The sequence below is a fragment of the Pseudoalteromonas sp. A25 genome (genome assembly GCF_009176705.1).
Taxonomy (GTDB): Bacteria; Pseudomonadota; Gammaproteobacteria; order Enterobacterales; family Alteromonadaceae; genus Pseudoalteromonas.
In genome coordinates this window covers 362,501-420,171 of the sequence record NZ_AP021847.1, presented here as the reverse complement: position 1 = coordinate 420,171, position 57,671 = coordinate 362,501, and the positions used below count along the sequence as shown (strand labels likewise).

General features: G+C 42.7%; 50 protein-coding genes (2 of these 50 running past the window's edge). 13 read left to right on the top strand and 37 right to left on the bottom strand.

Going from position 1 to position 57,671, the window contains the following annotated elements:
• The 6 genes from GDK41_RS18420 to GDK41_RS18395 form a co-directional block, all read right to left on the bottom strand.
• Nucleotides 1–17, bottom strand: partial view of a hypothetical protein gene (locus GDK41_RS18420; protein WP_152087937.1) — the beginning only. It extends 763 nt beyond the left edge of the window; the window shows 17 of its 780 coding nt (coding positions 1–17); it begins with the start codon at nucleotides 15–17; its stop codon lies off the left edge, out of view.
• Nucleotides 18–120: 103 nt separating this feature from the next.
• Nucleotides 121–405 (bottom strand): hypothetical protein, encoded by a 285-nt coding sequence (locus GDK41_RS18415; RefSeq protein ID WP_152087936.1) that lies wholly within the window; start codon nucleotides 403–405, stop codon nucleotides 121–123.
• Nucleotides 402–740: a gamma-glutamylcyclotransferase family protein gene (locus GDK41_RS18410; RefSeq protein ID WP_152087935.1), complete on the bottom strand. Its 339-nt coding sequence runs from the start codon at nucleotides 738–740 to the stop codon at nucleotides 402–404. The genes GDK41_RS18415 and GDK41_RS18410 overlap by 4 nt, the downstream gene beginning before the upstream one ends.
• 62 nt (nucleotides 741–802) lie before the next feature.
• Entirely contained in the window at nucleotides 803–2,950 is a 2,148-nt protein-coding gene (locus tag GDK41_RS18405) for a DUF6351 family protein (protein WP_152087934.1), read from the bottom strand.
• A 199-nt stretch (nucleotides 2,951–3,149) separates the two neighbouring features.
• A complete protein-coding gene (locus tag GDK41_RS18400) occupies nucleotides 3,150–4,055 on the bottom strand; it encodes a GGDEF domain-containing protein (protein ID WP_152087933.1) in 906 nt (301 codons plus the stop codon).
• A 295-nt stretch (nucleotides 4,056–4,350) separates the two neighbouring features.
• Entirely contained in the window at nucleotides 4,351–5,154 is an 804-nt protein-coding gene (locus tag GDK41_RS18395) for an AraC family transcriptional regulator (protein ID WP_152087932.1), read from the bottom strand.
• Nucleotides 5,155–5,308: 154 nt separating this feature from the next.
• On the opposite strand from GDK41_RS18395, the gene GDK41_RS18390 reads away from it, so the two are divergent.
• Nucleotides 5,309–5,911: a class I SAM-dependent methyltransferase gene (locus GDK41_RS18390; protein ID WP_152087931.1), complete on the top strand. Its 603-nt coding sequence runs from the start codon at nucleotides 5,309–5,311 to the stop codon at nucleotides 5,909–5,911.
• Between the two features lie 301 nt (nucleotides 5,912–6,212).
• On the opposite strand, the gene GDK41_RS18385 is transcribed toward GDK41_RS18390, so the two are convergent.
• Complete coding sequence (locus GDK41_RS18385; protein WP_152087930.1) at nucleotides 6,213–6,911, bottom strand: helix-turn-helix transcriptional regulator; 699 nt, start codon at nucleotides 6,909–6,911, stop codon at nucleotides 6,213–6,215.
• 38 nt (nucleotides 6,912–6,949) lie between these two features.
• A complete protein-coding gene (locus GDK41_RS18380; RefSeq protein WP_152087929.1) occupies nucleotides 6,950–7,267 on the bottom strand; it encodes an antibiotic biosynthesis monooxygenase family protein in 318 nt (105 codons plus the stop codon).
• Between the two features lie 207 nt (nucleotides 7,268–7,474).
• Here GDK41_RS18380 and GDK41_RS18375 point away from each other — a divergent pair, with 207 nt between their 5' ends.
• Complete coding sequence (locus GDK41_RS18375; protein WP_152087928.1) at nucleotides 7,475–9,175, top strand: class I SAM-dependent methyltransferase; 1,701 nt, start codon at nucleotides 7,475–7,477, stop codon at nucleotides 9,173–9,175.
• A 93-nt stretch (nucleotides 9,176–9,268) separates the two neighbouring features.
• Here GDK41_RS18375 and GDK41_RS18370 read toward each other — a convergent pair whose 3' ends face one another.
• Nucleotides 9,269–9,841: a hypothetical protein gene (locus tag GDK41_RS18370; protein ID WP_152087927.1), complete on the bottom strand. Its 573-nt coding sequence runs from the start codon at nucleotides 9,839–9,841 to the stop codon at nucleotides 9,269–9,271.
• A gap of 543 nt (nucleotides 9,842–10,384) precedes the next feature.
• On the opposite strand from GDK41_RS18370, the gene GDK41_RS18365 reads away from it, so the two are divergent.
• The gene (locus GDK41_RS18365; protein ID WP_152088284.1) at nucleotides 10,385–10,948 is read left to right on the top strand and encodes a YSC84-related protein; all 564 of its coding nucleotides are present in this window, start codon (nucleotides 10,385–10,387) and stop codon (nucleotides 10,946–10,948) included.
• Nucleotides 10,949–11,291: 343 nt separating this feature from the next.
• Entirely contained in the window at nucleotides 11,292–11,780 is a 489-nt protein-coding gene (locus GDK41_RS18360; RefSeq protein ID WP_152087926.1) for a hypothetical protein, read from the top strand.
• Between the two features lie 107 nt (nucleotides 11,781–11,887).
• On the opposite strand, the gene GDK41_RS18355 is transcribed toward GDK41_RS18360, so the two are convergent.
• Together GDK41_RS18355 and GDK41_RS18350 are read right to left on the bottom strand one after the other, a co-directional pair.
• Nucleotides 11,888–12,478, bottom strand: coding sequence for an FMN-binding negative transcriptional regulator (locus GDK41_RS18355; protein WP_172971679.1), 591 nt, complete (start codon nucleotides 12,476–12,478; stop codon nucleotides 11,888–11,890).
• A complete protein-coding gene (locus tag GDK41_RS18350; protein ID WP_152087924.1) occupies nucleotides 12,475–13,050 on the bottom strand; it encodes a GNAT family N-acetyltransferase in 576 nt (191 codons plus the stop codon). The genes GDK41_RS18355 and GDK41_RS18350 overlap by 4 nt, the downstream gene beginning before the upstream one ends.
• Nucleotides 13,051–13,193: 143 nt before the next feature.
• Here GDK41_RS18350 and pdxR point away from each other — a divergent pair, with 143 nt between their 5' ends.
• Nucleotides 13,194–14,660 (top strand): MocR-like pyridoxine biosynthesis transcription factor PdxR, encoded by a 1,467-nt coding sequence (pdxR, locus tag GDK41_RS18345; RefSeq protein ID WP_152087923.1) that lies wholly within the window; start codon nucleotides 13,194–13,196, stop codon nucleotides 14,658–14,660.
• Here pdxR and GDK41_RS18340 read toward each other — a convergent pair.
• The 20 genes from GDK41_RS18340 to GDK41_RS18245 form a co-directional block, all read right to left on the bottom strand.
• On the bottom strand, nucleotides 14,647–15,135 hold the full coding sequence (locus GDK41_RS18340; protein WP_152087922.1) for a SixA phosphatase family protein: 489 nt from the start codon (nucleotides 15,133–15,135) through the stop codon (nucleotides 14,647–14,649). The genes pdxR and GDK41_RS18340 overlap by 14 nt on opposite strands.
• An 85-nt stretch (nucleotides 15,136–15,220) precedes the next feature.
• Nucleotides 15,221–16,921, bottom strand: a complete 1,701-nt coding sequence (locus tag GDK41_RS18335; RefSeq protein ID WP_152087921.1) for an acyl-CoA dehydrogenase family protein — start codon at nucleotides 16,919–16,921, stop codon at nucleotides 15,221–15,223.
• On the bottom strand, nucleotides 16,914–17,588 hold the full coding sequence (locus GDK41_RS18330) for a 4'-phosphopantetheinyl transferase family protein (protein WP_152087920.1): 675 nt from the start codon (nucleotides 17,586–17,588) through the stop codon (nucleotides 16,914–16,916). The genes GDK41_RS18335 and GDK41_RS18330 overlap by 8 nt, the downstream gene beginning before the upstream one ends.
• A 1-nt stretch (nucleotide 17,589) precedes the next feature.
• Complete coding sequence (locus GDK41_RS18325) at nucleotides 17,590–17,901, bottom strand: RedY protein (protein WP_152087919.1); 312 nt, start codon at nucleotides 17,899–17,901, stop codon at nucleotides 17,590–17,592.
• Complete coding sequence (locus GDK41_RS18320) at nucleotides 17,902–20,604, bottom strand: PEP/pyruvate-binding domain-containing protein (RefSeq protein WP_152087918.1); 2,703 nt, start codon at nucleotides 20,602–20,604, stop codon at nucleotides 17,902–17,904.
• Between the two features lie 27 nt (nucleotides 20,605–20,631).
• Entirely contained in the window at nucleotides 20,632–21,648 is a 1,017-nt protein-coding gene (locus GDK41_RS18315; protein WP_152087917.1) for a class I SAM-dependent methyltransferase, read from the bottom strand.
• Between the two features lie 8 nt (nucleotides 21,649–21,656).
• Nucleotides 21,657–22,850, bottom strand: a complete 1,194-nt coding sequence (locus tag GDK41_RS18310; protein ID WP_152087916.1) for a hypothetical protein — start codon at nucleotides 22,848–22,850, stop codon at nucleotides 21,657–21,659.
• Nucleotide 22,851: 1 nt separating this feature from the next.
• Complete coding sequence (locus tag GDK41_RS18305; RefSeq protein WP_152087915.1) at nucleotides 22,852–23,556, bottom strand: ABC transporter ATP-binding protein; 705 nt, start codon at nucleotides 23,554–23,556, stop codon at nucleotides 22,852–22,854.
• A 9-nt stretch (nucleotides 23,557–23,565) separates the two neighbouring features.
• Nucleotides 23,566–24,822 carry an ABC transporter permease gene (locus tag GDK41_RS18300; protein ID WP_152087914.1) on the bottom strand — a complete coding sequence of 419 codons (1,257 nt, stop codon included), beginning with the start codon at nucleotides 24,820–24,822 and terminating at the stop codon, nucleotides 23,566–23,568.
• Entirely contained in the window at nucleotides 24,819–26,228 is a 1,410-nt protein-coding gene (locus tag GDK41_RS18295) for an ABC transporter permease (protein ID WP_152087913.1), read from the bottom strand. Before GDK41_RS18295 ends, GDK41_RS18300 begins: the two co-directional genes overlap by 4 nt.
• An 8-nt stretch (nucleotides 26,229–26,236) precedes the next feature.
• Nucleotides 26,237–26,998, bottom strand: a complete 762-nt coding sequence (locus GDK41_RS18290) for an outer membrane lipoprotein-sorting protein (RefSeq protein WP_152087912.1) — start codon at nucleotides 26,996–26,998, stop codon at nucleotides 26,237–26,239.
• 10 nt (nucleotides 26,999–27,008) lie between these two features.
• Entirely contained in the window at nucleotides 27,009–28,091 is a 1,083-nt protein-coding gene (locus GDK41_RS18285) for a nitroreductase (RefSeq protein WP_152087911.1), read from the bottom strand.
• The gene (locus tag GDK41_RS18280) at nucleotides 28,066–30,891 is read right to left on the bottom strand and encodes an aminotransferase class III-fold pyridoxal phosphate-dependent enzyme (protein WP_152087910.1); all 2,826 of its coding nucleotides are present in this window, start codon (nucleotides 30,889–30,891) and stop codon (nucleotides 28,066–28,068) included. Before GDK41_RS18280 ends, GDK41_RS18285 begins: the two co-directional genes overlap by 26 nt.
• Before the next feature lie 13 nt (nucleotides 30,892–30,904).
• A complete protein-coding gene (locus GDK41_RS18275) occupies nucleotides 30,905–32,071 on the bottom strand; it encodes an acyl-CoA dehydrogenase family protein (RefSeq protein ID WP_152087909.1) in 1,167 nt (388 codons plus the stop codon).
• Complete coding sequence (locus tag GDK41_RS18270) at nucleotides 32,061–34,244, bottom strand: polyketide synthase (protein ID WP_172971678.1); 2,184 nt, start codon at nucleotides 34,242–34,244, stop codon at nucleotides 32,061–32,063. The genes GDK41_RS18275 and GDK41_RS18270 overlap by 11 nt, the downstream gene beginning before the upstream one ends.
• Nucleotides 34,237–35,772 (bottom strand): AMP-binding protein, encoded by a 1,536-nt coding sequence (locus GDK41_RS18265; RefSeq protein WP_152087907.1) that lies wholly within the window; start codon nucleotides 35,770–35,772, stop codon nucleotides 34,237–34,239. Before GDK41_RS18265 ends, GDK41_RS18270 begins: the two co-directional genes overlap by 8 nt.
• A 10-nt stretch (nucleotides 35,773–35,782) precedes the next feature.
• Complete coding sequence (locus tag GDK41_RS18260) at nucleotides 35,783–37,393, bottom strand: aminotransferase class I/II-fold pyridoxal phosphate-dependent enzyme (protein WP_152087906.1); 1,611 nt, start codon at nucleotides 37,391–37,393, stop codon at nucleotides 35,783–35,785.
• A gap of 12 nt (nucleotides 37,394–37,405) precedes the next feature.
• Nucleotides 37,406–38,515, bottom strand: a complete 1,110-nt coding sequence (locus GDK41_RS18255; RefSeq protein WP_152087905.1) for an aromatic ring-hydroxylating oxygenase subunit alpha — start codon at nucleotides 38,513–38,515, stop codon at nucleotides 37,406–37,408.
• On the bottom strand, nucleotides 38,512–38,784 hold the full coding sequence (locus GDK41_RS18250; protein WP_152087904.1) for an acyl carrier protein: 273 nt from the start codon (nucleotides 38,782–38,784) through the stop codon (nucleotides 38,512–38,514). The genes GDK41_RS18255 and GDK41_RS18250 overlap by 4 nt, the downstream gene beginning before the upstream one ends.
• Nucleotides 38,778–40,862, bottom strand: a complete 2,085-nt coding sequence (locus tag GDK41_RS18245; protein WP_152087903.1) for an AMP-binding protein — start codon at nucleotides 40,860–40,862, stop codon at nucleotides 38,778–38,780. Before GDK41_RS18245 ends, GDK41_RS18250 begins: the two co-directional genes overlap by 7 nt.
• A gap of 666 nt (nucleotides 40,863–41,528) precedes the next feature.
• Here GDK41_RS18245 and GDK41_RS18240 point away from each other — a divergent pair.
• The 7 genes from GDK41_RS18240 to GDK41_RS18210 all read left to right on the top strand — a co-directional run bounded on the left by GDK41_RS18240 (nucleotide 41,529) and on the right by GDK41_RS18210 (nucleotide 50,790).
• A complete protein-coding gene (locus GDK41_RS18240; RefSeq protein WP_152087902.1) occupies nucleotides 41,529–42,785 on the top strand; it encodes an efflux RND transporter periplasmic adaptor subunit in 1,257 nt (418 codons plus the stop codon).
• A gap of 41 nt (nucleotides 42,786–42,826) precedes the next feature.
• Nucleotides 42,827–43,531, top strand: a complete 705-nt coding sequence (locus GDK41_RS18235; RefSeq protein WP_152087901.1) for an ABC transporter ATP-binding protein — start codon at nucleotides 42,827–42,829, stop codon at nucleotides 43,529–43,531.
• Between the two features lie 2 nt (nucleotides 43,532–43,533).
• Nucleotides 43,534–44,847, top strand: a complete 1,314-nt coding sequence (locus GDK41_RS18230; protein WP_152087900.1) for an ABC transporter permease — start codon at nucleotides 43,534–43,536, stop codon at nucleotides 44,845–44,847.
• An 11-nt stretch (nucleotides 44,848–44,858) separates the two neighbouring features.
• Nucleotides 44,859–46,064 carry an ABC transporter permease gene (locus GDK41_RS18225; RefSeq protein WP_152087899.1) on the top strand — a complete coding sequence of 402 codons (1,206 nt, stop codon included), beginning with the start codon at nucleotides 44,859–44,861 and terminating at the stop codon, nucleotides 46,062–46,064.
• A gap of 61 nt (nucleotides 46,065–46,125) precedes the next feature.
• Nucleotides 46,126–47,466 (top strand): sigma-54-dependent transcriptional regulator, encoded by a 1,341-nt coding sequence (locus tag GDK41_RS18220; RefSeq protein ID WP_152088283.1) that lies wholly within the window; start codon nucleotides 46,126–46,128, stop codon nucleotides 47,464–47,466.
• A 2-nt stretch (nucleotides 47,467–47,468) separates the two neighbouring features.
• The gene (locus GDK41_RS18215) at nucleotides 47,469–48,824 is read left to right on the top strand and encodes a sensor histidine kinase (protein WP_152087898.1); all 1,356 of its coding nucleotides are present in this window, start codon (nucleotides 47,469–47,471) and stop codon (nucleotides 48,822–48,824) included.
• A gap of 376 nt (nucleotides 48,825–49,200) precedes the next feature.
• The gene (locus tag GDK41_RS18210; protein ID WP_152087897.1) at nucleotides 49,201–50,790 is read left to right on the top strand and encodes an alginate lyase family protein; all 1,590 of its coding nucleotides are present in this window, start codon (nucleotides 49,201–49,203) and stop codon (nucleotides 50,788–50,790) included.
• A gap of 782 nt (nucleotides 50,791–51,572) precedes the next feature.
• Here the strand turns inward: GDK41_RS18210 and GDK41_RS18205 are convergent.
• The 3 genes from GDK41_RS18205 to GDK41_RS18195 all read right to left on the bottom strand — a co-directional run bounded on the left by GDK41_RS18205 (nucleotide 51,573) and on the right by GDK41_RS18195 (nucleotide 53,732).
• Nucleotides 51,573–52,055 (bottom strand): GNAT family N-acetyltransferase, encoded by a 483-nt coding sequence (locus GDK41_RS18205; RefSeq protein WP_152087896.1) that lies wholly within the window; start codon nucleotides 52,053–52,055, stop codon nucleotides 51,573–51,575.
• A gap of 387 nt (nucleotides 52,056–52,442) precedes the next feature.
• Nucleotides 52,443–53,051, bottom strand: a complete 609-nt coding sequence (locus tag GDK41_RS18200; RefSeq protein ID WP_152087895.1) for a glutathione S-transferase family protein — start codon at nucleotides 53,049–53,051, stop codon at nucleotides 52,443–52,445.
• 9 nt (nucleotides 53,052–53,060) lie between these two features.
• Nucleotides 53,061–53,732 (bottom strand): type 1 glutamine amidotransferase domain-containing protein, encoded by a 672-nt coding sequence (locus GDK41_RS18195; protein ID WP_152087894.1) that lies wholly within the window; start codon nucleotides 53,730–53,732, stop codon nucleotides 53,061–53,063.
• Between the two features lie 325 nt (nucleotides 53,733–54,057).
• On the opposite strand from GDK41_RS18195, the gene lexA reads away from it, so the two are divergent.
• The gene (gene lexA, locus GDK41_RS18190) at nucleotides 54,058–54,675 is read left to right on the top strand and encodes a transcriptional repressor LexA (RefSeq protein ID WP_152087893.1); all 618 of its coding nucleotides are present in this window, start codon (nucleotides 54,058–54,060) and stop codon (nucleotides 54,673–54,675) included.
• 157 nt (nucleotides 54,676–54,832) lie between these two features.
• Here lexA and GDK41_RS18185 read toward each other — a convergent pair whose 3' ends face one another.
• The 3 genes in view from GDK41_RS18185 to GDK41_RS18175 are tightly spaced (at most 2 nt apart) and all read right to left on the bottom strand, a layout consistent with a single transcriptional unit that may run on beyond the window.
• Nucleotides 54,833–55,753, bottom strand: coding sequence for a two-component system response regulator (locus GDK41_RS18185; RefSeq protein ID WP_152087892.1), 921 nt, complete (start codon nucleotides 55,751–55,753; stop codon nucleotides 54,833–54,835).
• Complete coding sequence (locus GDK41_RS18180; protein ID WP_152087891.1) at nucleotides 55,746–56,162, bottom strand: response regulator; 417 nt, start codon at nucleotides 56,160–56,162, stop codon at nucleotides 55,746–55,748. Before GDK41_RS18180 ends, GDK41_RS18185 begins: the two co-directional genes overlap by 8 nt.
• 2 nt (nucleotides 56,163–56,164) lie before the next feature.
• Nucleotides 56,165–57,671: the 3' portion of a PAS domain-containing sensor histidine kinase gene (locus GDK41_RS18175; protein ID WP_152087890.1), read on the bottom strand. The gene runs 1,184 nt beyond the window's last position; the window shows 1,507 of its 2,691 coding nt (coding positions 1,185–2,691); the start codon falls outside the window, past its right edge; its stop codon occupies nucleotides 56,165–56,167.

Here is a 57,671-nt window from a genome sequence, read left to right as displayed (position 1 = left end):
AATTTAAACTGGGGCATATCATTATGTCCTTATAGTAAGTATATAAATTGAGCAGATGATACTTGAGGTACACGGTATTTAGAATGTCAAAAGACAAAGTTTAACAATTAATTACACCTGTTAATTATTAGCTTGAGTTACCAGTGTGACTTTTAAGCTGGCAGGCTTAACTGCGCAGTTAAGTTTTGATAAGTAAAAATTGAGTGTTGTGCTGGCTTTTGCAAGCTCGCTGTGTGACAGACTTTGGCTGCAAAAAAGCTCAACCACTAGGGTATTCGTCAGGTTTTTTAAAGACGCCGAGTGGCTTAAATATAAAAAATTTGCAAGGTCGTCTTTGAGTTCCTCACAAGCCTGAGTGAGCAATTGGATCAGTTGCTTTTCAAGGCGCTTTTCAGTTTTAGTCATTTTTTACTGGCCGCATAAATCCAACACCGATTACCCGAGGCAAGCTGTGCTTGTACACGCACATATTCATCTACTTCATAGTTATCGGCTTGGGTAAGTTCATCGTCAGTCAGTAAAAACACGGTGCCGTCAATTTGATCGCTCGCTAAGCCGGTATGCACTAAAATAGGGTGTACATCTTTGCCACTGGTGGCTATCACCTTTGGATCAGTAATCGTTACTTCTCCCAGTACATAGCCAAGCAAGGTATCTTTGGTGCCGCTTAATGTACGACCAAACGTATCCAATTGCACTTGTGTTTGTTGCAGTGTTCCGTACGAAAAAAGGGCTTCCATAAAAACCTCAAGCAGTTAGCAATGGCTGAAAAATACAGCAAATGACCAATAACTTCAAACAATTAAATGTCAATTGGTCGGCCCACATCTGGTTTGCTGTAGTCACATACGCCATGCGGAAATATGCGTTTTAAAGCATTTATATCATCAGGCGATATACTATCTCCATACAGGCCTTGTTGCACCGCAGTGTTTATATCCATTAAGGCACATTTAAATAAGTCGCCCGCCCAAGGTGCGCCGGCTTCGATGCGGCTAGTGCTGTACATGGGAAAACGTGACTGGCAAGCGCCATCTGGTTTATTATTCCACTGGCCATCAAACACATGCTCGCCTTTGGCATGTACGCTGCCATCTTCGTTAAAACAAGCATCTTGTAACTGCTTGGGTTTTGCGCTTAGCACTCCTTCCGCCGAATGCTCTTTAATATTTAAAAGCCATTGGTCCATCAAAGCAAAGGCTTGGGTTGTTGGGTCATGATCTTTGTGCGCAACCCAAATAACATGATTGTTACTGTGTCCGTTGGCTTTATCGATGCGTAAACGGCTATAGAATGAAGCCGACATATGGTGCATATCCAGTTCGTTTTCGAGGTAATGCCGAGCATCAATAATGGGTAAAGTGACTTTGCCGATAAATACTTGCCCAGAGCGATAAGCAGCTTCCATGGCTTTTAAGTTACCCTGGTGCCTAGGCGCAGCTGATTGTTCAGCGTGAGTGATATTATCGCTGCCCCACAAAGAAAGCCAAAGGGGGATTTTAGTACCAAGCGGCGTAACAATATGCTCTTGATGCATTTCATTTTGTGCTTTCCATGCGCCGATGTGGGTGTTGATATCAACAAATTCAGCAAAGGTGATTTTGCCATCAATTAGCGCATTTAGCCCATATTGCACACCAACATTGTCCCATGTGCTGTTGCCAAAGCCATGTTTATCTTTGCCAAACACATGCTGCATATCTTGCCAATAACTCCAATTGGTTTGCTCTACAACAGGCTTTGCAAAAAATTGCCTTAAAAAGCCTTGTTTTGGGTTATTGATAAAGGCTGATAGTCCAAAATAGCCGTTAATACATTCACTGTTACCATCAGGAAATGAAGGCACAAACCCCGCCATGAGCTGGTTAAGGGGTTGCAAAAAACCTGCTTTTTGCGGAAAGTCGTTAATTGCGTTCATACCCTCAATCAGCCTGCGTCGCTCCCAATCTCGCCATGCTTTTTTATTGTCGGCTCTAAAAGTAAAATAATTATTGAGTAAGTCACAATCTAGTGCGTATGTGGTTTGGGTGATCATATCTGGATAACTGTAAAGTGGGATCAAACCATCAAGTATTCCGGTACTGTTTTGTGCAATAAGGTACTGTGCTAAACCGCCCCCTGAGCCGCCAATGCCCACAGTGTAAAGTGGTTGACCATACAAACTGGTGAACTGTTTTTTTACTCGTCTTGCGGTGTCTTCGGCCAGCAGCATGTTATAGGTGTAGCTGGTTTTATTGCCACTTGAGCTGATCACTGCATATCCGTCAAGTAACTGGTTTGCCTGTCTTTGCATCACTTTCCATGCATGCTGTCGACCTTGGCGGTAGCCGATGCCAGATCCGCCGTTAAACTGATAAATCAGCCGTTGATTCCATTGAGACTGTGCGCTTCTATCACCTACCTCATCTTTAGTAATGGGCATCACAAGTGTGTAGATAAAGCGATTTATTGATCCTCTTTCTACTCTAAATAGTGGACCAGAAAAGGTCTGTGCTTGGGTAAGCGTTAATGACTGGGGGTCAAGGTTATTGTCGATGGTGTAATATTCAAGCCGAGTTTTTACTCCACAATCTTTACTGTACCCGATCACCTGATTGTGTTTATCGTAAACGGCAACGCCATGACCTAATTGGTTATCTACTTGTGGTTGTCCTAGTCCTGAGTCGAGTGTCATGCAAAAAAACGGGTATTGATTCGGCCCTGAATATAGGCTCTCTGCAGGGCCAACTTGCCCTATTTCAATTGGGAACTGAAAGGTTTCATCGGGGCGCTGAACTTTGGCTATATGCGGATAAAAATCAAGCAGTAAGTTATTTTCACTCGGCGCAATAGAGCGCACTTGTCGGTGCGTAAATTCATCTTCGGCAAGTTGTGGCCACAATATCAATATTGTAATGATAGTAATGCATATCACTATTAGTGAGCCAACCCATTTAAACCACTTAATCATAAGCCACCCATTTTATTTTGACGCTTACTTTAAGTTTAGAGCAGCAAAAAAATAGTCGTTGTTATCACTTTGTGAAAGATAGATAAGCTGATGAAGCGGTGCAAAATTTAATTTTGGTAATGGGCTAGTTGCCACGTATTTGGCAGAGTAATGCAACAAATTACTCAATATTTTTACGTTGTAGTTAAACAATGATTGGTTATTTACAGATCACGGTATTGCGGCCGTTATGTTTTGCATCATACATAGCCACATCGGCGCGTTTAAGTGCTTGCGAGTAAGAGGTATCTGAAGTGACCATTTCGGTAACGCCAACGCTTATTGTGATCGGTTTTTTATTCGCTTTATTTTTATCATAAAATACATTTTCAACTGCTTCTCGCAGGCGCTGTGCAGTTTGTGTTGCCTGAGCAACTTTAATGTGGGGGAGTATTACAACAAACTCATCGCCCCCAAAGCGACAGGCAATATCTGTTTGCCTTAGCGTGTCTTTGCACGTTTGGGCCACTTTGCATATTGCTTGATCACCAGCTTGGTGTCCTTGAGTATCGTTGAGCACTTTTAAGTGATCAAGGTCAAACATTAATAGCGATACGCAATGTCCATGGCGCTGAAAGGCACTAAAGTGGTAATTTAACTCACGCTCTAGGCGTCGGCGGTTATATAGCCCGGTTAATAAGTCGGTGTCGCTTTGCTCCCGCAATTGTGTTTCTAATTTATGCCGAGGAGAAATGTTACTGGCGACCCAAAGTACAACGTCTTCATCGTCTACTTTAAAGTCTAGCGGTGTAACGCGTGCCTCAAACCAAATTGGTTCAGATGGACCTTCATCTGGTAAACCTTTTACATCTTTGTTGCTGAGTTCATACTCTTCGATGATGAGTGCTTGAGTATCTAATGCGCGTTCTATAATCGAGATAAACCAGTCGGCTTTATCTTTTTTGATTAAATCACTGATTGTATGGCCAATTAAATTGCTACCATCATGATAGTAGCGCTCATCTTTACCACCAAAAATAGCAACATACTTTCCGCTTCTAGAGAGTAAAAAAACGGGGTCTGGTAGCGCTGCAAGTACAGCAGACATCTGTTCAGCGTTGATCATCGTGCTCCTCAAGAAGCTTATACTTCTTTACTACTTCTATAATTGTAAAACATACAATGAATTCGACAACTTTTTATCATGTTATCGATAGCATAATTATATTCAAATTCAGTGCCAAGTTAGGGTATATAGAGCAAAGTTGCTCATTTGTACTGAAAGTGAACTAAAAAAACTCGCTGCCGTTGTTCAATAAAATGCATTGAAACTTTTAGTGTAAATGTTCGCTACAGGGCAACTCACTTATCAAGCGTGAGGCTAAATAAGTGACTGTTATTAGGTCGTTATCTACATACACTTACGGCTTAATAGTGTGCCGTCTGCGCCATGCCGCGGGTGTAATTTGGTAAGCTTTTTTAAATTGCCGAATAAAGTGGGTGACGTCGCTCCAACCCAACTTTTGAGCGATGTGCTCTATGCTATCAGCAGTGGTTTCTAATCGATTTATGGCCACTTTTAGGCGATGTTTGATGATCCATTGCCCCACGGTATAGCCAGTGGAGGCCTTCATTTTTGTGGTTAGGTGGGCTGGACTTACATGCACGGCTTGAGCAACATCTTTAAGGCTAATGCCATCGCAACAACGGCGCTCTATAAACTGCATAGCCTTACTGACTTTGGTTTCATGGCCCAGATAGACAGGACTTATGCTCGATGCACTGGCAGCCTCACTGATAATAAGGTTTATTAAGCTCTCTAGTACTACGTCGGGCTTATTCTCTGAGCAGGCTCGCTGAACCTCTTCAAATAAAGTAATGATGAAAGGTAATCGTGTTTTGCTAACTTGAGCGATAGGCAAGGCACCTTGTCTTATTTGAGTAAACGGCAAAAACAAATCATTGTTTTGGGCGTGTTGCTCATCGGTAATACCAAAACTGAGCCAGTGAACCGACATAGCTTTACCTTTAACAAGGGTGTGCGCAAAACCTGAGGGCACCAAGGTTAGGGTGCCTGGTTTTATTAGCGTGGCATTGTTGCTCTTTAATGTGACATAACCAGATAGCAACAAGGTGATCACGTATTCCTCATGCGCATGGTGGTCTTCGTTATCTAGCTCGTCTACCTCAAGGTAGCCCGCATTAATGTTTACGTATTGAGTCATGTGATAGCCGTTTTATGCAACTCATCTTTTGTTGGTAATGGTGTTGCTGCGAGTAATGCTAAAAATAAGCCGATTTAAAGCAAATATTAGCACTAAATATTGCCTTTGGGTTAGGCGAAAATAGTCTGGTGTTTTACTTTGGAGTATTTAATTTATGAGTCATTGGAATGAAAAACAGGCACTAGCATACGATCAACAGTGGGGTGAGTTAGACTTTCATCGTCAAATCCCCAGTTTGGCAGGAGTATCAAATAATACCAGAGTCATCGAAATTGGTTGTGGGGGCGGATTTTTAAGTGTGTGTTTGGCTAACCACGCGGAGGGAGTATCGGTTCTAGCGCTTGACCCTAGCGATAAAATGATTGAATTGGCAAACAAACGAAAACAACAATCAGGGTTAGGTAAAGCGCAGCTAGCGTTTTTGCAAGCAGGCGCTGAATCACTAAGCGTTGACGCGCAGTCTATCGATTTAGTCATTGCGGCGTTTTCTTTGCACCATTGGAGCGACCCTAAACTGGGAATGCAGTTAGTTTTTAATGGCTTAAAATTGGGGGGCAAAATCTGGTTATGTGAAGATATGAATACCCCAACAGGTGGTGAGTTGAAGGTGAATGACGATTTAAAAGCTTTTGCGGGTATTAAATTATTGCTTGAGCAATTTAACTTTGCCAACATTAAAAAACAATTGCTCTGGACGCCAGAAGGCGAGTTTTTGATTGTTGAAGCAACCAAAACAGCTACTATCAATTCGCAATAACACCTAATGATTTTAAGGGTTAAACCAGGTGCTAGCGGCGTTAAAATTTCTTATTTTGAACAACTAAACCATAGCGTTTTTGCCTTGCTAGCGACAAGGTACTTTAGCCTCAAAATAGGCCATTTAGTTACGCGGATTGGTATCCCTATAGGCTTAGCTGTTCTACGCAGCGTAACAATGAACTATATCGAGCGTATAAACTTACAGGCTAAGTGTATGCGCTCATATGGGCCGTCAAATTAAGGCCCGTTTAGTAAAGTAAGAGAGTCCAAAATGGTGAGGTTTTAGTATAACGTCTTGATTAATCACATTGGTTTGCGTACTTGGCTCTGATAAGTGCAATGTAATGCTCTAAACACTTTTCTTTATGTTTAGTAAACGAGGTTTGTGTGACGGTCACACTTTGCATTCGATCTAAACGAAACTCACGATAATCTTGGCGCAGTAAGCAAAACGCGACTAAGGTCCATTTGCCACCCCAATATACTAATCCTAAAGGCTCAATCACTCTGTTGCTGAGGGCTTGGTTCACGTCTTGATAGTGCAGTTCAACACACAGACTGGTTTCGATGGCTTTGCGCAAAGATGCGCTAAATGCTTGCTGTTGTTTGCCATGATTAAAGCTCGATACTAAGTACGGTGAGTTTTCGCTTTGCTGCTTAAGGTTAGCAGGAAGAACAGCTTCAATTTTTTCTATTGCGGCTTTAGCATGATTGCTCAGGGTAGGATCGGTCCATGCACTCACCATTTTACTGCCAAGTAGGAGGGCTGTCAGCTCATCAATGCTAAACATCATAGGAGGAAGAGGATGATCATTGATTATATAGCCAATACCGGCTTCACCATGTATAGGTACACCCGAATCTTGTAGCGATTCTATATCTCTATAAATAGTACGCTCAGATACCTCAAAGCGCTCAGCAAGTTGCTTTGCCGTAATAGCAAGCCGTCGTCCTTTTAACAGGTTAACAAGCTGAAATAGTCGCTCCGATTTATGCATATGAACGTACTTTTAAATTGATAATATATCAGCGCAGCTTATCCATTACATTGCGTTTGTGCAATGATTGCATGGCGCGTCATAACCACCGATTCACTGTCGATTACGGTCATAAATTCTTTGCATACAGTTGAGCCTTCGAATGCTTTTTCGCATTGTTCGAGATCTTGTGCTGATTGCCAGTAGCTAATGTCTACATAACCCGCTTTGTTATTTCCTCTAGCAAGAGAGCGATACATAAAACCTGGCTGCTGGGCTAAAAAGCTCTCAAAAGCGTTACTTAATGGTAAAAAGTCTGCTTCACTTACACCTTCAGCCAACTTAAATTCAACAATTTCAAATACATTATCTGACATGAGATTTCCTTACTTTATTGGTTTGTTTATGTTGGTAACAGTAAAGCATATGGCGCTGTCAGGGAGTGTCAGGAGGCATACCCAATTGACTAATGGTTGACCGCTGCGAGTGCAGGCTCTTAAATGAACTATAAACATCATCTTGATTTTTAATATTTTTTATATAGTGTTTAGAAATACACTTTTACAAATAGGTTGCTTACCTTTATGTCTTCCAGCCAATTGAAGCACGCACAAAACTTATTAACTGCACAACAGTACGCTCAAGCAGCAAAAGCGTTCGAAAATATCGTTGATGAGCAAACACAAAATGTCGCAGCCTATACAGGATTGGCTTTATGTAATTTAAGTTTGGGTAATCATTTTGAAGCACTTGGCTGTGCTGTAGATGCTTGTCAATTTGGCGGGTATCAACCGAGCGAACTAGTTGTATTGCTAAAGGTGCTCACATCAGGTCGTTTTTCCTCTTACCTTAAACCGGTAGAAAAAGCCTTACATAAAGCGTTGGAGCATAAATACCTTGAAGGACAAGCCGTTGAATTGCTTAGAATTCAACTAATGTCAAAATATAAAAAAGTCTTGGAAGAGTCTATCGTTGAGCTCAATGAGCCTTTAGAGGACATGCTTGGCGACCCTACTTTTTATCATGTTGTTTCACGTACGATAATAGCGAATCACCAACTAGAAAAAGTTATCTTACTGGGTAGAAAAGAACTACTTAGGTGTATAGCCAACAATTTAGATGCAAGGCACTATTTACCAACAATGGCGGCGATTGCGTGTCAAAATTTGTTGAACGATGGCCTGTACCATACCACTGAAGAAGAAGAACAGTTGCTAGCCCAGCTAGAGGCTTGTGAGCCTGTTTTTAAATCTGAGGCTGTAGCACTGAAACTATGTTATGCCAGCTTTGATGAGGCGATGGCTATATGGGCGCAAGCAGATGATGCCTTTGATAACTACAAGTTGAATGAGCTAGCGACTGATCTTGATTTTTATCAATCGGTTCGCAGCGGTGCGATAGAAATTGCCAGTGAACTTAACAACGAAACATCCAAAACGGTACAGTCTTTTTATAAAGAAAATCCATACCCTAAATATAAAGTGGTGAACATGAGTGCATTGAGTGTGACGCAATGTATGGCGCGACTTGGTATGAAGGCGGTGCCTGCTCCCAATATTCTGATAGCGGGTTGTGGCACGGGGTTACAAGTCATAGAGCTAGCTTTTGCCAACCCTGATGGGCACATTACGGCCATAGATATCAGTCCTATGAGCATTAGTTATGCACAACAAATGGTAAAACGTTATCAATTATCAAATGTTGAGTTTAGGTTGTTAGACATACTAGAGGCGAAGCAGCTTGCTCAGCAATATGATTTTATAATCAGTACTGGCGTATTACACCATATGGCCAGTCCAGAGAGTGGACTTAAGGTGTTAGCTGAACTACTAAAGCCGCAAAGAACCATGGTTTTAGGTTTTTATAGCGAACTCGGTCGACGTGAGTTACCTCATATACGCAAGAGCGTGCTTAGCTTCTTTGGCAGTGACAATATTACAAAAGAGCAACTTCCTTTGTGGCGTAGCCAATGGAGCGAGCAACAGAAAAGTGAAGCATGGTTTAACTCTAACGACTTTTTTAATAGTAACGGTATGATGGATGCTATTTTTCATCCACAAGAAGCTTACTATGATCTGCCAACGCTTGAAAAAATGTTAACAACAGCAGGGCTGAATTTTGGTTCTATGGCGTTGAATAATGTACAAAAGGCTCGATATCAGCGCGCGCTTGACGATTTTGAACCGCTTAAATCGGGAGAGTCATTGTCACATTGGGCTGAATTTGAACAGCTTTACCCTGATTTTTTCATGGGAATGTATAACTTTTTTGCGATTAAGCAATAGGATTAACTAACTTTATTAGCAAGTATGATAAAAAGTCGACATTATCAAAATTGAAGGTCGACTTTGTTATTACTTAATTGTGGTTCTTTAAACCTAACTGCGCGTGATATAAGTACTGCATGGCTTTGCCAATTCACCCGGCTCGAGGATCTGTATTTGAGCGTTTTCCAAACTGCCAATCATAGGTTTTATTTGAGACTCAAAGTGTTTAGCTGCTGACTCTACATGCTTGCCTTGTTTTTCTAGCGCTTTAAAGTCATCACTGTGTGCATCGGCCAAGGCTTCAAGTTGCTGAGAAACACTTTTTTGTTCAGCAAGTAAGGCTTTATCAATCGTTAATTTATCACCATGCTTTACAAACGCTTTATCTGAAATAGCCTCTATTTGATGTCCTAGTTTGCCCATTTGAGCCGACACCTTCTGAACGGGAGCCTCTAGTTGTTTCATTAACTTTGATTGCTCTTCTAGTGCTAAAAAGCTACTAACTTGCGCGTTATTTAGTGGTTGTTCTAGTACTTTTTCGCAATTTTCAAAAACGACGATTCGATAGTCATCGTCGCTTATGGCATTGACAGGTTGCTCTTTTTGCATTGTGCTTGCAAAAGAAGTTGAGATATAAATTGCTGCTAGGGTAAAACAAGTTGTGGTTGCTAAACGTTTGAACATAGTCGTTGCCTTTAGGGTCATTTTGAGTTTAAAAGGTTAGTCGTAGGGGCTTACAAAAAGGTTTAAAGCAAATTTAATATTTTTAAATGAAATACTTTTACTTCGATTTTTTCGAATGTTCTATCCATAATAATGTGGTTTTTATTTACTAAAAGCGACGCTACACTATTTCTGTTTTCACACTTATCCCTTCATGATTACCCATGATGTTGGCCGCGTTAAGCGGCCTTTTTTATGCAAACTTGCGCACCTTGTGTTTTTAACTAACCTCAGCTGCGGATAAGAGTTTTGATAGCTCAGAAGAGAGACATTGCAACCCCTTCAATATCCAATGACGATATTTCGCTCACTATCAAGGCATTTTCGTGAAGTAATAGCGAGCTATTACAAATGAAAATAACGAAGAGAGTGAGTGAAATAGCTTTATTGGGCAAATTCTCTTATGTGCAGCTGAGGTTAACTAGTTCAGCTCATAGCTATATTGCCGTTGCTAAACTACAAGAGTTTGATAGCAATCTTTTGATTAATGTTCGAGGCCAACCAATGAGAAACTGTTCATTCGCTATTTTTGTATTGAGTGCTTTACTGATCGCGGGCTGTGCAAGCTCTAGTGGTAAGTCGGTGGAGCAAAAACGCGCAGCGGTTGAAAGTATGCGCAGTGACGTGCTGTCTAAATTGTACACTCAAAAACCGGACGTACAGCAACAAATCGCCAGTTCAGCCGGGTATGCTGTATTTGATAACGCAAACGTTAACGTGATCATCGCAAGTTTTGGTGGCGGGTATGGTGTTGCTGTTAATCGCCAAACTGGTGCTAAGACGTACATGAACATGGCTGAAGCGGGTATAGGGTTTGGTATTGGTGCGAAAGACTTTAGTGTTGTGATGGTTTTTCATACCTCAGCTGCTTTACAGCGGTTTATAGAACATGGTTGGGCCTTTGGTGGTAATGCAGATGCTGCAGCAAAACACAAACATCAAGGGGGTGCTGTTGCTGCTGAAGTCGTGGTAGATGATGTAACCGTTTACTCTTTGACAGAAACAGGGCTTGCATTACAAGCGGTTCTTAAGGGAACTAAATTTTGGGTTGATGATGAACTCAATTAACCCTGATAGTGCGATGCTTGCACAAATTCGCTAGTGCAAGCGCTATCACCTTTCAGCTATTTCCTAAACTATAACGGTTATTTACTCCTCTTTTTAGCCACGTTTATGATTTTAAAGTATTAAGAGTCATCTTGTTGACATTTTAATACATGCAAAATCGCTCTAAATACACCTTTTGTTAACTTTTGTTGTTTTTTTTGCCTTTTGGTGTTGGTTATTAACATATTAATATTCTGTTATGCCAAATTATTCCATAGAGTTTGAGGTGCTTACTAATAGGTCAGTATCTAACGCGAAGGTATTTAATCTTTTGGCATAAATTATTAACAACAAGGAGGTGAAAATGCATGTATCAATGGACCGTATCACGCCAAACCACGGGTGTGTATTTGTGAATAATCTCAATGTAGATGCACAAAAATCCTCGTTGTTTAGTCGCATCATACGACGCTTATTTGGCGAGAAGAGAATTGTGCAATTAGGTAATGATGTACATACGCAGTGCTCAGCTGAACTTGGCCTAAGACATGTAACAAAATACCGATTCAACAAGCGCTCAGTGTATGTTAAACATGTGTTTATTGAGCACATAGGTGGTATTGTTAAACCTAAATTAACATCAAGTGACATTAATTTTTTTAGGGCGTTAGATAAGGTATCGATGCGATGTTATGTATTGGTTTACGTAAAAAACGCATATACACACAATTACGACCACGCAGTGTTATTGGATGACTTTGAAGCTATTCAGGGTATAAAAAGTGCAGAAGCTGCGCGTCGCTTAGTTGACTTATCTCAAGCGTCTCAGGTAATTCGAAACATATTGCTTTAGATTGATTTAGCAAAAAGCAAAAATGGTCAACTTATATGTTGGCCATTTTTGTTTGGTGCGTCTTGTTCTAAAATTTGTTTACATATTTATATTACGGCAAATCGAGCTTAGATCAATGTCGCTAATTCTTTATAACCTTGATTAGACAAGCTTTGTTTGATTTGCTCTCTCACCCGCTGTGGTTTGTTTTGACTAAGCTTAAAGTGACCTTGCCAGTGTTGTACATCAACAGTGAAAAACTCAATATGCTTGAACATAGTATCTCGCTTGGCGTCATCAAGGGCTGATACCGGCCAAGGCCTGTCAAATGTGCGCTCAAAATGGTCGGTGATCAAATTCATCATGCTCAGCTTTTGCTCATAGTCATTGACCATCTGAAATTGACCACTTAATTGTGCATTCGCATAGAGCCAAGTAGGCACGACTAATGCGTCACTATGGTTAGGCGATAGATATCCATTAGGGCCTTGAAACAGCATTTTAACCACCGTACTTTGATGTTGTGCTAGTGGATTGTTGGCCGCAATATGTCCGATAAATAATTGCTTTGAACTATCAAATATTAGGGGCGCATAAACCGCGTCATTGAGTTGTTCGTTTTCAGGTCCGAATAAAATAGTTGCTAAAGGCGCTTGCTCTACCAAAGCCAAAATCCGCTCTTGGTTATCATCTTGAAAGTGTCGTGGTGGATAGGTCACAGTTTGCTCTCCAGTTGTTGTTTTATTTGAGGCCACTGGCTGTCGATAATGCTAAATAAAGCACTGTTTCTAAAGCTACCATCAACGAGCTTTCTATTTTTAAACTGAATACCTTCAAAGCGAGCACCTAAACGCGCAATGGCATCTCTTGATTGTTGATTGCTTTCATGGGTGCCAAATGTGACACGCACAAGTTTGAGTGTTTCAAATGCGTATTTTAGTAACAGATATTTGCTGTGGGTGTTTATACAGCTACGCTGCCAAGGCACACCCACAAAAGTGTGGCCAATTTCAGCACTTAGGTTATGTTTATCAAGTCTAAACAATCGAGTGGTGCCAACAATTCTTTGTTGGGTGTTGCAGTAAATTCCCATCACTAATTGCTGCTGCGCATCAAATTGTGCCGTTTTATGAAACCAGTCACTGAGTCTTTGTGGGGTTTTGCAATAGTTATCTAAGATCCAACGCCATAATTTGGGGTCTTGCCCTGCATTAAAAAGTTCGTCTAAGTGCTGTTCTAATAAGGGTTTTAGGCTGACTTTATCAGTGCTTAAAGTACGTTTTTCTAACATATTGAAGCTCTTGAGTGATTAATGATGCACGTACTTTAAAATTTTTTGGTTTAAACTAAACAACCAGTTTTTATTTTTTATCTAGACCAGAATTATGTGTTGCGCTAATGTAATTGCGAGCCTTTTAATTGAGAGAAATTGTTGTGCACCCGATAGATTTTAAAGCGAGTAAAAGTCGTGGGGCGATATACTTGCAATTAGCACAAGCCTTTAGAGATGCTATTAAAAGCGGAAAACTGCTTAAGGGAACTAAACTTAGCTCGGCGCGTGCCATGTCAGTGGCTTATCAATTAAACCGCCATACGGTGATGAATGCCTTGCAGTTGTTGGTTGCTGAAGGGTGGCTAGAGTCGCGTGAAAAGTCGGGGTACTTTGTTACGCGCTCTTTGCCAATAGAGTCAAGCTCACAGCAAAAAAAGCAGCCTGCTTATGAGAAAATGAACTTATCTTTTGCAGACCCTTTACCAGAGCCCAAAACGATTAATATTAACGACTACAAGTATAATTTTGCCGGAGGTTTACCGGATATCAATCGTTTTCCGTTTAATGAATACAAGCGTGCAGTTACTAAAGCGTGCCGACATATTGATATAAACCAACTACATTACGGTGAAATTGCAGGAGTAAGTGAGCTCAAAGCACAAATACAAGATTACCTAGTGCGCGCGAGAAGTTTAAAGTGCAATGATCTGCTGATATGCAATGGCTCACAAGAAGCATTATTTTTGGCGGCGAGATCATTTATATCACCAGGTGATTATATTGCTTGCGAAACATTAGGCTATCCGCCAGCTCGCCGCGCATTTTCTTCATGCGGAGCTCGTTTGGTTGATATTAAACAGGATGAGCAAGGGTTGTGTGTAGATGATTTTGCCAAACAGTTAAAGCAATACAAAATTAAGATGTTGTATTTAACGCCATTACATCAATACCCTACAACAGTGACTTTATCACCTACACGGCGGTTGCAAATTTATCGTCTTTGTTATGAGCATGGTGTGGTTATCATTGAAGACGATTACGACCATGAGTTTCACTATCAATGCCAACCGTTACAGCCAATGGCTGCTGATGACCCAGCAGGGATCGTGATTTATATTTCTACATTTTCAAAATTGATGTTTGCAGGAGCTCGAGTAGGTTATGTAACCGCTTGTGGGCAAATATTGGCGCAAATGCGCGCCCACAAACAGCTTATTAATCATAAAAATGATGTATTAACCCAACTTGCTGTTGCTCACTGGATGTCTAGCGGAGATTTTGAACGACACCTTAAGCGCACAACTAAGCTATACAAAGTGCGTTACCAAGCGATGGCGGATACCTTAACCCAATGCCAGCGCCAAGGGTTGCCTTTGCAATTTTTGCAACCTGATGGAGGAATGGCGATGTGGGTGAATTGCCAAGTTAATGTGCAAGATGTGAAGCGTCGTGCACACGAGCAGGGTATCTATTTGCAAACAGAAGACGAATTTTACTTTGCCCATAGCGTGCGTTCATTAAAGCCAAATACGTGTGACGTTAGTCATATTCGACTCGGTTTTGCAGGGCAAAGTGAAGCGCAGATGCATGCTGGGCTTATGGCACTAATGCGCGTTATTTACCCTTGATGTCTGAGCTAAGCGTTAAAACGTGCGCCTTGTTTTTATCGGAAAAAGAGACCACAAATACTTTATTAAATTCATCTTCACTAATACTGACTTGTTGTGCACTGAGAAAATTAACCAGCTCTGGAGTGGTGTTACTGTGACCTGCCACCACAATATTACCTTTAAGCTTCTTCAGTTGTTCGGCAAAGGCTTTTAAATTACTGGGGTCGTAGCTTTGCACTGGCAAGTTATGTGTGTGCGCCAAAGGTGCGATAGTTTGCTGAGTACGCTTGTAATCAGTACTAAATAAATGACTGATTGATAACTCACTAAAAAGAGTAGCTAGGTGGTGCGCTCTTTGTTGCCCTGCTTCGAGTAATTCGGGGTTCGTGCCTTTAGCTTTTTCAGCGTGGCGAAATAAAATAATGTGTTCTGGTAATGCCAAGGCGGCATTGCTTAGCAGCAGTAAAGGTAAAAAAAGGCTTTTAATTTTCATGATGTTATCTTTTATAGTGACAGCCAAACAACTCTAGCAAATGCTGAGTTGCCTGGCAATGTCCCTTTATTGGCAAGGTGCGAGCTTACTTTGCCAATGAGATAGGGAACAATGAAAACAACTTATGGTGCTGGTTTTGCTCATCTAATGCCTCAAGTAGTGCTTTTGAAGGCAACCACATGTCATCATCATTGAGTACTAATGAGAGCAAATCAGTGGCGATGTCGGCGTTACCAAGCAGTGGATGTGTTTCGTTATGAATAATAAACAGCGCGCAACATGCTGCACTTAATAGTGTTGTGTATTGTTTTGCTTTATTAAAACGCACAACGCTGGTTGGCTCATTTTGTTCGGTTTGTTGCAGCGTTTGTACATCATCGCACCAGCTTAAAATACGCTGTTTCAGTATTAAACACTGGGTCATGACCGATGGTGGAAGGTGGTTTTGAGAACCGTCGCTAAAGCGTGCCAAAAATGCGCTAAGAATAGGGTCTTGGCCTGCATTATTAACGGCAAATTGCTGTTGGTCGAGTGCTGCAAATGGTTTACTTTCATCAAGGCTAAACCACTGGCTTAACTCTTCGTGGCAACTTGGTGTTTTTAGTAATTGTGCTGAGATAGCGTTAGTTTGCGCCGAGATCAAACCAAGATTTACTTGGCTACTGCCATCAAACAAGGAGACTACGGCATTGTCTCTGAGCATTTTTTGGAAAATACCACTACAGTGCTCTTCGCGTAAATAGTACCTAGCGCCCAAAATGACCTTGAGTTCATCAAGCGCCAGCTCAGTCTGGCGTGGGACCCAATATTTACAAGCGGCAGAGTACATACTTAGTGAGCGACTGGCATGACTGACCGCCCGAATGCTCGCAGTTGCAAGTATTTCAGCTAACAGCAGTTTGGCAAAACTACGTCCTAGTCCTTGTTGCACGGTTGGCATTGAAAGCACTGTTTTTTGATAAAGTGCGCGATTTTGCGCGAATTCATATGTCACGCGTAAACAGGTATCAAATGCGCCTAACGAGAAGCCAGCGCACAAGATTCTAGAGATCTGCAGTGCTTTAAGTACGCCGAAAATGCCCGGTTCGGCGGTTTCGATTAAACAATCTTTAGCTACTAACGTATTGTGAAAACGGATACCGCTGATATCGGCGCAGCGAATACCGTGGGTTGCGATTTTTTCGATGTTTTCATAATCACTGAGCTTTGCTTTATCAAGCAGCATCACAGCTAAAGACTCTCGTCCATTTGGCTCAATCTTGCGTACCAACAAGGTCATGGTATGGCCTTGCGTGGCGTTATTAATCAGCCATTTTTCGCCGTTGAGTCGATAACCGTCTTGGTCAACTGTGGCGGTGACTTCGCTGGCTAACAGATTGCTACCATGTTTTTTCTCTGTCAGCGCTAAACAACCTAAGTGGCCTTGTAAAATATGGCTGCTCAGTCGTTTTTTTTGCGCGTCACTGCCACACAACCAGACGGGTAAGGCGCCTAGCATCGTTTGGCCACTGGCGATTGCGGCGTTTAGGTCTCGTCTTGAGACCAGTCGACAGGCCATTAATAGCTCTGAAAGATCGCTTAATGTTCCACCGAGGGAGTGAGGAACAAATTGGTCAAAGTAATTCAAGCTATGTAAATGACTTAAGTATTCCCTTGGAAATTCTTGCTGCTCATCAATTGCTACAGAGCGGGCAAAATTAATAACTGATGTATCTTGAGTCGGATCGCTTAGGTTGTTTTCTAGATGTTGCGCCGCGTGTATAAAGGCGTTGTTGTGTTCATTCATAATATGGCTCTAGGAATAGAATATCGTGTTGTTTGAGCTGCCATCGGTTATAGCGCCATGTTTTCTGTATTGGTTGTTTTTTGCTTGTTGTGTGGCGAACCGTAAGCTGTTTGTGTGTTGTGTGCTCAAGCTCAATAGCGCGGCAAAACTGAGTAAATGGACCAAAGCCAGCCGCTTTGTATAGCGCTTCTTTAATACACCACAGTTGGCTGATGGTTAGATTAGGGTGAGCCTGTTTTTCTTGTGGACTTATCCAAGGTGTTGGCAGTGCCGAAAAGCGCTCGCTGAACTCTAAATCTAAACCCACAGGGTGATTGCTGATTGCTGCGCCTGCAAGCGTGTTACTGTGGCTAATGCTTAATGGACGACCTGAGCGCGCACAAAATGGCGCGCCATTGGCCGTTTTTTGTATTTGTATCTTTGCGCTTGGCAGCGTACTGAAAAGCGTATTTTTTAACAGCCACTTAGCCCCCAGCCGTGCACCCAACCAAGCAAGTGCTTGGCGTTTGTAAGGCTTGCGCATGTATTGGGCATGTTCATCTTCACTGAGCTGTGCCAGTAAGTACTGCCGCTGTGAAGGAACAGACAAGCGCCGCTGTAATACATCGAGATGCACGATGTATACGGCGCTGTTAGTGCTGGGGTAGTAGCATGTTAGCAAGGGCATTTTACCACTGATAACCCGGCGCTAGCGCATCAGATTGAATAGTTTCAACCACGTCAGCCAGCTCACTAAAGCGAGCAACCAAAGATTGAAACAGAGGGGTTTGCATATCTTGCTCAAATGCCGCTAAGCTGGTTACTTTTACAACTTCTACATAGTCATAATCACAGTCAGTATCGGTCACTTTGCTTACAACAAAGCGCTCTACCGACGCTAAATCGTGACAAGCAAGGTAATCAGTGTCTGTTACCCACTGCTCAAAAGCAGCACGGTTGTCAGCAGATTTAAGTTTAATTTTATCAATGATAATAGACATTTAGTCGTCCTTTTTTAATGTTATTAGGCCTGTTTCGGCATCTACAATGATGTGGTCGCCCGTCTTAATTAAAGCGCTTGCATGATTGGTATTTACAACGCAGGGAATACCAAATTCACGCGCCACAATAGAGCTGTGAGAAAGCATTGAACCAATGTCGGTTACCACGGCGCTTGCTAGTGCAAATAAAGGGGTCCATGAAGCATCAGTAAAAGGTGCTATTAGAATATCGCCTTTTTTAAACTCGCCAACTTGATTGGCAAGGTCGGTAATAACGCAGGCTTTTCCTTCGATAAAACCTTTCGATGTTGCAAGTCCTTGGAGTGACGTCGCAGTTGGGTCAAGGATCAAATCGGGCTGACTGCTTGGTTTGCCGATAAAAGTTAGTGGCGGCTCTGGGCGAGCGAGCCAGCTTTGATATTGTGCGCGGCGGGCTTGAAGCGCTTGGTTAGAGGTTAATTCCGTAGCGCTTATCATTCCCTCTAAGTATTGCAATATTTGCTCGAAGTTTAGATATGCAACGTCATCAATATGATCTAAATGCTTTGCTTCTACCAGGCGTTTTGCTACTTCAAAAACGACGCGGCGCACTAACCAAATAGAGGTGATCATACTCATGCGGGTTTCTTCTCGTAGCTTGGCACAGCCACAGTACAAGGCGATAACACGCTTAATCACCCAACGTTTTGACCAGCTAAGTTCTTTGAGCAAGTCTTCACTGGTTAATTGTTGTTGCTGCTGTTGCTGTTGTAGTGCCTCGTCAACTTCATACCCTTGTGCTAGGTACAATTTGATCATTTGTAAAACATAGGTGCGGTCGTCTAACCAACGAGGGTGGGTAAGCTCCATTTCTTCACGCGCTCGTACGCCATTTTCCCGCATAAATTTAGCCAAAGGACCTTGTGAAAATCGTAGCCCTTCTGTGGTGTTGTTTAAAAAGCTATCTATTTCGCTGATGGTTTGACTGGCAAATGCATCACGTACGTTTGGCCATTGTTCTAACGTTTGGCACAATTGCCAAAGCTCTTGTGCACTGGCAACAGTGCGTAAGTTAGACATGTCGCCTTTTATTTGATTTTGCAAGTGCTTACTTTTGTCGCCAAGCCACTGAGCACTGAGTTCTTCTAACAGCCCATAACAAGCAAATGCATTAATATAGTAGGGCAGGTAACCTTCATGCATGGCTTTAAAGTATTTGAGTGCATGGGTCATTTCGCGTTGTAGCGCGCTTAAGTCCATGGCGTCGATGTTTTGTAGCTGCACACGGTCATATTCTCTAAAGCGTGACTCAACCATGGTTTTAGCGCGACGTTTGGCTTGGAAAAACTCGCGGATATTTTGCTTTATCCAATGACGAACACATTGTCCTGATGAATAGTTTGGGTGTGAGTGCTGCTCACCATAAGGGTTTTTATAACCAGTTAAGTCAATTGCTTCGCTACTAAAGCGCACTAAAAATGGTGTTTGGTCTTTCCCGACCGGAGTTTGTGCAAGCTGCCAAGCGGTATAAGAGACATTAAGATAAACGTGACCGCGATAGTAAGCCATGGTTTCGTCGGCTTCACCTAAATCTAGTAAGCCCAGCCCTTTACCGCACTCAATATGTACGTTGCTTTGATAATAACGAGCAAAAGACAAACCCAGTGGCGTCATACGGCCGGTAAAAATCTCACCGATATCCATACGTGACCATAAGATATCTTTTTGCAGCTGCTCAGAGCGGTTGCCTAAATAGAAATTGTCATCGCTATTGTCTTGGGCAATAGAAGTGATAGGTCGGCTTTGCAGCAACCATAATTTGCCTTCGCTAAGCGTCCACTCAACATCTTGGGCTTTACCGTAAAAGTCTTCAACTTGGTGCAGGAGTTTGCCCAGACTTTTAATGGTCATAGGGTCTAAAGTGGGCTCACTTTGCATCTGCTTTGGAATATCCACTTTTTTGATTTGCCCATCGAGATACACAATTTGCTGTTGCTTGTTTTGAATCGACTGAGAGATAAGCTCGTTGGTTTGCTTGTCGATAACAAAGCTGTCGCTGCTGACTTGCCCTGATACGAGTCCCTCACATAGACCAAAGCAGCCTTCGATTAAAAATTCGTTTTTATTGAGGCTGGTTGGGTGTTGACCAAACGCGACCCCCGAGACATCGCCAAACTTCATTTGTTGAACAACAACCGCCATGGTAGGGAGTTCAGTTTGTTGACCCGTGGCTTTGCGGTATTCATATGCCGCATCACTAAATGCAGACGCCCAGCAAGCCTTCACTGCATCGAGTATTTCACTCTCGCCTTGCTGACCAAGCTTAGTTAAATGCTGCCCAGCAAAAGAGTGGCTTTGACCGTCTTCATCGGTGGCTGATGAGCGCACTGCGACCGGCCCACTTAGATTAACCAGTTCACAGGTTATCAAGTCTGCCAGCTCGCTTGGCATTGAACTTTCAATAATGGCCTTTGCCAAACTGCGCCATTGTTCAATACCTTCATTGATGGGATGTTTAGCAAGCAGGTCATAATGAGCGATAAATGCTTTAAACATGTCAATACTAATACAAAACCCGTTGGGTACAGGCAGTCCTGCTTGATATAGGTCGCATAGCACGGCCCCTTTGCCCCCAAATAGCGATACATTATTTTTGGGTGCGTTGGCAAAGCCTACTACGTGCTCGGTTATGGAAGTTGAAGATTTAACCACCGTGTTGTTCATAGAAGGATTCCTTTTTCTAAATACGTGTTATTTGGTTGCGGCAAAGGCGAAGTAGCTCTCACCGGGCATCAGTCGCTTGTGTTGTACTTCTTTAAACTGTGCTTGTTTTAGGGTATTGGTTAACTGCTCTGCATCAGGTAAAACACCGCCTACATCACTTAAACTAAACCATAAATTCAGCGCAGAGATTGCACTACTGCCGCCTTGGCAGCTGGTGGTCATCAGTAACTGGCCACCGGGTTTGAGTAACTTGTAGGCATGATTAAGCACCTGCATACGCTGCGTTTGTGGGAAGTAATAAATGTTATTGTGCAAAGTGATCAGGTCATAGCTGGACTCACCCGCTAATTCAAAGAACGACTCATGTCTTAAATCAATATTGGTAATTTGGTTGGCGCTGAGCGTTCTTTGCGCTTGCTCTACCACGGCTAGTTGATAGTCGATGGCGGTGATCTCACAAGCAGGTAAGCGGTTATGCAGATACACTAAATATTGACCCGCGCCACAGCCTACTTCCAAAATATGCTTTGGTTCGGTAGATACACGCTTGAGGCACCATTCAATTGCCTCTTCAACGAAAGGCTCTAAAATTTGTGATGAACGAGCAATAAGGCTGCCGTCTTGATCTGCTAGTTGGTAAGCTTGATTATTTTGCATTCGTGTTGGTGCGCTTAGCAGTGCGTCGTAATGGTATCTTATAGCCTCTTCAAACATGGCCGCTGCAATCTGGTTTTCTTGCTTGGCAAGGTGTTTGCTGAGTTTGCCTTTTAGGGCATATTGGCCGTTTTTATACGTGAGCTCTTTTAGACGCACGCCACACTCAAGCCAGGCGCTGAGCGCTTCTTGCTTTGTGCCGTCTAGGCGTAAGTGTTGTTGTAGTTGCTCAAGGCTTTTATTGCCTTGTTGCAAACTTTCTAGCAAGCCACTGGCGTTTGCTGCGGTTACAAAACTGGTACGGTATACGGTGTCAACGTGCTTGCCCAGTCGCAAAAAAGCGAAAATATTTTTTTCAAAAATCAGTTTTTTTAATGTTGTTAGTTGCATGATTTAACCTAAAAATAATAGCGGATCCCAAGTTGAAGTAAGTCAGCAAATTGTTCAAATTCGCTGTTGCGTATGCCTTGCTTGGGTGTCCAAGCGAGCGCTAGTCTAAGTTGTAAATTATCGCTGGCAGAGTGAGTGACAACGGCTGATAAGGTGCTGTGGCTGTCGACCAAGTTATGCATGGCCAGTAGTTCGTAACGCGTTAAATCTCGCCACTCATTGCTATACGACAACGCCATATAGCGTTTGGCTAAGCCCATAGGAGTTATCTGTGAGTGGGCATAACGTTGTTGCCAAAGGCGGTAGTCAGTTTGCTCATCTGCCGCAAGTGATTGGTATAAAAATTCAAAAGTCAGGCTACCGTTAGCACCCACCTTGGTGCTCATGCCTAATAAAGCGCGCTTTTGCTGTGAGGTTGTAAACTGTGCTTGAGCACTTGATGTTAAATCGCCATACAAAAGCTCGCCATAAACGTCGGCATCAAGCCAAGCTTGATAGCGCTGTAAACTGGCGGATATATAGTGCTGTTCTTCACGAATAGCAGCACTTAGAAGCCATACACCTTGCTCCAAGTTGCCTTTAATAGTTTGTAAGCCCTGCAGTTTGTCGTTTTGATTAACCGTAAGGATGCTTTGGGTTTGCATAGTGTCGCTGACAAAATAGTCAAGCTTGATAGCGTCTACACCACTTTTGTAGAGCCTGTCTAAGTCAAAAACGTTAAACGCGCCTAGCGGATCAAGCGGTGAAAAGAGCCGCCCTAAACCTACCGTTACAGGCTGCCTGCCAACGGTGATACTGGCATTGTTAAACGCGCGCTGCCAATAAGCCCAATCGACTTGAGCATACCAAAGCTGGCGATCGTGGCGTTCTTGCCAGTCAAGGTCGAGTGCTCTATCTGCCACCGGTTGCTTAGCAAATAAACTCAGCAGACTCCCGTCTTCTAGGTAGTCAAAATCTAATTGCGTATGCATCACCCATACGTTGTCATCTTGTTTGTGTTGATACTCAAGACGCGCAAATTGATTACTTCCCCAGCTGTTTTGCAAGGGCGTATCCACACTGACTAAGTTTGCCTCAAATACCCCACTTACCTGCGAGTTAGAGGTGGGCGCTTCACCGAATAGCTCGGCAAAGTCTTCATCTGCTTCAAAACCAATTGCCTGCACACTTGTGCAGGCAATAAAAAGTAACAAGGACTTCACGTTACACTGCTACCTGTTGACCATTATTATGGGTGCTTACGTCTTTGACGATCTGACCATCTTGCAGATGAATAACGCGGTGTGCTCGCTCGATAACGCGTGGGTCGTGCGAGCTAAATAAGAATGTGACACCGAGATCTTCATTAAGTGATTGCATTAAATCCAGCAAGCTTTCTGTGGAGCGAGAGTCTAGGTTAGCAGTAGGTTCATCCGCAATGACTAATAGTGGCTGTGCCGCAATTGCTCTGGCAACCGCCACACGCTGCTGTTGACCACCACTTAGCTGTGCTGGAAAGCGGTTTTTAAAATCACCAAGCCCGACCGCTTCAAGTGTTTCGATAGCACGCTGTCGACGAACTTTTTTATCAACGTTACAAAACTCCATGATCATCTCGGTGTTTTCCAGCGCTGTAAGCACGGGCATTAAGTTATACGCCTGAAACACGAAACCAATTTTTTCTCTGCGTATATCTGCCAAGCGATTGCTATTTAATTTAGCGACATCTTGTCCATCAAACTCATAGCTGCCTGAGCTTGGTTTATCGAGTAGGCCAATAATGTTCAGTAGGGTTGACTTTCCAGAACCAGAAGGGCCTGCAATGACGGTGAATTCACCTTGATTGACCTCTAAATCCAAGTCTTTTAGGCAATGAAAAGACTGGTGTTTGTCAGAGAATATTTTGTTAATTTGAGTTAATTTGATCATGTTAATTCCTTACGATTCTTGACTGGCTGCAACAGGTGAGCGGTGTCCAGCACGAATTGCTGGAATAAGGGTGACGAGAATAGTTAAAACAAAAACGAACAAGACGCTCAGTGATAACTTGCTTAGCTCTAATGTTGAGTAAAATTTCTCGGGTAGTAATACGCCACCAGCTTCCATCGCGGTGCCAAATACTTCTTTAAAGTCGAGTCCTTGTGTTGCAAAGTGATGGTGTCCCCAAAGGCCCAGCACTAAGCCAATGGTGAGCGAAAAGGCGCTCAGGTAAATAGCCTCTAGCAACACAACCTGAGTAACGGTGCTGGTGCGAGCCCCAAGTGCAATCATCATTGAAAACTCTTTTTGACGCCTGAAAGTCGACATCAATACGGTGTTGAGAATGCCAACAGCCACGACCACATAAACAATGAGCATTAACAAATACATGCCGGCAGCATCAAGGGTGACCGCTGAATACAATTCAGGTGCAGCGGTTTGCCACGGCAAAATATCTAATGTCGGAAATTGTGCCGTTAAAGCAGTGGCAAGCTGTGCAACGTTGTCGCTGCCAGCGCTCGTATAAAGTGCAATTTGACTGACTTGATCGGGAACTTCGAGTAAAGCTTGCAAGTCATCTATCGGCACTTCAGCCCAAAACGTGTCAAGCTCATGCAATCCAGTTTTAAAGATACCCGCTACTTCAAACGCTGAGCGTGCCAAATCGCCGCCACTGGCGGGTTTAACCGTTAGCGTGACGGTATCACCAATGCGAACTTCTAAGTTCTGTGCCAATGTTTCGCCAATGACGATGCCTGAAAGACGTTGCAGGGTAGCGCTGTTGGTAAACGCTGCTAACGTTTCTCCTTGCACAATGGCTTTGTCATCAGCAATGGCAGACACTTGGGCCTCTAACAGTGGCTCAACGCCAGATATTGTCAATGCAACACCATGACGGCCAGCTTGAATTAGCGCATCAGAGCGCAGTCTTGCAACGGGCGTTAAGCGGGCATCAGTCGCTTTCAATCGTTGCTTTAATTGCTCTGGGTTATCGAGCAAATGGCTAAGTGCTGGGTCGTCTCTATACTCTGGGTGCTGAACAACAACGTGGCCTAGCCCCATTCTAACGCCGATATCAATCATCGCCTTGTGGCCACCATCTGATAACCCCATAAATAAGATCATCATGCTAAATGCAAATACGATGATCAGTGAAGTCAGAAGGGATCGGCGCTTGTTTCGCAACAAATTTCGTAAAGCTAATTTATGGATCATGAGGCTCTCATTCCTTGTGCTGGTTCTAATCTTGCTGCAGAGAATGCAGGGTAAAGCGCTGCTAGTAATGCGATAACGAACATAACGATTACCGGGATTAACAAGTTATTGAGGGTCAATTTGGCTTTGAGTGCGCTGGTCATTCCCACGCCCGCTAAGCTAAACTCGCCGAATTGACTGATGTCCCAGCCGTATTTTTGTAGGTAACTCCCCAGTACAATCCCCATTGCTAGGCCCGCAATTGAGGCTACAAAGGTTAAAACCAGTGTTTCAACCGTGACTAGCCAAACAACATTGGGGCCTTTTAGGCCTAGTGCTTTTAGCAAGCTCAGCTCTTTACGACGTTCCATCACACTAACCAGCATCGCGTTCATGACGCCAACGCCGGCGATTAAGAAAATGATAAATACCAAAGTACCCATTAATGCTTGGTTTGATTGGATCAGGGCTAAGATGTCAGGACGCAATTGTGACCAAGTTTGCACGCTTAATTGTGGGTAGCTTGAGCCGAGCACATCACTAATCACTTGCTGTGCGAAATCCACTTTTTGAAGATTCATTGTAGAGATAGCAATTTCGTGACTTTGATTTGGCAGCTGTAGTAATTTTTGCAGATCTTCAAGGTGAAATATCATACGAGTGCGGTCAATAAGATCGGTACCTTGTCGACTAATGCCCGCTACTTGTAATTGTAATGACTGTTGTGCGCCTTGTGCTGTTTCAAATAATAAGGTGATTTCATCGCCTACATTTGCCTGCAAGTTTTTAGCGAGTTTTACACCCAGAACCACTTGAGGAAGCGTAAATGGTAACGGTGCCAGTGTGTCAATCAGCTCATTAGTGTGCAATTGTAACTCATTGCTGGTGGTGTCTAGGCCATCTAGTTCGGCAAAGGCATTAGCAATGGCTTGTTCAGTGAGTTGCTCATCAAGCGCTAGTTGCGCTTCACTGAGAGCTTGGCCTTTTGGCCAAGGTGTTGGCTCAGATATAAACGAACCATCTACGATTTGTTCAGCTAAAGAGGTGACTTGACGTTCATGTTTAGGCTCTACCCCTAATAAACTAACCCCAATCGATTTGTCATCTTTACTGAGATAGCCAAAGCTATACAATCTGGCTGCGGCGGCTTTAACTGAGTTGAGGTCTCGAAGTTCTAAGAGCACTTGACTGTTATTTTCAATGGTTTGCTGCAGTTGACGCTTTGCGAGATAGTCTTGCTCATGCACCTGAATGTGGCCCACTTGGCCTTGGGTGGTGCCTGTGATCAAGTCATGGCTAAGTCCATCCATTATTGCCAAAGTGGTAATACAAAAACCGATACCTAAAGTGATCCCCAAAGCGGTGACCGAGCTGCGCTTTGTGTTACGCAACAGGTTGCGCCAAGCGAGGCGAATGTATAATCCCATGCGACCTCCTACAGAAACGCTTGTTCAGTGAACTTGCTAGCAGCCAAATCACTATTGAATTTTATTTTTTGATAATGCATGCGCGTGTATTCGTCAGGTTTGTCTGAAATACGCATTTCCATCATGGTAGGTACTTTAAAGCCATCCATTTGTTTTACATCGCTGTAAGTCAGCGTACGCTCTGGTTGCTCATCGCTATTGCGGCGGTAATAAGAAACTTGTTCAGGAAATACTCGGCCATCGTCAATGTACAAGCGATACATCACCTTACCCCAAACCACAGGTGCTGAGGGTAAGGGGGTTAGTTCAATCAGGTGGTAGTCTCGACTTTCTTGATGCCATGACTTGGCAGCCTGATATGCATAGTGTGTTGCTAAGTCGGTTTCTCGCATCAAATCATCATTACTAAAGTGGCTACCCATCCAGCTGGATGCCAACATGGAGCTACTCATGACGGTTGTTCGCTTGTTGCGTGGTTCAAAAAATGAGATTCGGTCATCGACTTTGAGCGTGACATTGCCACGCCATAAAGCCGGACCTAGCATGCGTACCATAACCTTTTGTTGCTCACTACGGTCATCGGTGAGCACTAATAAGGTAAAATCACGTTGGTACTCGGCTTTATTAATCGCCATTGAAAGCACTGAAGCGGATGTTTTAGCTCGTAAAATACGCTCTGCGCTGTCAATCCATGAGCCTAGTTGATCTTTACTATTTGCAATGGCATTACTGCTTAGCAAAATGATAAAGAAGAAAAAAAGTTGTTTCATAACGGTCCTTTTAGTGTTGCGTTAGTATTCGAGATAAAGAGGTGCGATAGCGAAACTGAGCAATGAAACTTTGCTCAGCATTACTCTTGCCTACGCGTGCGATAAACATCGGGCTATGTTGTGCGCCTAATGTGTGATGTAGTGCTGTTTTGGCGTCAGAGTGTTGTAACAGTACACTTAATGGATGTACTGCAAGTTGCTGCTCTGTTGCTTGTAACCAAGCTTCGAGCATATATTCTCCAGCAGCCAACCAAGCGGTAGTATCGGCTTTATTACTGTGACACAAGCAAATGAGCTGAGCGCTTTGTTCGCTTAACATAGCTAGCATGTCGGCCATTTTTTGTGCCATGCCAAATTTGTTTAGTACAAGCATGGTATTCGGGTGCAACAGTAGTTGATTAATACGACGCTTGAACGCACTCATTGGGCCCATTAGCTGTTGTATATTAAAACCACGCTCTTTTTTGACGTGTTTACCTTTGGCAAAGTCGATAAACTGATAGGTTTCTTGCCATGCCTTTCGGTGGCTAAAATCCAATGCGGCAAAACGCGCCACTAACTTAGCTATTTGAGTTTGCTTTTGTGACGTTACTTTGAGCCAATGTAATTGCTCATTAGGCCAAAGTTTGGTTGCAAGTATGTCTTGTTGCCATTGCAGCGGTTTATCTGTATGTAGCTCACCACGGTGTGTATAGCGGTTTTGCAATAACTGGCTTAAGCGTACAAAACGAGTTTTGTCTTCGCTATCTGGTTTTAATGTCAGATACACACTAAATACCTGCGTATCTTCGTTATCAATGACACTTAAGTTAGCGGTATTGCTTTGTACCTCACACACTACACCTGACGCTTCTAACAAGTTGATTAAAGCGCAGCTGAAACCTGCCAAGCTCATTAGCATTTCATTTTTTAATGAACTGAGCGCATTGATAGTATGCTCACTATCAATGCTTATGTTCAGCGTGCCATCAAAAGGCATACCTGCGTGGTGCAAATGTACGCGCCAAGGCTGGCAATTGTGTGATGAGGGCACCAGTTTAGCCAGCTCAATACATTCGCTAACAACGTTAGCTAACGGCTTGCAATGAGTCATTTTGCGGTTTCTCCTGATCTAACTCAAAGCCGTGTATAGCGGCTAAAGCTTGTACTTGTTCCACTTGAGCACAAGTTAAAGCGCCCATACTAAAATGGGAAAAGGCACCTGCTAGGCCAAGCAAAATTGTTTCTCCACAGCACGCATATACCTGTCCTTTAGGTAATAACATACCAGGTAAAGTAAACTCTGGATTTTGCGTGAGGTTGACGACACCACCACGAATGAGCTTAACGTTGGGGCGTGTTAGCACAATATCTTCGGGCACATCTCTGGGCACAGCGACATCACTTATTAACACGGGTTTATGTGCGTTAATATGCTCAGCTCTAAATACGGTCGTTGGGCTGCTGGTATTACTGACAATGACATCGGCTTGCTGGCAATCATTAAAATTATCGCTTATTACTACCAAGCCTCTAGCTAGCAAAATGCTCTTAAGCTCGCGTTGAATAACTTCAGGCTTGTCATCACCGATACGTGGCGTTAGCCACTCTTTACAGCTCTCTAAGAGTTTGCCACCACTTATCTGCTGCTCTATGCCAAGGTATAGTTGTTCACAAATAACCCGTAATGTGTCGTTCATATTGGTTGCACTTGCATTACGGGTGATCAGGATTAATTTATGACAATGTTTGGCAAGTATCGCGCTGTGTACTTGCCCAATGTTGCCTGCAGCACCACAAATTGCGACGGTCGCTTTCTTCAAATCAATCCCGTGCTGTGTTGCACTACTTAAAACGGTATTGATACTTGCTGCAACGGTTAGCGCATTGCCAGATGTAGCCGCTGGTGTGTTGTAAGTAAAGTCGCAGCAATTACTGGTTACAATCGAGGTATAGCCTCCAAAACCCACTAGCTTACAGCCTTCTTCTCGTGCCTGCCGATAGGCTTCATGCACTTGTGAGCGAATGATTGTAGAGCGGTTGAAACGTCTATCTGCTTCGATGCTTTCAGCATCCATTTGAATACCATAAAGCACCAGCTCAATTTCACGGCCACTTAGCGAGATAATTTTTCGTCTGGCAAGTACACTAGGGATAGTCACAGGCAGAATATGGTGGTTGAGCTCTTCTTGCTCATACTCATCAAACACACGCCAGCCTGGGTCGATTTCATTTAGACTGTCTTGATCAATCAGGTGACTAATAAATGCCACTTTTTCAATACCACTTGGGGTATTTTCTTCGCGCACGGGGTGATGCAAGCGCTCATGATAGGCAAGCTCACTGATATCTGTGTGAATAAGATGAGACATTAAGGGAGCGATTTTATGCGCACGAATAAGCTCAAATGCCGCTTTTAGAGCGTTAACCACTTTGGCTATATTTTCGTGCGCAAAGTAGCTTGAAGGTTGTAACCTTAGTACGCGGCGTTTACCTAACGATGGCAATATACGAATATGGTGACGATGCAATAAGTAGCCAGCCAGTGCCATTGAAAGTACGTTTTCTTTGTCTAAGCCTGAAATGGTTGCGCTAGGATGCTCGCTTTGTGAAGCAAGCTCGATACCTAGCATACATCCTTTACCCCTTACCTCAGTGATCATGTCTGGGTAATCATTGGCAAGTCCTTGCAAGGCGCTTAAAAACGCTTCCCCTAGGCTTTGCGTTTTGTGAACGATGTCGTCGCGCTCTAGTAGGGCTAAAGTTTTTAGGGCAACTGCTGAGCTTAAGTCATCATCTGCAAAAGTAGTGCTGTGCAGCATGCTAAATTCTTGATGGTAACGACTGGCATCAATTGCCACGGCAGAAATTTTACATAGCCCTCCGCCAAGTGATTTGGCTAAGGTGATGTAATCATTGGGTACTTGGCGTGCGACACTTTCTAAAAAATGCCCTGTGCGGCCAAGTCCACATTGAATTTCATCAGCAATAATGGCGGTATCTGGGTGGCTTTGTTTTATTTCGTGAAGTAAATCGATGTACTGCTGCGCAAGCGGGACGACTCCGCCTTCACCTTGAATTGGTTCGTAGATCACCGCGGCTAACTGATTGATTGGCTTGGCAACCAAGCGTAAAGGTTCAAATTCAATGTGCCAGTATTGACTTTGCCAAGCAGAAAGCGTTTGCTTAAAGCTGTCACAGTCTTCAATAAATACCGCATCAGGGTTGTTTGCAATAAAGGGCAGGCGTGCATCTCGGTTGTACGTTGTGGCGAGGCTGCCGCGTGTTTTGCCATGAAATGCACCTTTAAACGCAGCCACTTTGGCTGGCAAGTTGAACGCTTGCTGGTTACGATATTGCAGAGCGCGTTGTAATTCTTCAATGCTTTCAATGGGCTCTTGGCCAAGTAATTGCTCGGCTTTGCTAAAAAACGCTTCACTAATACTCAATTCGTTACGGGATAAACGCGCCATAAACTCGCGCCAGTTATCGGCACTGCGTGTTTGTGCCTGGCTAAGGCGCTGAAAATATTCATATTGAGCATGTTTTAGTGCGGCTTCAACGGCTTCAGTGCCGGTATTGAGGATGATGAGCTGATATTGCTTGCCTGTTTCTGTGCTTAGTTTTTCAGCCAGTGCTTCTCGTAATTGCTTCGCGATAGGGCGCTGTGCACCTTGCACCCACATGGGTCGATTGGCACGTAAGCTGTGCTGCATGGTCTCAACGAGTTCAGGGTGATTGTGTCCAAGCAATGTGCTACCAAACCCACCAACTAGGTCGAGGACTTCTATACGTTGTTCGTCATGTTGCCAAATGAGTGTGTCGCCATTGGCCTGTACAAACTCAGCCAGCAGTCCAGCGCTGTCTAGCAAAGCTTCACGACTTAGGATCTCTTGTCCAATTCTGATTTGCATTTTATCTACTCCGCTACAGCCAATTAGCTTGAAAACGCTTTAAGATCGTTGTGCTTAAGTTGTTCTTAAGGACATTGGAGGTACCAGAGAAAATGGCACTGGGCATGGCATCTCTGAGCATTCGTTCAATGTCACCGCTGAGCACACCTTGTGCTCCGTGCAACTGCACGGCCATTTGGGCATTGCTAATGGCTGCATGCGACACCGCAATTTTTGCCAGCGCGCTGCTTACACCTGACATATCGCCTTTATCTAAAGACCACGCGGCTTTGTAAAGCAGTAGACGTGCGCTTTCGTAATTCAGATACATATCGCTAAGCTGATGCTGGACAGCTTGAAATTCACTCAAAGGTTCGCCAAATTGACTGCGAGACTGAATAAATGCTGCGGTTTTGTGGAGTTGACGTTTCATTTGTCCCAGATACAGAGCGAACAAACACACACGCTCCCACTCCATCGAAATTTGGAAAATCGGTGCACCTGCTCCTTGACGGCCTATCAGCGCGTCTTCAGACAATTCGCATTGGTTAAACTGTATATCGCCCATTGCAGTAGTACGTAAGCCAGATTTACTATGCGGGTTTTGGGTCACGCTGATCCCCAGTTCAGTGCTTTGCATAATAAATGTTGAATAATCAAAGTAATTACCTTTATTGGCTGTACGTAGATGTACAACCATAAAGTCGCAAAAAGGTGCGTTAGTGATATAGTGCTTTGCGCCGTTGAGAATGAACTGTGCCTGCGTTTTAGTGGCCGATGTGCTCATAGCGTAAATATCAGAACCCGCTGTTTTTTCGGTGATAGCGTGAGCACCAAGCCAAGCCTCTTGTTGGATCTTGCTTAGCCAGTGAAGTTGTTGTTGCTCATTGGCAAAAGCGCGAATGGGGTGGATACAGGCACATAAATGCGCTGAAAGCGCAAAGATCAACCCAGTATCTTCACAATGTTCCGCTAATGACTCTATGCCTGCGCATAGCTCGCTGGCGTTTAAGTCATCCCCCCCCATAGTTTTTGGCATTAACCACTTACCAACGCCTTGGGTAATTAGCTGTCTAAATAACGGCTTAGAAAATTCGCCAGCTAAGTCTCGCTTGCTTAAATCGTTCAGTTCGAGTGACTGCGCAAGTCTTGCCGCTTGCTGGGCTATGTGTTGTTGTTTTTCTGTAAAATCAAAGTTCATCATGAGTTCCTTGCGTTGTCTCAGAAGTACAATCGCTGATAATCACGTGGTAGTTCACACCACCGGTGCCAAATCCATTAATTGACGCACTGCGTTTACCTTGCGGCTGCGCATAAGGTTTTGCACTTGCCATTGGGTCAAAATTCAGTGTTTCTAGGTTTAACTCGTCGCGCAGTTTGCCGCGCAACAAATTGTGTGGAATGGAATTATGTTCAAAGCTCAACAATGCCTTGATGAGGCTTGCTAGGCCCGCTGTGGCAAAGGTATGACCAAACTGGGTTTTAAGCGCGCCGAGTTTAAGTGAGTTGTTATCGCGCCGCTGATACACTTCGCTTAGCGCTTGTATTTCAACCAAATCACCAATGGGGGTACCTGTACCGTGGGTTTCTACCCAGTCAATGTCAGACGGCGTTAGCGCGGTTTGCGCAAATGCGTGCTGCATTGCCTCAACTTGGCCTGCGCTATTTGGGGCTATCATTGACTTGCTATAGGTACTTGAGCCTATGGCCTCAATTCGAGCAAGTCTTGGATAATTTTTGGCTATCGCAATATCATCACGAGTTAAAATCACAACGCCCAGCCCGTCACCTGGGGTAAAGCCATCGGCGTGTTCGCTAAATGTGGCAATTACCGAATGCGATAACATTTGCTGCTTAGAGCACAGACACAAGTCATGCAGATTTACCGGCAGCTCTGCCGCTGCCACAATGGCATAATCTACGCGTTTGCTTTGTAGCGCGTTGATAGCACAATCTAAAGCAGCCATAGAGCCTGCACAGGCGCTTTCAAGTGCTAAAGCATCGTAGTTTTTCAACTGAAAATGTTGCGCTAATTGCAGGCTAAGACCGAGCGCTTGGTTGTGCTCACTTTGCGCATCTTGTGTAAACTGGCTTTGCCATTTTTGTAGTTGTACAAGGCCTGCATCATCATTATAAGCGGTTAATATCTCTTGGCATTGTTCAACTAAACTGCTGAACTTTGCATGTAATAACTTACGGCGCTCGCTGTATGGGCCAAGATTAGTCGCTGTGATAACTAAGGTGTTTTTATCACTAGGCAAGGCAAGGTGTTGCCACTCATTTAGCATGGTATTGAGAGCATTGTCGTAGCTTGCATGTGCTAATGTATCAAGGTGATCAGAGCTTAATTTTGCAGCTTGCCTACAGTAGTAACTATCTTGTGTTTCGCCATCGGGTTTAAATAATGTGCCTGATACCATGGTGTTATGTTCAAGCGAAGCAATACCACCGCGCTTGTCATTTAATCCTTGCCAATAGGCTTTTGTACCAAGTCTATCTGCCAGCCATATTTGTTTATCACAAATGGTAATGGCTGTTTGCTCGAGGGCTTTATACCAACACGGTGAAGTGCTGAAGCTAAACTGTGGGCTAATGGGCCATGTATCTTGAGGGTTTTTTGCAAGCCACGATGACAGTTGCAAAGCACTATTTACCACGCCCGCATTGCTAGACGAATCATGCTTTGCTGGCACAAAGCTATGTTGATGGCAATACTGCAGATAAGCCTTTGCGTTATCGATAGCTTTGTCCGTTCTGACTAATAGCAAAGTGCTCGCTGCCAAAGGCTGAATATCTGAAGGGGTTTGCCAATCATTAGCAACGGCAATAAGCACTGCATCTGCTTTATGATTTAGTAGTGCGTCATAAGCCAAAGCAACGGCTTTAGATAACGACTCATCACCGCTGTTGATTGCAAACGCGCGGCCTTTTAGTTTTGCACTTTGGGCGATGCGTGTTGCCATTGTTGTGGCCATTTCACCCACTTTATCGTGGCTACTGACAAGCTCTGTTGGCTTAAGATCATGTAATTGCTTTTTTATAGTTTCATTGTCAGTGGTTGCGATTAGCTCAGCCAGCAATGCTTGTGACGTTACTCTATAGTGGTTAGCCAGTTGCCTATCTGCACAAGGCTCAGAGCAAACTATCACATCAGTTCTGCCATCGTGGACAAACGCATCAAAACGTTCACAAAGCGCCATACTCAGTTGCAGCAATGGTAATTGCATGCGATTGATTGCTTTTCTATAAATCGGTGGTATTGCAAACTTTGAATAGTGCTTTAAGTCACTCAGGCAATCCAAATATCCGTTTTGTGTACCAACGTTTGACTGCAAATCCAACAAGGCAATGGCATGTTGTTGCTTATTAATCATCATTCACCTGCGCAAGGGTTGGGTAATCAATTTTGCCATTGGCATTTTTTGGTAACGTACCAAAACACTCAAACTTGTGTGGGATCATGTAGGTAGGCAAGTGCTGAGCACTATATGTTTTAAGTGCTAAAGTACCAATCTTGCTTTGGGCATCATTCAATGCGTAACTTGCTATTAGCTTGCTGGTGTTAGCGCAGTATCTTACTGCTACTTCACTTATTTGTGGGTGTGCCAAAAGACAGGCTTCAATCTCACCTAACTCAACGCGAAAACCTGAAATTTTAACCATACGGTCGCAACGACCATGGTAGTAATATTGGCCATTTTGATAGCGGGCAATGTCACCAGTAGAGTGAATTTGCAGTGCATGATTTGCGAGCTTTTGCGATTCTAAGCAATAGCCAGGTGTTACGCAGCTGCCTTGGATCACAAGCTCTCCCATTGCACCAGACTCATTGGTGACCGGATTTCCTTGTTCATCAATAAGCCATGCTTGGGTATCCCCGATAGGCAGACCAATGGCTATCGGCTCATTATTGAGAACATCCGCCTCAGTTACTTTGTAGGCAAGACAAACATTGGTTTCTGTTGGTCCATAAAAATTGTAAAAGTGAGTACTAGGTAAAGCGCTCGCAAGGCCTTTTAAACAAGGCTTTGGCATTGCTTCTCCTGCAAAAATGAGATGGCGTAGTGCCAAGGGCTCTGCTTGTTGCCACAAACCGATACGGTTCATCAAATTCAGCAGTGACGGCACACAATACATCACGCTGATCTGATGTTCATTAAGCACATTCGCTAATGTCATTGGTTGCTTTGGCGCATCATCATTGGCGATGTACAAACTGCCACCAACTGCTAAGCAAACAAATAGGTCAAAAGTACTTAAATCGAAGTTAAAGCTGGCTAGATTTAAAAACCGATCGCAGCTATCCAAGCTCATATTATCTTGGCACCAGCTAACAAAATGCTGAATATTGCCAAGTGTTAGCTGCACACCTTTGGGGCGGCCTGTTGAGCCAGAAGTAAAAAGCACCGCAGCAAGGCTATTTTTATGCCAAGGTTCATTTGTGTGCGCCAGCTCGGTTTCTAGGTGTAAGCGCCAGTCAAAAAAGCTCGTATTTGCCGCCTGTTGGACACACTTTTCACCAATTAACACGATTTTAAGTTGCGGGTATTTTGCTAAAAGCGGTGTAACTTGCAACAGATGTTTATCGTCTACGATTAAGGTATCTGCTTGAGCGTCGGTTAAAATCAAGTCAACACGGTTAATAGGCTGTTTGCTGTCAATTGGGATATAGCAAGCGCCAGCGCTAAGCGCTGCCAAAATTGACAGGGCATAATGGTTGTTCTTTTCAAGCCAAATAGCGACTCGTTGGCTACCTGAAAGTTGTGTTGCCAATGCGCTTACATAGTTAGCTGATTGGCGATAGCACAAAGCTGGCTCAGCGAGTAAAAATGGCTGTTGAGGTTGCTTGTTTGCCCAATAAAACAAGGCTTGATGTAGCGCCGTTGGCAACATTTCTTTCATAGCTACTCCTTTAGCCTTTAAAATTCGGTAAATTAACGCTTCTGGCTGCGTTGACTAGAATTTCAATAGCGCCATCTAAATCCGCTTTGGTATGTTGTGATAGCACACTGATACGTAATCTTGCATCGCCTACCGCAACGCCTGGGAACACCACGGTTTGACAGAACATGCCCTGTTGGCGAACCGCATGGCCCATTTTCATTGCTAGGGCTTCATCACCAATAACAATAGGAATAATGGCGCTTTCACTGTCACCAGTGTTAAAACCAAGTTCTTTTAAGGCGCTATGCAGGTAGTTAACGTTGCTCCATAAACGTTCAATACGCTCAGGCTCTTTTTCAATGATATCAATACACTGGATCAGGCCTGCGGCAATGTGCGCAGGAATTGTGGCTGCAAAAACATAGCTGTTTGCATAAAAACGTAGATAATCAATGACATCTTTGTCACCACACACAAAGCCGCCCATCCCTGCGAGTGTTTTACTCATGGTGCCAAGTTCTAAATCGACTTCATGTTTAAGATTAAAGTGCTCAGCGGTGCCTGAACCCGTTGCGCCTAAAATACCCGTAGAGTGTGCATCATCAATTAAGATACGTGCTTGATACTTACGAGCTAAGCGCACCATTTCTGGTAGTTTTACGATGTTACCGTGCATGCTAAATACACCATCAGCAACAATAAGCTTGCCGCCTTCTGAATCCGCGCAGCCTTTTAGTACTTCTTCTAAAGACGCCATATCATTGTGTTTATAGATACGTTTTTTAGCGCCAGATAACTTACAACCATCTTGGATGCTCATATGGTTATAAACATCTGTAATAACCGTGTCTTTTGGGCCTGTTAGTGCTGAGATAGTACCTAGGTTTGCAGAGTAACCAGATGGAAAAACAATACAGGCTTCACGACCTTTGAAGTGGGCTAAGCGTTCTTCAAGTTCGAGGTGCAAATGGTTTGTACCCCCAATCAAACGACACCCTGTATTGGTTGCACCATATTCTTTTGCTGCTTTGCAGATAGCATCAATAACCCGAGGTTCATTCGCTAAGCCAAGGTAATTGTTCGATGCGAACATCAAAAACTCACGTTCTTTATTTTGATAGGCATCAAAAATAGTTGCGCGGTTTTCACAGCGAGAGCTCAGCGGCATGCCGTACCAAAAATTGCCTGTTTGTGCTTGCGTTTCGTAAAAGTCATTAAACTTACGTACTTTGCTAAATAAATCAGGGCTGCCATCAGAGACAAAATCACGCATGGTGGTGTGTGATGGGCCTTCTTGAGCAGTTGGGCATTCATTGACGGATACATCATTTACTGGCACATCATGGTTGATACCCAATGTAACAAGTTTTGCTTGGCCTTTTTCACTTAATGCAACGCCTTCGCAGCGCGCAAGCAAGTCGTTAATGGTATTAAAACTCGCTGAGTTTAGTTTATGCTCAAATACAAATACCTGTTGCAGCTCATCAACAATTGACGCCAAGATGATTGAGTCAATTCCCAATCCTTCTTCCATAGGCACATCAGGGAGCAGATCAGACTCTGAGTAGCAGGTTTGTTCTTTTACGATGTCTAAAACTAACGACTGAACAGCAGTCGCTAAATCATTATTTTTTGTCATGCTCAATTCCATTTAATTTACTTCTTCAATACCGATGATCTGCTCAAGGGTTGGGGCTTCAAAGTGTGGTTGTTCTTTTATTTTGTTGTGTGCTTGTTGTTCTTTGGCTTCACGGATCAGCTTTTCGCGGAAACGAATATAGTGAGCGTTCACTTTATCAATCGGGATTAATCGATTAGCTTTAGGGCTAGATACTTTTGGCTCCTGATGGGCGATGACAGCCATATCTTTAGCTTGTTGTACAAAGCGCTCGATACGACACATATACCAAGGACGAACAGGACGCCAAAATGGAATAGGTAGGGGTTTAATCAACGGCAATAAAAGGTCGCGTTTTGGTTCTTGATAGCACACGCACACCCAACAGGTATTTTCATCGATAGGTGTAGGAATAAAAATCACATCAAATACTTCACTGCGGATCTGGATTAAGTTTGGCATTTGTACATCGATGCCAAAGCGCCAGCCTCTTGTCCAAGGCTTACGAGCGACCAGTGTTTCGGCTGCAGTGCGCTCATCATCTGGGCGTAAAATAAAGTCGCTGGTGATCAATGTGCCATCAACTTTACATTCAAAGTCATCAACACGACCACCTTTAGGGTCCCAGATGTTGATTGCTGAACCTTTGTGTACAAAAGGAATATGGTAAATTTCACATACACTTTCGACATATCGAGTGTAGTTGATGGGGGCATCCCAGCCATAGTAGGAGTAATAGCCATCGTACTCTTTAAACTGTTTGAACATTGGCACTTCTGGGTAATCTTCTTCGGCCATTTGTTCGCCATACCAAAACCAAACCAATCCATATGCTTCTGTTACTTTGTAGGTTTTGACACACATTCCTTTTGGTACATCGCCATTTTTGCCTAATACCGGCATATGAACACAGTCACCTTGTTGATCAAATTGAAAGCCATGATAAGGACACGCGATAAGGTCACCATGTTGCTCACCTAAACTGAGTTTTACGCCTTTGTGTGGACATTTATCATCCATACAAATGAGTTTTCCTTGTGTGTCGCGATAGAGCACAAGTAATTTTTCTAGTCGCTTAATACCGAGAGGTTTTTTCTTTACGTCTTGCGATCTAGTTATGGCATACCATTGATTTGGGATCATAACGTGTTCTCCTTGTTCCTGTGATGTTCAACTAATTTGCTAAGTACTTCGACGGATGCAAAATTGTCTGGGTGAATGTCTATCACGGGTAAGCGCAGAGCGAACTCGCGATGTATATATTCGACTACGTCAAAGATTGACGCAGAATCGAGAATATTAAGTTCAATAATGGGCGTATCAGGTGCGATTAACTCATCATCATCAAGGTAGCTATGGGTGATAAATTGGCAAAGCTTGGCGGATACACTTTGAACTGATTCATTTAACATGTTGGATCTAACTCCGTTTTAGATGTTTTACTTGCTACAGTAGTAATTTGCTTGGCTAACAAATGAGGGGTGTTACAGCTATAAAGCACATCTGGAGCGAGATAGATGCCTGTTAATTGCTCTAGCTTAAATAGAATTTCCATTGCTAATACTGAATCTAGCCCGACGTTGGCCAGAGAATCTTTAGGTGAGATTTGTGCAATGGAAACACCCGTTAACTCACTCACTTTGCATACTAGCCAATGTTCAACACTGGCTATGTCAAAGATGTCTAGCTCAGTCACCGCGCCATCACTAATTGTTTGACTATCATTGACTTGAGCTTCCAAGCTGAAGCGGTGATATGCTTGTAAAGTGCCTTGTTCGTATGCTTGCTTAATCGCTACGCGTTGTAGCTTGCCTGAAGAAGTGATCTTGATGGTTTTGCGCGGTAAAAATAGGATTTGATCGGCCTTTACACCAAAACGTTCAATCAACCGGCCGTTAAGTGTTTTTGCAAAAATATCAAAATCGCTGACATTGCGCGGAACCTCAAGTGCCATTACAAGCACTTCTTTACCTTCTTCTGTGACAGAAAATGCAGCACTTCGACAGTTTTTAAGCTCAGGAAAGGCCAGCGATGCTTCGTACTCTAAGTCTTGCGGATAAAAATTAGCACCGCGGATAATGATGACTTCTTTCAGCCTGCCGGTGATGAAAAGTTCACCTTTGTGATAGAAACCCAAATCTCCTGTACGGTGGTAGGTTTCGCTATGTCCTGCCAGTGTCAAACCAAAGTTTGCATCGGTACGCTCTTTATCTTGCCAGTAACCTGGGCTGATACTATTTCCCTGTAACCAAACTTCGCCAACTTGACCGTCTGCAAGCGCGATATGGTTGTTGGGGTCTACTATTTTAGCGTCAATTGAATCATGCACTTTACCGCTGCTGACTAACCATTGGCTGCGCGCTGAAGGTGTATCAACCGCTTTTACCATACCTCGTTTGAGAAGTGGCTCGTCTACGCATAGTTGTTTATATTGCTGCGAATGAGGCTTGCCACTGACCATCAATGTTGCCTCGGCCATACCGTAGCAGGGTAAAAATGCCTCAGGCTTTAAACCGCACTGCGCAAATTTATCAAAAAATTGGTTAACCGTCTGAGCGTTAATTGGCTCAGCGCCACAAAATAAGTTTTGCAGCGATGATAAATCAAGCTCTGCTAAGCGAGATTCGCGAATGTTTTTTACCGCCAAATCAAAAGCAAAATTAGGTGCACCTGTGGTGGTGGCTCTAAAGTCTGTCACGGCTTTTAGCCAGCGAAATTGGCTACGTAAAAACAAATCAGTGGGCATTAGCATGGTTGGGTAACCAGTGTAAATGCCTTGCATAACCCCCCCGACTAAACCCATATCATGATGCGGTGGAAGCCATAGCATCATGCGCGTTTTGTCTTCTTGGTGACCAAAGCTTTGCCTGATCAACTCTGAATTTTCAAGGATATTCTGATTGGTAATGATCACACCCTTGGGTTTGCCCGTGGTGCCAGAGCTGTATTGTAGTAAAGCAATATCTTGTTCTTTGGTTTTGAAGTTATGTAGTGGTTGCGGCTCTATCGCTTCGCACTCTTCAACCAATAACCAGCGAATAGGTAAATGAGCGAGTTGCTCTTTTAACAAAGGTAAGACAGCGTTATTGGTGATGACAATAGGCTTACCTAAGTCTTCGATAGCATATTGTAAACGCTCAATTTGTAACTGATTTTTAGGTGGGAACGATGGCACGGCAATAATTCCCGCAGCCATACAGCCATAAAATGATGTTACGAAATCAGCTCCCTGAGGGAGCACAATAAGCGCTTGATCCTGATGCTCAGTGTTACGTTGTTGTATTTGTAGCAGTGACTTTGCTATGCGTGATACTGAGTTGCTAAGTGTTTGGTAATCAAAAACTTCTACCGATTCGCCTTTTTCATCAATGAAGTGGAAAACCTCTTGATTTGGTTTGTTGTATGTATCGACTGCAATTAGGTCGATTAAGCTATTTGCTTCGCATTGAACTAAGTCTCTACTATGAAACAAGTGAGTAGATTTTCCCATGTGATCTAATCCTTATAGATTTGCTTAACTTCATTGTCTCGTATGAATGTGAAGAGAATGTGTAAGAAAATTAAGATTGAGTTAAATTTTTGTGGATTATTACAGGTAACGTAATTTTGTGTCAAAGGGGTTTTGTGAATATTTTATTTTTTTTGAATAAAGTGATGTGATGAAAATAGGGTTAGGTTTTTTACTCTATTGCGAAATTGAAACGCAATAAAAGCAGTGTTTTAAGCCTGTGTATTTAATTTCAATCTCTATTTTGGCAGTGTGGTCGGGCTAATTCAGTGATAAGTGCATCTTATTTTTATAAAAATATTCATATATAAAAGAGGTTTATTTTTGCTCTAATAGTGCTGTTTTTTGCAATTGTTATTTTTTAACATTTGTCCCCATCTTTTTGTTTGCTATTCAGCTGCTATTTGAGTGTCCGAAGCGGACACTTTTTCTGTCCGCGGACACATTACTTTCGCCACTAAAAATTTAAACCTTTGATTTTAATATTTTTTATTTTTGGCACGCAAATGGAATAGAGAGTCTATCTAAATTGATTAGGAAAGGGATATGTTGCTTTGTTCACTATTTTTGTTGCCGCCAGTGATTATGCTGTGTGTAGCGGGTGCAATTAGCGTGGTTGAGCACTAAACCTTATAACGAGAAAGACTCATGATTAAAGATACCAGTGGACAAGATCAAGTTATTGTCACGAAAAGTAAGTTTGGTAAGCGCTTTGTAATTGTATCAGCTGCTGCAGTAGCAATCGCCACATCGGCATATGCTGTAGTAAATACGTCAAATGCACAGCACTCCTTAGCAAGTGATGAGGTAAAGTTTGCAACGGTTGAGCGTGGTGATTTAGTGAGAGATATCGCAGCTACAGGAAAGATTGTAGCTGCCAATGCCCCGCAAATTTATAGCCCTGAGCAGGGGGTTATTTCTTTGTTGGTAAAAGCGGGTGATAAAGTAGAAGTGGGACAGAATATCGCCAAAGTAGTGAGCCCTGAGTTGCAAAATGCTCTACAGCAGCAAAATTCAGAACTCCAGCGGTTAAAAGGAGAGCTTGAACGTAAAAAGTTAGAAGCTCGCCGAGAAACACTGAGTCTAAATAAATCACTCGATCTTGCGCAAGTGGAACTCAGTGCGGCTGAAAGAGAAAACCGTCGAGCGCAACTCTCGATTAAAAAAAGCCTGATCAGTCAAATTGATTTGGAAAAAGCAGTTGATGACTTATCTCGCGCCAAATTAACGTTTAAACATGCGAAGCAAGAAGTAGAGCTGGCAAAAGATACACTCGCGTTTGAACTTAAGTCGGCGCAAAGTACAGTGTTACGCCAGCAACTTGTAGTGACAGAGTTAGAGCGAAAAGTAAGTAACCTTGACATAAAAGCAACGGTGACAGGTATCGTTGGCAACCTATTAGTGCAACCTCAAGCGTTGGTGTCACAAAATCAAGCGCTCATGACTTTAGTTGACTTAACTGCGTTTGAGGCTCAGCTGCAAGTACCTGAAAGCTATGCTAATGAGCTCGGTTTGGGTATGCAAGTCTCACTAAAAATCGGCCTAAACGAAGTGATGGGAGAGCTCAGCGCTATCTCTCCTGAAGTCAACCAGCGAGAAGTAACGACACGTGTACGTTTTTCACAAGATGGGTTGAGTGGTATTCGACAGAACCAACGCCTATCTGCACGCATCTTATTAGAAAATAAGCAAAATGTATTAAAAGTTAAGCGAGGATCTTTTTTGCAAGCTGGCGGGGGCTTTGTATATCGCGTGAAAGATGGGCATGCATTTAAAACTGACGTTGCAATAGGTGCAGTCAGTATCAATGCAGTTGAAGTGACAGAAGGCCTGCAGGCTGGAGACAAAATAGTCATCTCAAGTTATGAGCCTTTTAAAAAGGCAGAGCAAATTATGCTGCGTTAGTGCAGCGCGAAACAATCGAATTAAAAATTAAGGAAGCTGACATGCTTACAATGAACAATATTAATAAAATATATCAGACAGATATGGTGCAAACACATGCTTTACGTGACTTTAATTTACAAGTAAACGAAGGTGAATTTATTGCGGTAACGGGCCCTTCAGGCTCAGGAAAAACCACCTTTTTAAATATTGCAGGGATGCTAGAGTCATTCACGACGGGTCAGTACTTACTAGATGGCGTAGATGTAGGTGGCCTTAATGATAATCAGCGAGCTGACCTTCGCAATCAAAAAATAGGCTTTATATTTCAGGGGTTCAACCTGATCCCAGACCTAAACTTGTTTGAAAATATTGAAGTGCCATTGCGTTATAGAGGCATTAAAGCCGCAGAACGCAAGCGTCGTGTAGAGCAACGTTTAGAACAAGTTGGGCTGGCAAGTCGTGCTAAACATTTGCCTCAACAGTTATCAGGGGGTCAGCAGCAAAGGGTGGCGATTGCCAGAGCGCTTGCAGGAGAACCGAGATTTTTATTGGCCGATGAACCGACCGGCAACCTTGACAGTTTAATGGCGCGTCAGGTTATGGAGCTTTTAGAACAAATTAACAGAGAAGGGGCGACCATTGTAATGGTGACGCACGATGCTGAATTGGCCCGCAGAACACCAAGAAATATTCAGGTGGTTGATGGGCAGCTAGCGGATTTCACCTTGTATCAAGGTAATCCAGCCAAAGTAGTAGGGGCATAACTATGTTTTTGCATTATATCGATCTGAGTTGGCGCAGCTTTAAGCGTACGCCGATGGTGAGTTTACTCATGGTGTTGGCGATAGCCATCGGTATTGGGGTCACCATGACAAGTTTATCGATTCATCACATGATGTCTAAAGATCCTATCCCGAAAAAAAGCGCTGTTTTGCATCACTTGCAATTACAGACTATGGATGAAGGTGAGACTTATTGGTCAAAGGATGACGTGCCTTTTCAGGTAACCTACAAAGATGCGATTAATTTGCAAAATGCAAATCTACCTTATTTGCGCTCAGCTATGTACAAAGCAGGGTTTTCGGTGCATTTAAATTCGCCAGAACAGAAGCCATTTGTAGAAGCCGTGCGGCTGTCATCTAAAGACATTTTTGAAATGTTTGACCTGCAATTTATACACGGGGGTACTTGGACACAACAGCAACAAGATGATATCGCTCCCGTCGCCGTTATTTCAAAAACGATTAATGAAAAGCTATTTAAAGGGCAAAACTCAATTGGCCAAAGTTTTTATTTAGATGATATTCGTGTGCAAGTTGTTGGTGTGATTGAAGACTGGGAAACACCTGTAAAATACTACGATACAAATAATGGTTCGTTTAATAGTGCCGAGCAGATATTTATTCCCATCACTTTAGGGGCGGCCCATGAAGTAGTCACTTGGGGTAATACCAATGGCTGGAAAGATGAGCCGGATGATACTTTTAAAGATTTATTGGTGTCAGAAAGCTTGTGGTTACAATTTTGGGTGCAATTGAATAACCAGCAAGAAAAAGAAGAGTTTGAGCGCTATTTGATGAGCTATATGCAGCAGCAGCAAGCACTTGGCCGATTTAATCGTGAACAGCTTAACTATAACCTTTTCGATGTGATGGAGCTAATGGAGTATAGGGGGGTAGTAAGAGAAGATAATAAAATCATGGTTACACTGAGCTTTATGTTTTTAGTAGTGTGTATTGCGAATATTTTAAGTCTTTTACTTGCAAAATTTTTACGAAGAGCATCAGAAGTTGGTGTGCGCAGAGCTTTGGGTGCTTCAAAGCGGCAGGTTTTTTATCAGCATTTAGTTGAAGTTTCTATGATTGGCTTAATGGGCGGTGTACTGGGAATTATCGTAGCACAAATAGGCTTATGGGGCGTTAGAATTAGCCATCGTGGCTATGGTGACCTTGCGAGTATGGATGTAACTATGTTGTTGTCAGCACCTGTTATCGCGATTTTGGCCTGTATGATAGCAGGGCTTTACCCTGCATGGGTTGTGTGTAAAACCACGCCAGCCATTCACTTGAAAAGTCAATAAGGGGCAATGTTATGTCTGAATTAAAGCCAATTTTTAATGCGCTATGTCGCACCAAAGTCGGGCCTATCTTATTGCTATTACAGATAGCTATTACGACAGCCATAGTGAGTAACTCGGCATTTATCATTAATGAAAAGCTAGCCTATCTAAACCAAGACACTGGCTATGTTGAAGAAAACATTTTTTCATTTCAAATGATGCATTTTGGCCAAAGTGTGGACTATTTGCGTCAATCGCAGATGGATGAAGCAAGGTTAAGAGAAATACCTGGCGTTGTAGATGCGGTGATGGCTAATTCGATTCCATTGAGTGGTGGCGGCGCTGCAAGCACATTTCGGTTAAAGCCGACAGGCGAAGAAAGTAAAGGTCTAAACTCGACAGTATTTGAAGCAAATGAGCACTTTCTTAATACATTGGGTGTAAAAATAATAGAGGGGCGTAATTTTACAGAGTCGGAAATTATGCTCACGACAGATTATTCAAAGTATCCAAGTATAGGGATCATTACCAAGGAAGTGGCAGATGAACTCTTTGAAAATGGTGACGCAATTGGAAAAACGCTTTATAGAGGTGATCACGCTATTCAAGTAATTGGTATTGCCGATATGATGAAGGGGCCATGGCTAAAGTCGGAACGAAAAGACCGCTCAGTGATTGTACCGTTTGTAACGGCCGAAAAGCTAACTCAGTTTATCGTCAGAACAGAGCAGGGCAGACGCGCTGAAGTTATGCAAAAAATTGAGCAGACAATGTTGGATTTAGACAGAGAAAGAGTGGTTGAAGACATACAAGGACTAGAGCAACTAAAAGCAGACTACGTTGCATCTGATAGGCTGACGATGCGTATGTTACTGGTGATGATTGTGGTACTCACTTTAATCACGGCCTTAGGGATTTTTGGTTTAACGCTATTTAACATTAGCAAACGAACCAAACAAATTGGCACGCGCAGAGCACTAGGTGCGAGAAAGTCAGACATTATTCGCTACTTTTTAATTGAAAACTGTTTGATTTCGGTGGTTGGACTGGTTGTTGGTTCTGGGGCTGCGTTATTGATGGCGCAACAGTTAATGAAACATTATTCGTTGTCGCAAATGCCTATTATTTATGTGACGGTAACTGCGTTAAGTGTGTTGTGCGTTAGTTTGCTTGCAGTAGTTGGACCGGCAAAGCGTGCTGCTAATATCTCGCCGAGTATCGCTACAAGAACCATATAACCTGTTAATAATGAATGTGCTACACTGGCCAAGGTGTAGCACATTGAAGTACAAGAATAACATGGGAAAAATACTCATTGTTGATGACAACCCGGCTATTTTAGAGGCGTTGTCGTTATTACTAGAAATACATGATTATGCGGTGGTGACTGCGCAAAATGCGTTTGAAGCACAACAAATGGTGCAATACCAAAATATAGCCCTTGTATTACAGGATATGAACTTTACAAGCGATACCACCTCGGGTGAAGAGGGTAAAACCCTGTTTTATCGCTTAAGAGAGATTAACCCTCATTTACCGATTATTCTTATTACCGCTTGGACCGAGCTTGAGACCGCAATAGAATTGGTTAAAGCAGGCGCGGCTGATTACATTGGCAAACCTTGGGATGACCAAAAACTGTTGACCAGCATTGCGAATTTAGTTGAACTGGGCAAGGCTCAAGCCAGCAATGCCAATTACAAGCGTCAGCAAGCAGAGCGAGAAGCCCCCAAGGCAGAAGCCAATTTGGCGGGGCTAGTGTATGCCAGTACTGCGATGGAGCGAATTGTAGATATGGCTTTGCAATTGGCAAAGTCAGATGTGTCGGTGCTTATTACAGGACCAAACGGAAGCGGTAAAGAGCGCATTGCTGAAATTATTCAAGCGAACTCGTTATTAAAAGATAAGCCCTTTCTTAAAGTGAATGCAGGCGCGCTGCCGCAAGAGTTGATTGAGGCTGAGCTGTTTGGCGCAGAAGCCGGTGCCTATACGGGTGCTAACAAGCAACGAATTGGGCGTTTTGAAGCGGCAGATGGCGGTACTTTATTTTTAGACGAGATTGGTAACTTACCCTTAGCTGGGCAAATGAAATTACTCAGAGTATTGCAAACTGGGGAGTTTGAGCGCTTAGGCTCGGTGCAAACACGTAAAGTAAATGTGCGGGTTATTTCGGCTACTAACGCCAATTTACTAAAAGACATTCAAAACGGACAATTTCGTGAAGACCTATATTACCGGCTGAATGTGATTGAACTGCAACTTCCTGCGCTATGTGAAAGACCTGATGATATTTTGCCTTTGGTTAATCATTTCTTACCAAATAGGCCGTTATCACATACGGCGCAGCTTGCGCTAACAGCTTACTCATGGCCAGGTAATGTGCGGGAGCTAGAAAACGCCTGCAAAAGGGCGGCGGTACTTAAGCCTGACGGTGAGTTAGGTGAGCAAGATTTTACACTACAAAACGATGCACCCCTTTATACTGCCAAGGCAGCCAAAACCAAGCAAGAACCCACGAAGCAAGAACTAGAAGAGGCCATGCGTGCGCATCAAGGTGTTATTGCTAAAGTTGCACGCCATTTTGGTATGACGCGGCAAGCTTTGTATCGGCGTTTACAAAAGTTTGAGATTGAGTATTAAGTATGGTTTTTAAACTGCCCGAGTTGTCTTTGGTAAATAAAATTACGCTAAGCATGCTGGTGGTGGTGACTTTGTGCGTGGCACTTACACTGATCTTTATAGGTTTGCCACTTGCTCATGCTTTAGTCATTTTGGTATTGGCGATAACCTTGAGCGCAATTGTTTCAAGCTTTGTTTGCGCCCCAATAAGACAAGGCCTAGAAGCCCTTGAACTAGGCTTACATAATTTTAAAGACGGCGAGTTTTCAAACAACCTTGCCTATCAAAGCAATGACCAACTGGGTCGCTTATGCCAGTTATATAATCAAACCGCAGAACAACTGAGAAAAGAAAAACAGTGGATTTATCAACGTGAGCTGATGCTTGATAAAGTGCTAGAGAGCTCACCCCAAGCGTTGGTGTTGGTTAATAGTAATAACATTGTGGTGTTTAGCAACCTAAGCGCACGTGGTTTATTGCAATCGAGCACTCATCTTGAAGGCATAAGCTTATCGCAGGCTTTAGAACAAGCGCCACCGGAATTAAAGCAAGCTATTAACTCAGGTCAAGATGGGTTGTTTAATATGCTTAGCGAACAAGAAGAAGTGCAAACGTGGCACTTAGCAACCGGGCAGTTTTTATTAAATAATCAAGAGCATAAGCTTTTTATTTTTAAGCAGCTTACGCGAGAGTTGAATCGTCAAGAAGTCGCGGTATGGAAAAAAGTAATACGCATTATCAGCCATGAACTAAATAACTCCTTGGGCCCAATGTCATCAATGCTACACAGTGGGAAAATTCTGACCAGTCAGCTTGATGAACCAAGATTACAGCGGGTATTTTCAACCATTGAAGAGCGTATTAAACACCTGAGCGAATTTGTTCAAGGTTATGGAAAATTCGCCAAATTACCCCAACCCAAACTGGCCGAAATTGACTGGCAACAGCTGGTTAGTGAACTGGCTGAGCAGTGGCAATTTAACAGCCAACTCACCCTACCCGTAACCCCCTGTTTTGCAGATATTATGCAGCTGCAACAACTGCTGATTAACCTGCTAAAAAACGCCCATGAATCAGGCTCTGCTGCTGATAAAGTCAGTTTGAGTATTGAGCAATACGGGCAAGGCATGATGATAAGTGTTACAGATGAGGGGCAGGGTATGAGCGAACAAGTCATGGCCAATGCGCTTGTGCCTTTTTATTCAACCAAGACATCTGGCAGTGGCTTAGGCCTTGCACTGTGCCGAGAAATCGTAGAAGCGCACCATGGTTACTTGAGCTTGCACAATGCAAGCAATATCAAAAGCAACACAATCGGCTTACTGGTAAAAGTGTTCATTCCATTTGGTAAGCCATCTGCAGGTCAATTTAGCGAGTAGGTCAGTTAAGTAGTGTAGTTACTTAACTGGGCTGTAACTCTCAGCACCATCAAATATCATAACGTCACATATGGCCATACAAGGCATTTAAAAAAACGCTACTTGTGTGACGGTCCTCTCACCGCTTTTATTGTATTTAATTACCAAATCAAAGCTGAAAAAGTGGCAGTGAAAGGCTTACATTTAATTGCAAAAAAAGAAATTAAATTTGGATTTGGGAGGGGGTAGGTTCCGTTAAAGCTCTTGTTTTTTTAGCGGCAAGTAAGTCTATTGTCCTGTAAATTGCAATTAATTTACTTTTAAAATAGCTCAGTCTAAGTGAATCGTATAAAATGGCCGCGATTTAAGCCTTAGAAAAGTAGAGTGAGATTAGCAAATGAATAAGAGTTACTTATTGCTCATAGCAAGTGTGTTACTTGCCGCTTGTGGTGGCGGTAGCGAAAGTAATGGCCCCAGCGATGGCGGTGTTGAAACAACTCCCCCGATCACAAAAGATACATCGGCTCCGACAATAACGGCACCTAGCGATCTTGTTGTAGATGCAGATACGCAGAGTGGAATGACTGCGAGCTCACAACAAATTGTTGATTTTATTAACTCAGTGACGGCGACAGACAACAGCGGTACAGTGACTATCTCGCATAACATTCCGCAGGTTATTCCATTTGGCACGTTTGAGGCTGTTTTCACTGCTGCGGATCCAAGTGGTAATAAAGCGACAGCGTCGGTTGAGATATTTGTTGACGAATTCCCTGGTACGTTTTTAGAGCCTGGCTCTAACTGGGTGGCAGTGTGTGGCCTCGAAGGAGAAGTTAACAATACCGATTATGGCTGTGAATTGAAAAAGTTCTCAAACTATGGATACGGAAGGTTAACCGATTATACCGTTGTGAACTCTGCTGTGCTTCATGTTGATGAACGTGCCAGACAGCTTGAGTTATCTAGCGCAACCGAGCAGCAAATGTTTGAGCTTTGCCCAGTTGATTTGTTTCCAATAGGCAGGTTGGTGTCGTCTTCTGATGTTTCACAAAACAATACTGAGGTGTTTAGCAACGGCCTATCCGAACTATCTAATAGTATGACTTTTGAAAGAGTAAATGCCGTTTATCGCGCAGAACAAAGTTCATTCGATACCATGCTGTCGAACTTTTCTGTATGGGCCAATTATGCACCTATGTCTGATATCGATGCGGTTGATGGTGTTGAAAGAGTTAATTTGAGATATGCACTACCGTCTACAGTCATAGCTTGGCATTCATTAAAATCTCACCGAGACATTGAATTACCTCAACTTGAGGCGATACAAAACTTCTTCGAGCAGTGGGCTCAAAAAATATATGTATCTCAAGCTCATGCGATAGGTTCAGATATGCCGACGCTATTAGAGCAAGGTAACATAGGCTGGTTAGGTGATTTGGGTCTAATGATGCTGGGAGTGACAGAAAATAACGATGACTACTTTAGAAGAGGTATTGCGCGCTATTTTATGATTTTAGATAAACAAGTTAGAGCTGATGGCTCAATAGTTTTTGAATCACAGCGAGGAGACTCTGCGCTAGGTTATTCTACATCAGCGCTCGCGTCTGTCATTATGATGGCAGAGGTTGCAGCGATGCAGGGTTATGACCTGTATTCGGTTGAGATAGATGGCAAATCAATAGAGACGATGATTGACTTCAATTTAAGGGCTTACTCTGATAACGAGCTGTATCACCAGTATACTCAATATCAAAACCCATTTTTTGCCTCGCCGGAGCAATTAAAAAATTGGAACAACCAAACCTATGAGAATTTTGATTTAGAAACCAATCAGTTTTTACTGTCGGCTTTGGAAGCCTATAAAAGAAGATTTCCAAATAGTGCAATGACAGCTTTGGCTAAATCGATGTTCCCTGAGAGCGAGTATGTAAGGTTTGTTGAAACCTCAAATGGTGGCATTCACACGTGTGACTATCGAAAACTGTAAATGTGTAATACCAATCCGCTTAACTAAGTGGCCTTTTTAGGTTATGAAATCTTGTTGGTAGCTGGGCAAAAATTTTGTTATTTATTTGTTTTAAATGAGAAACTTTTAACGCTAGCCGCATTGTATTTTACCTTTGAAAAGAATAACAGTTATTGCGGGTTGGTATAACTCAAGGCTTTGAAAAATTAGCTCGTTTAGGAAAGGTCGATACGCAAAGGGCCGATGAGTAGTTGATAGGGGCAGGGATTCGCTGCGATTATCTAAACGAACGAGCAACGGCAGTAAGCTGAAATAGGCTGTTATACCGATTTACCGAAAAGTATTGACCACTAAACCCAGTCTAAAGATAAATATGATCCTTTTCTTGAGCGCTCTTTAATTTCTAGTCCAATGTTTAGTTCATTTAGTGAATGTTGAATCTCGGAAAGGCTATCAGCACCAATATGTTTATCTATTAAAATTTTTAAAGGTGACAAAGTGCTATCCTTTTCAGTGTTTACCAGACAGCTTATTCTCTACCATTTTAGTGGTTCATAACCCCCTAAAATTGCGGATACTACATTGCCTTATAATTCCACTCAAAATTCTGTTTATAAACAACAAACAAAAATAGCCAAAATCGCGGCTTGCTTCTTTATTCTCAAACAGCGACTAATAATGTTATTAGACAAAATCACAAGCTGCATATCAGATTAGATTTTAGCTAGCTTGTCGACACTTTAAGCGCTTAGCTGTAAACCAATTCATCGCGTGGTATGCACTGTATTTGGGTCCTAATTTAACTAAACCAGAAACTTATGCATAATATGACTATCGACATACCCCAACTGTGGGTGCTTATAGGCTTTGGGAATTGTACCTATAATGCTATAACCAAGTCTTTGCCATAAACGTATAGCACCTTCATTGGTGCTTACCACGCTGTTAAATTGCATGGCTTCAAATCCCATTTCTTTGGCTATACGTTGCGAGTGTTCACAGAGCTTTTGCGCAATACCTTGGCCTCTTGCGGCTTCGCTGACCATATAGCCACAATTACAAATATGACTGCTTGGGCCCATGGCGTTAGCTTTGAGGTAATACGTGCCTAAAACTACACCGTCAACTTTATAAGCAAAAGCTTTGAGTGGTGATTGGCACCAAAGTTGATAAGCCTCTTCAAATGACATGTTTGAGTCAAATGCGTAGGTTTGCTGTGCTTGTATGATGTTTTTAAAGGTGGGCCAAAAGTTGCGAAAGTCTTTTTGTGTTATTGCGGTGATCATATTCTCTTCCTAAAAACCATTCTGTTTTGCCAATGCTGATTGTTTGCCTGTAATGGGTTCTTAAACAAGTTCAGAATGACGCTAAGCGAGTACCGAGTGACGAAATGGGTGTGCAATAACAGCACAGTACTCAAGCATGCCCCCGTTAGTTATCGGCTAAAGTGAGGACCTCACATACAAGCAGCGTTACTCAGTGTGATAATCAATACCACTTTTAGGGGTATTTTGCACGGTTGTTTGAAGACAATGCGCCTTTGACTATTTTGCAAACACAATAGGTCCAAAGCAAATCAAAACGCCAGCATTTATAAATGAAAAACTCGCGCTCTGTACATAACAGCGTCGCGAGTTTAAACCTTTAAAACTGAATAATGAAAACTTAACTCATTAGCCAAACGCGCGGGCTTTTTTATACGCTTCTCTACTTTGCATATCACCAAGATAGCGGGTGATATTATCGTGCCCTTCAAGTAAATTTAAGCTATCGGCGATTTCTAACGAAATTGTCATCATAATATCAGCGGCAGAAAACTGCTCGCCAGCGAAGTAGTTTTGCTTTGCAAGCACATTATCTATATATGAGAAATCTAGGTTTAACTCTTTGCTGATATAACCATCCATCGGTTTGGTGCCATCTCGCTGTTCCATGTTCATAAGTAAACGGGCAATAATTGGCAAGCCTAAAGACCCTTCAGCAAAGTGCAGCCACTCTAAGTATTGAAAGTATGCTTTGGAACCCTTCTCTGGGCGCAAATACTCACTTGGTGCTTGATCAAGAATATACTCAATGATTGCGCCCGACTCGCAAAGCACCAAACCATTATGTTCAATAATAGGTGCTTTGCTTAGTGGGTGAACTTTTGCCAAGCTTGCTGGGGCCAAACGCGTTGCGCTATCACGTTCGTGCCGCTCAACTTCGTAGGGCAGGCCAAGCTCTTCTAATAGCCATAAAATTCGCGTTGAGCGAGATTGATTTAGGTGGTGTACTTTTATCATTTTCAGCTCTTATGACAATAGCTTTACTAAAGCTTCGCCCACAGCATGAGCGCTTGTTGGATTTTGGCCTGTAATGACACGGTCATCTTCAATTACAAATTCACCCCAAGGTTGTACTTTGCTGTATTTTGCTGCGTTACGAGTGAGCGATTCTTCTAATAAGAATGGAATATCATTAATAGTGCCAAAGTCTATTTCTTCTTCTCGGGTAAATGCGGTAACGTGTTTGTTAGCAAGTAAAGGCTCACCATTGCTTAATGTAATTGGTAATAATGCCGCTGGGCCATGGCATACTGCTGCAATGATACCGCCCGCTTCATAATGTTTTGCTGCCATGCCCCCAATGTCTTTATTGATTGCTAAGTCAGATAATAAGCCAAAGCCACCCGGGTAGAAAATCGCATCATAATCTTCAATATTCACCTGTGAAGCGACTAAGGTATTGTCGATCTGTGCTTTGAACGAAGAGTCACTTAATACTTGGCTATTCACGTCATCGCCTTCGATGTCTGTGCCGTAAAGAGGCGCCTTGCCACCTTGTATAGAGGCAATATCAAACGCAATGCTGTTGCTGTTCAATACATGAACCACGTGCGTTAGTTCTGGAGCATAGGTACCATTTGCCTGTTCTGTAGTGCCTAGTGTTGCATGGTTAGTAACTGGAATAAGTACTTTTTTCATAATGATTACCTTTGTATAAACGCCATCGACAATGAGATGAATCTCACACTATATTGATCTTTTAAAAATAACAATGAGTAGGCATGGCGAAACACTTTTGCTGTATAGCAAAAATAACATCGAGCAGACGTTATTAAGGTTCAAATACAGCTGATAAACGTGGTCAGTCGATAAAAAAACAGAGACCGTACCTTTTTGTATAAAAGGAATTTAAAAGCATATTGTTAGTTTAGAAATAATACTTTGATATTTCCCCTTCACCCATTGCGATTTTCTATTAACTGTATATACTCACAGTAAATGTACTGTATGGAAAACCAGTTGTATGCGTCCACTTACAAAAAGACAAGAACAAGTATTTGAACTAATCAAGGTGTTTATTAAAGATACGGGAATGCCTCCGACTCGAGCTGAGATTGCAGAAGCACTAGGGTTTAAAAGCGCGAATGCAGCCGAAGAGCACTTGAAGGCGCTAGCCAAAAAAGGTGTGATTGAAATGGTGCCTGGTGCGAGCCGTGGGATTAGATTAGTTGAAGAAATAGAGAAAGAAGATCCAGGACTACCTCTGATTGGGCGCGTAGCTGCTGGGGAGCCGATTTTAGCGCAGCAGCATGTAGAAACGCATTGCCAAATTGATGCTCACTTATTTAAACCAGCAGCCGATTACTTACTCAGAGTAAATGGTATGAGTATGAAGGATATAGGTATTTTAGACGGAGATTTGCTAGCAGTTCACAGTACTAAAGTTGCAGAAAATGGTCAGGTTGTTGTTGCTAGAGTTGAAGATGAAGTAACTGTTAAAAGATTGGAGAAGGCGGGGAAAAAAGTGCTTTTACATGCTGAAAATGAAGAGTTTTCGCCAATCACTGTTGATTTGGAGTATCAGTCTTTTGAGATTGAGGGCCTTGCTGTCGGCATTATTCGAAATAATAGCTGGGTTTGATATTGCAGAAGTTTTTTGATCGTGCTCCGAGTATTTGATACAGAGATATATTGACGAGCCTCATCCAATATCTATTTATGATGGCTTTTTATGGCCCTGCATAGCTCTACTGAAAGCGTGATGGAAAGCAGCTGATATTTACGATGATATGTGTTCGTCAATCTTTGTCCTTGCATATTCGAAAAGGTTTTCCCGCTTCTTTTGCTTCATACATCGAGGCATCGGCGTTTTGTATTAATTTGCTTTCGGTTTCGCCATCATCAGGAAAGAGTACCGCGCCTATACTCACTTCTAGGTGTATTTCATGGATTTGATTGTTGCTTCCTTCGATGCAGTAATTATCGGCAAGTAAGCTATACTTGTGCTGTGCCAGTTTCATGAGTTGGTTTTTGTCCGCTATATGTGGCGCGATTATAACGAACTCGTCTCCACCATACCTGGCTACAAAATCAGATGTTCGACGAAACATTTTTAGTTTCGCAGCAATGCCTCTTAAGAGCTGATCTCCAGCTTGATGCCCTAACTCATCATTAACGGCTTTAAAGTTATCTAAATCGATAAACAGCAAACCAAAACTTGTATCGTACCTGATAGCATCTTGAACATACTTATGTAGTTCGTTATCGAATGAGCCTCGGTTATTGAGCATAGTGAGTTTATCCATTACAACCATATTCTCTAGATTACGCTGCAATTCGAATCTCTCTTTTGAAAAAATGATTGTTCTAGCTAACAGAGAACTCGTTAGTTCATGTTTTGGAATGTAATCTTGAGCACCTAACTGGATGGTTTGCTCTCCAATTCTCTCATTTGAGTCGCCAGTGAGCACAACGATGGGAATGTTTGGCACGAAGTGTTTGACGGTAATAAGAGTGTTGAGCCCTGAGCTGTCTGGTAAATTGAGGTCAATGAGCAGAATGTCAGGTGAACATTGCCGTGTAGCTAATTTTAATGTAGCAAGGTTTTTTAAAGACTTAAGCTTAAACTGATGACGCCCATTATGGTTCACGAGGAACTGCTGTATTAAGTAAATATCATCTTCATTATCTTCTAAAAGATAAATTAGCCATTTATTCATTGTTGCTCCTAGCAAAGTGATTGTAAGTGAACCAGTATTTAGTAAGCACTTCGAGCAGCTCAATTAGGTCAACTACCTTACTAGGTTTTGTTATATATGACTTGGCGCCTAACGAGAAAGCGTGTTCAATATCAGAAGGCTGACTCGATGTTGTGTAACTAATTATACATAACTTATTGACCAAGCCCCTTTGCTTAATGTGCTTTAAGGCTTCTAGCCCCCCCATTTTTGGCATGTTTAAGTCTACAAGATAGAGCTTATCTCCCTTGAGACCGTGAGTATCTATATATTCCAAAAGCTGTTCACCATTTTGTAATACGATCAGATTTGGCTTTGGAGTAATGTATTCACATGCAGTTGTAAATAGGTAAACATCATCGGTGTCGTCATCCACTAATACTATATCCATACTTACCCCCGAGTGCTTGGTAGGTTAATAATAAAAGTGGTACCGTTACTCTTGTGACTTCGACACGCAATACTCCCGTTATGCAGTTTTATTATTTCTTTGCACATAGCTAATCCGATACCACTGCCTGAATATGTTACTCCATTGTCTAACCGTTTAAATGGCTCAAAGATACTCTGCCAATATGGTTCCTGAATGCCTATACCATTGTCTTGGTAATATATGATGATTTGATTGTCTCTAAGTTCGCTAAATACTTTTATTCTTGGTGTTATATCGCTCTCGATGAATTTAAGGCTATTTGCGATGAGGTTTTGGAACACCTGAACGAAGAGAGAGTTGTCTACTTCTAGAAGCTGATCTGGCGTGTCTACGGTAATTTGAGCTTTAGTTTCCTCAATCGCACAGCTGATCTGCTCGCATGTATCATCGATAAGGTTGCCTAAGGTTGTCTCGATAGGAATTAGTTTCTGTGATTGTAATCTAGATAATTTGAGTAAAGCTTGTATCATTACGCGCATTTTATCTGAAGCTTCAATGAGTCGAGACATTTCAAATTGCGCGTTTTCATCATTGCCAATGTAATTTTTTAATCTAACAGATAAACTATCAGTGAAAGCAATGATCTTTCTTAAAGGCTCTTGAAGATCATGAGAAGCTAGAAAAGCGAAGTGCTCTAAATTTTCATTTGATGACTTGAGCTTTTGCAATAGTTGGTCTTGCTCTGTTATATCGACAAAAGTACCCAGAAGTACTGTTGGCGTTCCATTTTTACTTCTAGTAATTATTGTGTGTACGGCGCTGCAACTAATCCAATGCCCATTCTTATGTTTTAAACGATATTTGATAGGTATGAGTTGCTGCTCTTTGCTTATAAGCACTTCATCAAAATGAACAATTAATTGTTGTTCGTCTTCTGGATGTACAAGCTCATTCAGTGTTATATTTTTTAAATCGCCAATTGTGTAACCTAAAAGATCAGTATAACGTTGATTAATTTGTATATTTCGCCTTTCTTTAATGTCGTAAAGATATAAACCACATACTGCGGAGTTGATTATTTGCTCCAAGAATGTACGGTTATGCTCAAGCTCCTGTTCTGCTAGTTTGCGAGCGGTGATATCTATGGCGGTCCCCACGATTTTTACAACGTTATTTTTTGGGTCAAGTATTGGGTAAAGAGTTGTTTGGTACCACTTTTCTTCGTTTTTACTAGGTAGTGTTTCTATATACTCCAGAGGTAACTTACGCTCACAGCATAGTAAGTAATTATTTCTTATTCTATTTATAACATCGTTGCTAAGTACAGACGAGCCTATTTCCGACAAGCGCTTGTTCATAATATCTTGTGGTGAAACGCCCATACTTTCACATGCGGCATGGTTTGACTGGAGGAACTTAAAATCTTGATATTGTTCTACTTTTAATAGCCATATCGCTTGGTTCGCACCATCGAACAAACAATTAAGAATATTTGTTTTTTCTGCTACTTGAGATTCAAGCTGTTTA

Bases quoted from the DNA above. Each gene is read 5' to 3' on its own strand.
- GDK41_RS18255 (WP_152087905.1), bottom strand. From the start codon at position 38,515: ATGATCCCAAATCAATGGTATGCCATAACTAGATCGCAAGACGTAAAG.
- GDK41_RS18215 (WP_152087898.1), top strand. From the start codon at position 47,469: ATGGTTTTTAAACTGCCCGAGTTGTCTTTGGTAAATAAAATTACGCTA.
- GDK41_RS18180 (WP_152087891.1), bottom strand. From the start codon at position 56,162: ATGGATATAGTATTAGTGGATGACGACACCGATGATGTTTACCTATTT.
- GDK41_RS18200 (WP_152087895.1), bottom strand. From the start codon at position 53,051: ATGATAAAAGTACACCACCTAAATCAATCTCGCTCAACGCGAATTTTA.
- GDK41_RS18265 (WP_152087907.1), bottom strand. From the start codon at position 35,772: ATGAAAGAAATGTTGCCAACGGCGCTACATCAAGCCTTGTTTTATTGG.
- GDK41_RS18395 (WP_152087932.1), bottom strand. From the start codon at position 5,154: ATGACTCAATACGTAAACATTAATGCGGGCTACCTTGAGGTAGACGAG.
- GDK41_RS18405 (WP_152087934.1), bottom strand. From the start codon at position 2,950: ATGATTAAGTGGTTTAAATGGGTTGGCTCACTAATAGTGATATGCATT.
- GDK41_RS18400 (WP_152087933.1), bottom strand. From the start codon at position 4,055: ATGATCAACGCTGAACAGATGTCTGCTGTACTTGCAGCGCTACCAGAC.
- GDK41_RS18195 (WP_152087894.1), bottom strand. From the start codon at position 53,732: ATGAAAAAAGTACTTATTCCAGTTACTAACCATGCAACACTAGGCACT.
- GDK41_RS18220 (WP_152088283.1), top strand. From the start codon at position 46,126: ATGGGAAAAATACTCATTGTTGATGACAACCCGGCTATTTTAGAGGCG.
- GDK41_RS18410 (WP_152087935.1), bottom strand. From the start codon at position 740: ATGGAAGCCCTTTTTTCGTACGGAACACTGCAACAAACACAAGTGCAA.
- GDK41_RS18285 (WP_152087911.1), bottom strand. From the start codon at position 28,091: ATGACTCATTGCAAGCCGTTAGCTAACGTTGTTAGCGAATGTATTGAG.
- GDK41_RS18290 (WP_152087912.1), bottom strand. From the start codon at position 26,998: ATGAAACAACTTTTTTTCTTCTTTATCATTTTGCTAAGCAGTAATGCC.
- GDK41_RS18335 (WP_152087921.1), bottom strand. From the start codon at position 16,921: ATGAATGAACACAACAACGCCTTTATACACGCGGCGCAACATCTAGAA.
- GDK41_RS18245 (WP_152087903.1), bottom strand. From the start codon at position 40,862: ATGGGAAAATCTACTCACTTGTTTCATAGTAGAGACTTAGTTCAATGC.
- GDK41_RS18225 (WP_152087899.1), top strand. From the start codon at position 44,859: ATGTCTGAATTAAAGCCAATTTTTAATGCGCTATGTCGCACCAAAGTC.
- GDK41_RS18315 (WP_152087917.1), bottom strand. From the start codon at position 21,648: ATGCAACTAACAACATTAAAAAAACTGATTTTTGAAAAAAATATTTTC.
- GDK41_RS18350 (WP_152087924.1), bottom strand. From the start codon at position 13,050: ATGTTAGAAAAACGTACTTTAAGCACTGATAAAGTCAGCCTAAAACCC.
- GDK41_RS18390 (WP_152087931.1), top strand. From the start codon at position 5,309: ATGAGTCATTGGAATGAAAAACAGGCACTAGCATACGATCAACAGTGG.
- GDK41_RS18235 (WP_152087901.1), top strand. From the start codon at position 42,827: ATGCTTACAATGAACAATATTAATAAAATATATCAGACAGATATGGTG.
- GDK41_RS18210 (WP_152087897.1), top strand. From the start codon at position 49,201: ATGAATAAGAGTTACTTATTGCTCATAGCAAGTGTGTTACTTGCCGCT.
- lexA (WP_152087893.1), top strand. From the start codon at position 54,058: ATGCGTCCACTTACAAAAAGACAAGAACAAGTATTTGAACTAATCAAG.
- GDK41_RS18340 (WP_152087922.1), bottom strand. From the start codon at position 15,135: ATGAAAATTAAAAGCCTTTTTTTACCTTTACTGCTGCTAAGCAATGCC.
- GDK41_RS18305 (WP_152087915.1), bottom strand. From the start codon at position 23,556: ATGATCAAATTAACTCAAATTAACAAAATATTCTCTGACAAACACCAG.
- GDK41_RS18250 (WP_152087904.1), bottom strand. From the start codon at position 38,784: ATGTTAAATGAATCAGTTCAAAGTGTATCCGCCAAGCTTTGCCAATTT.
- GDK41_RS18415 (WP_152087936.1), bottom strand. From the start codon at position 405: ATGACTAAAACTGAAAAGCGCCTTGAAAAGCAACTGATCCAATTGCTC.
- GDK41_RS18295 (WP_152087913.1), bottom strand. From the start codon at position 26,228: ATGGGATTATACATTCGCCTCGCTTGGCGCAACCTGTTGCGTAACACA.
- GDK41_RS18330 (WP_152087920.1), bottom strand. From the start codon at position 17,588: ATGCCCTTGCTAACATGCTACTACCCCAGCACTAACAGCGCCGTATAC.
- GDK41_RS18205 (WP_152087896.1), bottom strand. From the start codon at position 52,055: ATGATCACCGCAATAACACAAAAAGACTTTCGCAACTTTTGGCCCACC.
- GDK41_RS18260 (WP_152087906.1), bottom strand. From the start codon at position 37,393: ATGACAAAAAATAATGATTTAGCGACTGCTGTTCAGTCGTTAGTTTTA.
- GDK41_RS18185 (WP_152087892.1), bottom strand. From the start codon at position 55,753: ATGAATAAATGGCTAATTTATCTTTTAGAAGATAATGAAGATGATATT.
- GDK41_RS18230 (WP_152087900.1), top strand. From the start codon at position 43,534: ATGTTTTTGCATTATATCGATCTGAGTTGGCGCAGCTTTAAGCGTACG.
- GDK41_RS18300 (WP_152087914.1), bottom strand. From the start codon at position 24,822: ATGATCCATAAATTAGCTTTACGAAATTTGTTGCGAAACAAGCGCCGA.
- GDK41_RS18360 (WP_152087926.1), top strand. From the start codon at position 11,292: ATGCATGTATCAATGGACCGTATCACGCCAAACCACGGGTGTGTATTT.
- GDK41_RS18365 (WP_152088284.1), top strand. From the start codon at position 10,385: ATGAGAAACTGTTCATTCGCTATTTTTGTATTGAGTGCTTTACTGATC.
- GDK41_RS18380 (WP_152087929.1), bottom strand. From the start codon at position 7,267: ATGTCAGATAATGTATTTGAAATTGTTGAATTTAAGTTGGCTGAAGGT.
- GDK41_RS18375 (WP_152087928.1), top strand. From the start codon at position 7,475: ATGTCTTCCAGCCAATTGAAGCACGCACAAAACTTATTAACTGCACAA.
- GDK41_RS18280 (WP_152087910.1), bottom strand. From the start codon at position 30,891: ATGCAAATCAGAATTGGACAAGAGATCCTAAGTCGTGAAGCTTTGCTA.
- GDK41_RS18275 (WP_152087909.1), bottom strand. From the start codon at position 32,071: ATGAACTTTGATTTTACAGAAAAACAACAACACATAGCCCAGCAAGCG.
- GDK41_RS18385 (WP_152087930.1), bottom strand. From the start codon at position 6,911: ATGCATAAATCGGAGCGACTATTTCAGCTTGTTAACCTGTTAAAAGGA.
- GDK41_RS18270 (WP_172971678.1), bottom strand. From the start codon at position 34,244: ATGATTAATAAGCAACAACATGCCATTGCCTTGTTGGATTTGCAGTCA.
- GDK41_RS18240 (WP_152087902.1), top strand. From the start codon at position 41,529: ATGATTAAAGATACCAGTGGACAAGATCAAGTTATTGTCACGAAAAGT.
- GDK41_RS18370 (WP_152087927.1), bottom strand. From the start codon at position 9,841: ATGTTCAAACGTTTAGCAACCACAACTTGTTTTACCCTAGCAGCAATT.
- GDK41_RS18320 (WP_152087918.1), bottom strand. From the start codon at position 20,604: ATGAACAACACGGTGGTTAAATCTTCAACTTCCATAACCGAGCACGTA.
- GDK41_RS18325 (WP_152087919.1), bottom strand. From the start codon at position 17,901: ATGTCTATTATCATTGATAAAATTAAACTTAAATCTGCTGACAACCGT.